This is a genomic window from Gaetbulibacter sp. PBL-D1 (assembly GCF_050509525.1).
Lineage (GTDB): Bacteria > Bacteroidota > Bacteroidia > Flavobacteriales > Flavobacteriaceae > Gaetbulibacter_B > Gaetbulibacter_B jejuensis.
This window is the reverse complement of sequence record NZ_JBNWKB010000021.1, coordinates 1-43,294: the sequence shown is the minus strand read 5'-3', so window position 1 is coordinate 43,294 and position 43,294 is coordinate 1. Positions and strand designations below refer to the sequence as shown.

At 34.4% G+C, this 43,294-nt stretch carries 26 protein-coding genes and 1 tRNA gene; 16 read left to right on the top strand and 11 right to left on the bottom strand.

Annotation, left to right across the window (positions count from 1 at the left end; translation table 11 throughout):
• Positions 1 to 180: transketolase C-terminal domain-containing protein (locus tag ACQ0RB_RS14615; protein WP_430499360.1), on the top strand; the 180-nt coding region annotated here is incomplete at its 5' end.
• A gap of 61 nt (positions 181 to 241) precedes the next feature.
• A complete protein-coding gene (locus ACQ0RB_RS14610; RefSeq protein WP_430499358.1) occupies positions 242 to 2,740 on the top strand; it encodes a DUF5686 family protein in 2,499 nt (832 codons plus the stop codon).
• Positions 2,741 to 2,858: 118 nt separating this feature from the next.
• Here ACQ0RB_RS14610 and ACQ0RB_RS14605 read toward each other — a convergent pair whose 3' ends face one another.
• Positions 2,859 to 4,628, bottom strand: coding sequence for a DUF4209 domain-containing protein (locus ACQ0RB_RS14605; RefSeq protein WP_129761133.1), 1,770 nt, complete (start codon positions 4,626 to 4,628; stop codon positions 2,859 to 2,861).
• A 163-nt stretch (positions 4,629 to 4,791) separates the two neighbouring features.
• Here ACQ0RB_RS14605 and ACQ0RB_RS14600 point away from each other — a divergent pair, with 163 nt between their 5' ends.
• A complete protein-coding gene (locus ACQ0RB_RS14600; RefSeq protein ID WP_430499356.1) occupies positions 4,792 to 5,319 on the top strand; it encodes an inorganic diphosphatase in 528 nt (175 codons plus the stop codon).
• Between the two features lie 115 nt (positions 5,320 to 5,434).
• Positions 5,435 to 7,852, top strand: a complete 2,418-nt coding sequence (locus ACQ0RB_RS14595) for a sodium-translocating pyrophosphatase (RefSeq protein ID WP_430499354.1) — start codon at positions 5,435 to 5,437, stop codon at positions 7,850 to 7,852.
• Between the two features lie 68 nt (positions 7,853 to 7,920).
• On the opposite strand, the gene ACQ0RB_RS14590 is transcribed toward ACQ0RB_RS14595, so the two are convergent.
• From ACQ0RB_RS14590 to ACQ0RB_RS14580, 3 genes are all read right to left on the bottom strand, one after another.
• Complete coding sequence (locus tag ACQ0RB_RS14590; RefSeq protein WP_129761130.1) at positions 7,921 to 8,535, bottom strand: deoxynucleoside kinase; 615 nt, start codon at positions 8,533 to 8,535, stop codon at positions 7,921 to 7,923.
• Between the two features lie 2 nt (positions 8,536 to 8,537).
• Positions 8,538 to 9,317 (bottom strand): hypothetical protein, encoded by a 780-nt coding sequence (locus ACQ0RB_RS14585; RefSeq protein ID WP_430499352.1) that lies wholly within the window; start codon positions 9,315 to 9,317, stop codon positions 8,538 to 8,540.
• 96 nt (positions 9,318 to 9,413) lie between these two features.
• Positions 9,414 to 11,003, bottom strand: coding sequence for a T9SS type A sorting domain-containing protein (locus ACQ0RB_RS14580; protein WP_430499350.1), 1,590 nt, complete (start codon positions 11,001 to 11,003; stop codon positions 9,414 to 9,416).
• 194 nt (positions 11,004 to 11,197) lie between these two features.
• Here ACQ0RB_RS14580 and ACQ0RB_RS14575 point away from each other — a divergent pair, with 194 nt between their 5' ends.
• Positions 11,198 to 14,413: a choice-of-anchor J domain-containing protein gene (locus ACQ0RB_RS14575; RefSeq protein ID WP_430499348.1), complete on the top strand. Its 3,216-nt coding sequence runs from the start codon at positions 11,198 to 11,200 to the stop codon at positions 14,411 to 14,413.
• Positions 14,414 to 14,489: 76 nt separating this feature from the next.
• Here ACQ0RB_RS14575 and ACQ0RB_RS14570 read toward each other — a convergent pair whose 3' ends face one another.
• From ACQ0RB_RS14570 to ACQ0RB_RS14555, 4 genes are all read right to left on the bottom strand, one after another.
• Positions 14,490 to 15,191, bottom strand: coding sequence for a response regulator transcription factor (locus ACQ0RB_RS14570; protein WP_131508887.1), 702 nt, complete (start codon positions 15,189 to 15,191; stop codon positions 14,490 to 14,492).
• Complete coding sequence (locus tag ACQ0RB_RS14565) at positions 15,166 to 16,569, bottom strand: sensor histidine kinase (protein ID WP_430499346.1); 1,404 nt, start codon at positions 16,567 to 16,569, stop codon at positions 15,166 to 15,168. Before ACQ0RB_RS14565 ends, ACQ0RB_RS14570 begins: the two co-directional genes overlap by 26 nt.
• Positions 16,570 to 16,667: 98 nt before the next feature.
• The gene (locus ACQ0RB_RS14560; RefSeq protein ID WP_430499344.1) at positions 16,668 to 17,348 is read right to left on the bottom strand and encodes a response regulator transcription factor; all 681 of its coding nucleotides are present in this window, start codon (positions 17,346 to 17,348) and stop codon (positions 16,668 to 16,670) included.
• Positions 17,341 to 18,813 carry a sensor histidine kinase gene (locus ACQ0RB_RS14555; RefSeq protein ID WP_430499342.1) on the bottom strand — a complete coding sequence of 491 codons (1,473 nt, stop codon included), beginning with the start codon at positions 18,811 to 18,813 and terminating at the stop codon, positions 17,341 to 17,343. The genes ACQ0RB_RS14560 and ACQ0RB_RS14555 overlap by 8 nt, the downstream gene beginning before the upstream one ends.
• A 124-nt stretch (positions 18,814 to 18,937) precedes the next feature.
• On the opposite strand from ACQ0RB_RS14555, the gene ACQ0RB_RS14550 reads away from it, so the two are divergent.
• The 6 genes from ACQ0RB_RS14550 (at position 18,938) to ACQ0RB_RS14525 (ending at position 26,716) form a co-directional block, all read left to right on the top strand.
• Positions 18,938 to 19,783 (top strand): GLPGLI family protein, encoded by an 846-nt coding sequence (locus ACQ0RB_RS14550; protein WP_430499340.1) that lies wholly within the window; start codon positions 18,938 to 18,940, stop codon positions 19,781 to 19,783.
• Positions 19,784 to 19,887: 104 nt separating this feature from the next.
• Positions 19,888 to 20,775, top strand: coding sequence for a GLPGLI family protein (locus tag ACQ0RB_RS14545; protein ID WP_430499338.1), 888 nt, complete (start codon positions 19,888 to 19,890; stop codon positions 20,773 to 20,775).
• A 37-nt stretch (positions 20,776 to 20,812) separates the two neighbouring features.
• Positions 20,813 to 23,602, top strand: coding sequence for a carboxypeptidase regulatory-like domain-containing protein (locus tag ACQ0RB_RS14540; RefSeq protein ID WP_430499336.1), 2,790 nt, complete (start codon positions 20,813 to 20,815; stop codon positions 23,600 to 23,602).
• Positions 23,603 to 23,678: 76 nt separating this feature from the next.
• Positions 23,679 to 23,761, top strand: a tRNA-Tyr gene (locus ACQ0RB_RS14535).
• 212 nt (positions 23,762 to 23,973) lie between these two features.
• Complete coding sequence (locus ACQ0RB_RS14530; protein ID WP_430499334.1) at positions 23,974 to 25,542, top strand: M20/M25/M40 family metallo-hydrolase; 1,569 nt, start codon at positions 23,974 to 23,976, stop codon at positions 25,540 to 25,542.
• Entirely contained in the window at positions 25,535 to 26,716 is a 1,182-nt protein-coding gene (locus ACQ0RB_RS14525) for an exo-alpha-sialidase (protein WP_430499332.1), read from the top strand. Before ACQ0RB_RS14530 ends, ACQ0RB_RS14525 begins: the two co-directional genes overlap by 8 nt.
• Positions 26,717 to 26,772: 56 nt before the next feature.
• Here the strand turns inward: ACQ0RB_RS14525 and metK are convergent, their stop codons facing one another.
• Positions 26,773 to 28,026, bottom strand: coding sequence for a methionine adenosyltransferase (gene metK / locus ACQ0RB_RS14520; RefSeq protein WP_430499330.1), 1,254 nt, complete (start codon positions 28,024 to 28,026; stop codon positions 26,773 to 26,775).
• 375 nt (positions 28,027 to 28,401) lie between these two features.
• Between metK and ACQ0RB_RS14515 the strand changes: the two genes are divergently transcribed.
• Positions 28,402 to 30,987 (top strand): phosphoenolpyruvate carboxylase, encoded by a 2,586-nt coding sequence (locus ACQ0RB_RS14515; RefSeq protein ID WP_430499328.1) that lies wholly within the window; start codon positions 28,402 to 28,404, stop codon positions 30,985 to 30,987.
• Between the two features lie 122 nt (positions 30,988 to 31,109).
• On the opposite strand, the gene ACQ0RB_RS14510 is transcribed toward ACQ0RB_RS14515, so the two are convergent.
• Positions 31,110 to 32,426, bottom strand: a complete 1,317-nt coding sequence (locus tag ACQ0RB_RS14510) for an ammonium transporter (protein ID WP_262733498.1) — start codon at positions 32,424 to 32,426, stop codon at positions 31,110 to 31,112.
• A 56-nt stretch (positions 32,427 to 32,482) separates the two neighbouring features.
• Complete coding sequence (locus tag ACQ0RB_RS14505; protein WP_131508899.1) at positions 32,483 to 33,517, bottom strand: porin; 1,035 nt, start codon at positions 33,515 to 33,517, stop codon at positions 32,483 to 32,485.
• 437 nt (positions 33,518 to 33,954) lie between these two features.
• On the opposite strand from ACQ0RB_RS14505, the gene gltB reads away from it, so the two are divergent.
• From gltB to ilvB, 4 genes are all read left to right on the top strand, one after another.
• On the top strand, positions 33,955 to 38,448 hold the full coding sequence (gene gltB / locus ACQ0RB_RS14500) for a glutamate synthase large subunit (RefSeq protein WP_430499325.1): 4,494 nt from the start codon (positions 33,955 to 33,957) through the stop codon (positions 38,446 to 38,448).
• Positions 38,449 to 38,451: 3 nt separating this feature from the next.
• A complete protein-coding gene (locus ACQ0RB_RS14495; protein ID WP_430499323.1) occupies positions 38,452 to 39,918 on the top strand; it encodes a glutamate synthase subunit beta in 1,467 nt (488 codons plus the stop codon).
• A 351-nt stretch (positions 39,919 to 40,269) separates the two neighbouring features.
• Positions 40,270 to 41,949, top strand: a complete 1,680-nt coding sequence (gene ilvD / locus ACQ0RB_RS14490) for a dihydroxy-acid dehydratase (protein ID WP_430499321.1) — start codon at positions 40,270 to 40,272, stop codon at positions 41,947 to 41,949.
• An 11-nt stretch (positions 41,950 to 41,960) separates the two neighbouring features.
• A partial coding sequence (gene ilvB, locus ACQ0RB_RS14485) for a biosynthetic-type acetolactate synthase large subunit (protein WP_430499319.1) occupies positions 41,961 to 43,294 on the top strand: 1,334 nt, incomplete at its 3' end.

The following is a 43,294-nucleotide window of genomic DNA, read 5'->3' as shown; positions in this document are numbered from 1 at the left end:
AATGTGTCTACTGAAATTACATATTTAGTACAGTCTGAAGCGTTTGATTATTTAGATGCTCCAATTGTAAAAATTAACACAGCCGATACACCTGCTCCTTACTCTCCAGTACTTCTGGAAGAATGGTTACCTAACAGTAACGATGTAATAAAAGCAGTAAAAAAGGTAATGTATAAATAAATCGCAATTTTTTGCGTTATATAAACTTCATTGGCAGTATTGTTGATGAAGTTTTTTGCTTATGAAGATAAAATTAATAGCCCTATTTTTTTGCTTAGGAATTGCTAACGTATTGGCACAGACCAAAGTTAGCGGTCATGTAGTAGACGAAAACAACGACCCTGTTGCTTTTGCTAATGTACTTTTTAAAGGATCTACCGAAGGTACAATCACTAACGAAAATGGTAAATTTTATCTTGAATCTGAAACTACTTGGGATGCTCTCATCGTTTCTTTTTTAGGTTACGAAACCTTAGAGTTACCACTTGCCAAAAGAGTAAACTACGAACTCAATTTGGTTTTAAAAGAAGAGGCTGATGCACTTGATGAGGTTGTAATTGTTACAGGAAAGCAATCTAAAAAAGCCGAAGAAAATCCAGCCATTGCCATTTTAAAGAAAATATGGGAACACAAACGTAAAAACGGACTCAATCAGTTTAAGCAATACGAGTACGATAAATACGAAAAGGTTGAGTTTGACTTAAACACTATTGATAGTGCACTTATAAAAAGTAAGCTATTTAGAGGTATGGAGTTTGTTTTTGAAGAAGTAGACACCTCTAGAGTAACAGGAAAAACCTACTTGCCAATATTTATTAATGAAGCCGTAAGTAGAGTATATGGCGATAATGTGCTAGACAAGGAGAAAGAAGACTTAAAAGGAAACAAAAACTCTGGTTTTAGCAACAATCAAGTGATTATCGATTTTGTAGACGACCTGTATTCCGATTATAACATTTACGACAACTACCTTAAATTTTTTGATAAAAGCTTTGTAAGCCCAATTTCTAAAACAGGAATTAACACTTACAACTACGTGCTTTCTGATAGTTCGTTTATTGATAACAAATGGTGCTACAACATTATTTACTATCCACGTAGAAAAAACGAACTTACTTTTAAAGGCGATTTTTGGGTTGCTGATACTACCTATGCTATCAAAGAAATTAATCTGCAAGCCTCTAAAAGTGCTAACATAAACTGGGTAAAAGAAATTTATATAGAGCAAGAGTTTGAAGTCCTTAACGACTCGTTGTTTTTGATAAAGCGCGATTATTTTATGTCAGATTTTGCGCTGAACAAAAAAGAAAAATCTCGTGGAATTTACGGTAAGCGTACCACCTTGTATGATAATTACGAGTTTGATAAACCAAAAAACGAAAAGTTCTATAGCGAAGAGGTTTACAACTACAATGAAGACGTTTACAATCGTGATGATTCCTTTTGGGAAGAGAACCGACTAGAGTCGCTCAACAAAGACGAAAAAGGGGTTTACAAAATGTTAGACACTTTAAAAACCGTAAAAAAGTTTAAACGACTTTACAATATTGGTAGCGTGTTAGCTTCAGGTTACATTGAGTTTCCGAGTATTAATTTTGATTATGGACCTATCTTTTCAACGTTTGGATATAATGAAGTAGAAGGTGTAAGGGTAAGAACAGGAGGTCGTACCTATTTTGGACCAAATGACCTTTGGAGGCTCGAAGGGTTTTTGGCTTACGGTTTTAGAGACGATAAGTTTAAATATGGTATCTCAGGAAAATGGTTGGTAGATAAAAAGAATCGTATTATTCTCTCTGGTGGAAACCGAAGAGATGTAGAGCAAATAGGAGCGAGTTTAACCAATTCAACCGATGTTTTAGGACGTAGTTTTGCCTCATCAGCTGTGGTTGGTACAAGTCCTAACGATAAGCTATCTAGTATTAATTTAACAACGCTTTCGCTGGAAATTGAGCCAGTAAAAAACCTTGTGTTTAGGCTAGGAGCTAACTATCGAACCTTAGAGTCGGCTTCAGAAACTTTTAGTCTCGATTATTTTGATGAAGAATCTCCTACAGGAATTTCATCTGAAATAAGACAATACGAAAGCACGCTTTCGGTATCGTATTTTCCAAAACGAAAAATGACAGGTTTTGGTGTAGAACGCAGAAATGCTAATGATAATTATGCAAGTTTATTTGCTCAATTAAGCAAAGGAGATCGTACTGTTTTTGGTAGCGATTTTGACTATACCAAATTGCAGTTTTCATACATACAACCATGGCAAGTTGGTGGTTTTGGTCGCTTAACCACAACTATCGAAGCAGGTAAAACCTTTGGCGAAGTTCCGCTTGGGTTGTTAAGTGTAGTTCCTGGTAACCAGTCCTATTTTTCTATTTACAATACCTTTTCGCAGTTAGATTTTTATGAGTTTGTAACTGATACCTATTCGTCATTGCATTTAGAGCATAATTTTAACGGTCGATTGTTTTCGCGTATACCATTTCTTAAAAAGTATAACCTAAGAGCTATTGTTGGCGTACGTGGTGTTTGGGGAGAAATTTCACAAGAAAACCGCAACCTTAATGCTTCAGGTTTAATCTACAACGCACCAAGTGATGAGGTGTATTACGAATACAGTGTTGGTGTAGGTAATATTTTTAAAATACTACGTATAGACTTCAATTTTAGAGGAAATTATCTCGATACACCTGACGCACGAAAGTTTGGTGTTACAGGAAGCTTTGGGTTTTATTTTTAGGAGGTTCGTGCGTGATTTTATTAAGCGTTTTAGCAAATACAACTGTTTGAAAATCCGCGATTCCCGACACTTCGGGATTCAGAAGTAGGTGAGAACTAATAATTACTTATAACCATTGTCAGCTGTTGTTTTTTTCGTTAAACGTATATTTTCCAAGTCTCAAAATACAGAAAAAAACTAAAGTCACAGCTTGTAAATTGTAATCAGAAAATTCTAAAAATGAGTGAGCAATATTGTTCCTCAAATTTTTTCCTTTTCTAGTAAATGCATATTTAAACAATTCAATGTCCTTTTCTGTAAAGTATTTTTTTGTTGTTTCGTTTTCTAATAATTCCTCAAGTAATTGTTCTTTTAATTCTCCATTTTTAGAGGTAGATGTATTACCTCCAGACAATCTGATAAAGTCTCTTAATGCACCTTCGAATTTTAAAGTCAAAGAATCCATTGCTAAAATGAAGTTGTTGATTTTATTAGTATTCATTAAAACCGAGAGTTCAAATTGAGCAAAAAGATTATGGATTCCTGGTGCGAGCATTGTTAACCAGTTCGAGTTTTGGTCAATTTCATTATCGGTCATTCCTCTTTTGAATTTAGTACCATACCAAGTTTGAGATTCAAAAAAATCATAGATTTTGTAATAATTGAGTTTACCTGTTAAAATTCCGTCTACAAACACTTTTAGGAAAAGACTGAAACATTTAACTCCGTGGGAAATCGTATAACTCTGAATGATTTCTTTATCAATTTTTTCTGAATCCTTTAAATTCTTGAAGTTGCTGTTTATGTCAAAAACACTTGTGCTAAATAAATTATGAATTGAGTTTTTAATACTTTTCTTGGCATTTTCTTGATTTTCAATTGGGTCAACTAGAATGTCTTCGTTAATTGAGAAGAAAGCAAGTATTCCCTCTGTTGGCATATCCAATATGACTTTTGATTTCATATTGAGATAACTATTAAACATTTCTGTTTCCTTTTCTCCAAGTTGCCAACTTACTTTTCCGAGTTTTACCGTTTGCTTAAGGCGATTATACTCTTTAAGATTTTCTTCTGCTTTTTCTAACTTACCAGCAAGTCTTAAATATTTTGCCTTTGTTCCAATTGTGGTATACTTGACAAAGTCTGTATCCTCTTGATGCTGTTCTAGAATCAAGTCTTCGTTTTTGGCTAATAACTCATACAGTTCATTTAACGGAAGTTCTAGTAAATTATAAAGTTGTATACCAGTTTCTAATTTTTGCTTATTTGAAAAATATGATACAGGATTTTTTTCTTCAATCCAACTTGGTAATTTTAAAGCAATATCATTTAGTTCCTTTTTATCAAGAATATTATTTTCTAGAATAGAATTTAAAATATTTGGTTTAAACCAATTTGGTAAGTCATTAACAAGTGTAATTGCGACTTCTTTGGCGACTTCTATTTTCTTCTTTGTTTTCTTTGATATATGTAAAATTGCAGAAAGAATTATGGGCAACTCGCGAGCTTCCTCCGATTTAATTCTATTGATTGTAGCAACATAATTATCAATAGCTATTTCAGCATATTTATGATGCTTAATTTCTTGCCAGAGTAAATGAGAATATCTTGATTTTAGCCAAGTATTTTGTGTAAATTCTAATCGCTGTTTAAGATATTCTATGTCCTCCTTTTCTAAACCAATTGTTGTTATTTGACCTTGTGAATCTGTGACTTGAACGTTTGTCACTAACTCGCCTTTATTTAGATTGTAATTGAGTGATTTTCTTTCTGTAATAATTTTCTTTTCCCACTCTCCTTTGATTTTAGCGGTTGCTTTCAGTTCTCGATGAATGTTCCATATACTTAATGAGTTCAAATTTTCAATTGAGGCGTAAAAGTCTTTTAATTCATTTGGAATTTCATTCATAGGTTTTGGTCAAACTAACAGCTAATAATAAAAATATGGATTGACCTAATAATTCATATCCACTGTTAAATTACGGTTATTTTTTTGATAAAGTCAAGGGTAATTAATTGCCATAACTCAAACATTACATTATATTTGCAGCCCGAAAAACAAATATAAAAATATGACAGCAGCAGGAAAATTGACCTTTGATGTACTAATAGAAATCCCTAAAGGAAGTAGAAATAAATACGAATACGATTTTGAACTAAAAAAAATTAGATTTGATCGTATGTTGTTTTCATCAATGATGTACCCTGGAGATTATGGGTTTATTCCTGAAACTTTAGCTTTAGATCAAGATCCTCTAGACGTTTTAGTATTAGGAACAGAGCCAACATTTCCAATGTGTGTTATGGAAGTAAAACCAATAGGTGTGTTTCACATGACAGATGAAAAAGGACCAGATGAAAAATTAATATGTGTGCCAATTTCTGACCCAATATGGAATAGATACAACGATATTGAAGATTTAAACCCACATAGAATTAAAGAAATTGAACACTTTTTTCAGGTTTACAAAGACTTAGAAGAAAAGAAAGTTGACGTTGGTGGTTGGGGAGATGCTAAAGAGGCATACGAAATCCTTAACAAATGTGTGGAGCGCTACGAAAGCAGTGAGCACAAAGCAAACGGTAACTTTACAATATAAAATAGCTTGTAACATAGCAATTTAGAGCCCTTACACTGCAGAAGTGTAAGGGCTTTTTAATATTAATCCATTTTGTTACATTTGTTAAGATACAAACTAATCAAATTAATAAAATATGGAATCAAATATGATTTTTGTGCCAATGATATTGGCAATTGTAGGATTACTGTTCATGTTCGTAAAGATGTCTTGGGTTAAAAAACAAGCACCTGGAAACGAAAGAATGCAAGGCATTTCAAAATCAATTAAAGAAGGTGCACTAGCCTTTTTAAATGCCGAATACAGATTGTTAGCAATATTTGTTGTTATTGCATCTGTAGCTCTTGGAGCAATATCTTACTTTGTTGATACTACACATTGGATTATAATAGTAGCTTTTATTATAGGAGCTATTTTTTCAGCTCTTGCAGGAAACATTGGTATGCGAGTTGCAACCGAAGCCAACGCACGTACTGCCGAAGCTGCAAAAACAAGCTTACCACAAGCGCTTAAAGTGTCGTTTGGTGGTGGAACAGTAATGGGACTAGGTGTTGCTGGTTTAGCAGTACTAGGACTTAGTTTACTGTTTTTTGTTTTTATGAAAATGTTTATTGTTGGCGAAGCTTCTTTTTATGATGAAATGACTATTGCTCTAGAGGCATTAGCAGGTTTTTCATTAGGTGCTGAATCTATTGCACTATTTGCACGTGTAGGTGGTGGAATTTACACTAAAGCTGCCGATGTTGGTGCAGATTTAGTTGGTAAAGTAGAAGCTGGTATTCCTGAAGATGATCCTCGTAATCCTGCAACTATTGCTGATAACGTAGGAGATAACGTTGGTGATGTAGCTGGTATGGGAGCCGATTTGTTTGGTAGTTATGTAGCAACAGTATTAGCTGCTATGGTATTGGGTAATTATTTAATTAAAGACATGTCAGTAAATACACCTTTTACTGATGACTTTAATAATATGGGACCAATCTTGTTGCCAATTGTTATTGCAGGTGTAGGTATTTTAGCTTCAATTATAGGAACGTTTTTAGTGAAAATTTCTGGTAATAACGCTAAAGAAGCTCAAGTTCAAAAAGCATTAGACACAGGAAACTGGGTAGCTATCATTATAACTTTAGCAGCTAGTTTTGGTTTAATTAAATATATGTTACCTGAAACTATGAGCATGAAGTTCTTTGGAGAAGGTTATGTAGACGTATCATCGATGAATGTGTTTTGGTCAGCATGTATAGGACTAGCTGTTGGAGCACTAATTTCGGTAGTTACAGCTTATTTTACGTCATTAGGTAAAAAGCCAGTTTTAGATATAGTACAAAACAGTTCAACAGGAGCAGCAACAAACATTATTGCTGGTTTAGCTGTAGGGATGAAATCTACATTTGCATCAGTAATTTTATTTGCAGCTGCAATTTATGGATCGTATGAATTAGCAGGATTTTATGGTGTTGCTTTAGCAGCATCTGCTATGATGGCTACTACAGCTATGCAGTTAGCTATTGATGCTTTTGGACCAATTGCAGATAACGCAGGTGGTGTTGCAGAAATGAGCGAATTAGATCCTGAAGTGCGTGAGCGTACAGATATTTTAGACTCAGTAGGAAACACAACTGCAGCTGTTGGTAAAGGATTTGCTATTGCTTCTGCTGCATTAACTGCATTAGCATTATTTGCTGCTTATGTAACGTTTACAGGAATTGATGGAATAAACATTTTTAAAGCTGATGTATTGGCAATGTTATTTGTTGGAGGAATGATTCCTGTAATCTTCTCAGCTTTAGCAATGCAATCAGTAGGAAAAGCTGCAATGGAAATGGTGCATGAAGTGCGTCGTCAGTTTAAAGAAATTCCAGGAATTATGGAAGGAACAGGAACTCCTGAGTATGCAAAGTGTGTTGATATTTCTACACAAGCAGCATTAAAAGAAATGATTTTACCAGGTTTAATTACCATTATTACTCCTATACTAATTGGTTTAATTTTTGGAGCTGAACCATTAGGAGGTTATATGGCAGGAGTATGTGTTAGTGGTGTAATGTGGGCAATTTTCCAAAACAATGCTGGAGGAGCTTGGGATAACGCTAAAAAATCGTTTGAAGCTGGAGTTGAAATTAATGGTGAAATGACTTATAAAGGAAGTGATGCGCATAAAGCTGCTGTAACAGGTGATACTGTTGGAGATCCTTTTAAAGATACATCAGGACCATCAATGAATATTTTAATTAAGCTAACATGTTTAGTAGGATTGGTTATAGCTCCAATTTTAGGTGGTCATACTACTGAAACTGGTTTAGCAGGTAACGATGATATTACTAAAGAAATTACTGTTGAAATTAATGATGATGGAACCACAGGGAATGCTGTAGCTGTTTTAACTAAAACAACAACTGTTAATGGAGAAACCACTACTGAAGAAAAAATTATTGAAGGTACTCTTGAAGAAGTTGAAGCTAAAGTAGAAGCAATGAACAATGATAAGACTGTTGATGATGTTGAGGTTAAAATTAAGAAAACAGTTACTGAAGAAATTGAAAAACAAAGCTAGTTTTCAAAAGTTATACTACAAAAAAGCCACATCAATTTGATGTGGCTTTTTTGTTTGTCTTTTATTGTTTAGAATAAACCGTTTATTTCGGCATCTATTTTATTAATGATAAAACCAAGGTCTTCAGGATTAGCAACAAAATCTAGGTTGTCTACATCAATGATAAGTAGTTTTCCTTTGTCGTAACCATGTATCCAAGCTTCGTAGCGCTCATTTAATCTACTTAAATAATCAATGCTAATTGAGTTTTCATAATCGCGTCCACGTTTATGAATTTGTGATACTAAGTTTGGGATAGTGCTTCTAAGGTAAATTAACAAATCAGGACCTTGAACAAGAGATTCCATCAAATCGAAAAGTGAACGATAGTTCTCAAAATCTCTATTGGTCATCAATCCCATAGCATGAAGGTTAGGTGCAAAAATATGAGCATCTTCATAAATGGTTCTGTCCTGTATAATGTCTTTTCCGCTTTGGCGAATTTGTAATACTTGTCTAAATCTGGAATTTAAAAAATAAACCTGCAGGTTAAAACTCCAACGTTCCATCTGGTTGTAAAAATCATCTAAATACGGATTGTCTACTACGTCTTCTAATTGTGGTTCCCAGTTAAAATGTTTGGCTAATAATTTGGTGAGAGTTGTTTTACCTGCACCAATGTTTCCTGCTACTGCAACATGCATGTTTATTTAATTTTTAGTTGGAATTTACTTAGGATTTTGTTGTCGTAAATATACAAGGTTTCATTGGCCAATAAAAACTGATTTATTAACAATTTTGATGTTTGAATTGGTACAACATCTTGACTATTACTTGCTAAAAAGTAGAGTTGATTATCAGTTTTTAAAACCACATTTTCATTATTTAAAGCCATTTCAGTGAAGCCTTTATTTTCCATTTTAGAAATAAGACTTCCTAAATAATTGTACTTGTACAAGTACTTTTCGGTAAGCATCCAGCAATAGTTGTAGTTGCTTTTTAGGTCGAGTACATTAGATTGTACAGGAAGCGATCTTACCTTAACCTTGTTCATTTTATAGTCATAAAGTTCAAGTTGTTGTAAATCTTGATTAAAAACCCAAAGCGAATTGTCAAAACCAGTAGTAATATGTGATACATTTTTATAAGGTTGCATCATATTAAAATCTATTTTGAAAATTTCGGCTAAACGATTATCAAGAATAACAACAGTATTAAAACTCTTGTAAAACAGATTAATTTTTAATGGATTAAAAGCATTAGCAGAAGTAATGTTTCCTAATTGAACATTGCTGTAGTTTATTGATTTATTATTTGAAGTTTTATAAAACGTATTGTTTTTAATATGGTAAAGCGTTTCAAAATCATCAATACTAATAATCGTTTCCTTTTCAAGTTTTAAGCTATTTATAAGCTTTATCTGTATACTATCTTGAGCATAACCAGAATATATAAGGAATAAAAAAATGTAGTTAATCCATTTCATTGCGAAATGAAAAGTACAAAAATCAAACCATATTGCATAAATAAAAAAACACCTTTGTAAACAAAGGTGTTTTTTAAAGTTGCTATTAATCTAATACTACTCTTTTAAAACTTTAAAATTAGTTGAAGTTTCTCCAGAGTTAATGGTTACAATGTAAATTCCAGTAGCAAGACTAGATAAATCTACACTTACATCTTGTGCATTGGTTTCTTTAGTTAAAACAGCTTTTCCAATAATACTGTTTACTGTTACTTTATTAATGTTTTGGTTGTATTTTATATTCAATACATTATTAGTTGGGTTTGGATAGTATTTAAAACTGTTTAAGTCAAACTCGTTAACACCTAAAGTAGCATCGTAGGCAGCAATTCTAAATTTACCAAATTGATAAGCCCAACCCCAAACTCTTACTATTACTGTTTCTCCTGGAGTTTTATTAGTAAATAACATACCAGCAAATTCGTTACCTCCAATTACAAATTGATTGCTGCAATAAGCAGTTCCTGTGTTTGGTGGAGGTAGGTTGTAATGAAATGGTTCTAAGGTTTCTGTTCCACAAGAACCAGTATAAGTTTCAATGGCAGTGTCACTCAAATTAGTTTCAGTTGGTTCTGCTCTAGTTTCAATAGTAAAGCTACCTGAAGCAGGAACCACTACCGAAAACCATACGTCTTTACCATAGATACCAAAATCTGGTAAGGTTCCGCAGTTAGGAAAATTAGAATTTCCCGAATTAACTGACGCAGATGTATTGGTAGCAACTATGTAACTGTCTTCAAAAGACTGACCAATTGTTAGTGCTATAGGGTTTGAACAATCATCGTTCGATGGCGCATCAGGTGACTTGTATGCACACAATTCAAAATAAATAGCTTGTGATGAATTTGATGATGTTACGCTTACATAATAAGTTTCTCCAGCAGTTAAATCGGCTAAAACAATATCTTGACACTGTAAGGTTGGAGATGTTGGTTCTTCAAGGAAAGGGTTTAAGAATCCAGGAGTTCCGCTATATACTCCTATGTATAAAGGAGTAGAACCATTTACAAGGTCTGCTCTAAAAGTATACTCTCCAGTTTCAGTTGGTGTAAAGCTGTACCAGACATCAGGATTTGAAGTGCTGCATTCAGCTTCACTAGTATAAGTTGCATTAGTTGTGTATCCAACAGATGCATTTTCGCAAACATCAAAAGTAGACTCTAACAACACATCAGCGTTTGCAGGTTCGTCGTTTGATGGCGCATCAGGAAAAGGATAAACGCATAATCTATATTGTGTAGATGCACTCGCTCCTCTGGTGTTAATATAATAAGTTTGACCCATAGTTAAAGTAGCGCTAAAATACCTTGTAGCACAACCAGTCATACTATTTAAGTTGCCTATAGTTCCAGAAAAAACACCTATTCTAACATCAAAAATGCTTCCTGTTAAAGCTTCAATCTCAATAGAATATTGACGCGTTTCAGTTGGTGTAAATGTATACCAAGAGTCAACCCAATTATCATAACCTGGACAAGTTGCAAATTCTGGAGATTTGGTAAACCCAACAAAATTGTCGGTTTCTTCATTTTCACAAACATAAGATGTTGAAGCAAGTATAGCAGGAGCTCCAATAGGCTCATCAGTTTGTCCGTTTACAATTTGGGAAAAAGCAATAACAAAGAGTAAAAGTAATTTTCTAGTCATGATTCATATTTGTTTTAGTCTTGTAACAAAAGTCAAAAAAAAAGACTTTTTTTCAATGTGTTTAGGTACCGTTAACTTATCGTTAACCTTAGTTTACTTTGTTAAATAAGTAATAGTGAATAAGTTTACACTCAACTTAGAGTTGTCTTAAGATAGCTAAGTTAATTCAGAATTAAAACTAAAAGACTAATACAATGAAAAAAAATTACTTATTTCTTGCCCTTATGTTCTTTAGCTTTTTTGCTAATGCACAAACGGTATCAATTAATGAAGTTACGCTTGGTGGTCTTACAACAAGTACATTTCAAGAATTGCCTATTGATCCTGACGATAATTATTCTTACTCACAGAGTATTTATTTGCAGTCAGAAATTAATCAAGCTGGTAGTATTTCAAAAATTACATATTATACTGATGGAGTTTTAGAAAATTCAAATGACATAGTTGTATATATGGCTGAAACTGCTAATGATACTTTTGCTTCTAATTCTGATTGGATTCCTTTAGCTAACTTAACACAAGTGTTTGCAGGCACATTTACAGTGTATAATAACGAGGTGTCTATAATTTTGGATACACCATTTAGTTACTCAAATACAGCAAACTTAGTTATAGTAGTTGACGAAAATCAAGATGATAATGACTCTAAAGATTTTATTGCACACAACTTAGGGTTTTCAGAAGCTAGTGGAAGAGTGTTGCATTATGGAAATAATTTTACTAATCCTGATCCTGCGTCACCACCTTCTGGAATTTTAGATTACTACAGAGCGAATATTGAATTAGATTTTAACGCAATTACATGTTATCCTCCAAGTGCTATTAGTGTGGATGATACTTATGAAACTTCAGTAAATGTTAGCTGGACCTCAAGTGCTTTAGAGTGGCAATATGTTGTGCAATCACCAGGAACTGGTAATCCTGACGCAGCTACACCTGTTAGTGTTTCGTCTAGTTCGGTTAACGTTCCAGGATTGACTAATAATACTGAATATGAGTTTTATGTGAGATCAGATTGTGATACTGATGGTGTGAGTGATTGGATTGGTCCAATATTTTTTAGAACTGCTTGTGGTATAGTAGATGATTTTTCTGAAAATTTTGAAAGCATGCCAGATGAACTTGTAACTCCTTATTGCTGGACAACAATTTCAAGTTCAACTGGAACAGAGCCTACATTTAAAGTAAATACTAGCTCTACACAATCATACTCTCCTGATAATTACTATGAAATTCAAATGAGTAATGATGATACTATGCTTTTAGTTTCTCCTGAGAGTACAACTATTGCCGATGGTATGCATAGAATAGAATTTGCAGCTAAAGTAAACTCAGTAGGTTCAGATGAAACTGTTATAAAAGTTGGTTTAATGTCTGACCCTAATGACGAAAATACATTTGTAGAACTTAACAGTTTTGCGTTAATTAACTCTTCTGAAAACACTAATAACTATTCAATTTACTATGTAAATGTGCCGTTAAATGCATCAGCAAGTCATTTAGCATTTAAACCAGAAACAACCGCTTCGTTTAATAAGATTGTTTATTTAGACAATATAGTTGTGACTACACAACCTTCTTGTTTTGAGGTGCTAGATGTAGAGGCAAGTAATATTACCGATGTTTCTTTTGACTTAGAAATTACTCCAGATATTCAAGTGCAAACGGAATGGGAAATGGTAATTGTTCAAACTAGTTTAAACTTTAATCCAGCATTAGAAACTCCAATAGTAACAAGTTCCCTTACAAATAATATTGCATTGGATTCTGATGGACAAGCAATTATACCAAATAGTCCTTATAGAATTTTTGTTAGAGCTAATTGTGATGCTGCAGGTAGTGATGGTTCTGGTTATAGCACTTGGTTTGGACCTTACGATATAAGAACCGCTTGCGCGCCATTTACAACTAATTTTACTGAAGACTTTGATTTATATTCAGATGCTGATTTTCCTTTTTGCTGGAACAAAAACGTTACATCTTCTGGGTCTCCTCTAGTTGAGGTAAATACTTCCACATCGTATGCTAACTCAGGAGCTAATGCAATTATAATGAATACAGGTAATGATGCTAGTGCAAATGTGTTACTTATTTTACCTCAACATACTACTGCTAATGATGGTATGCATAGACTAGAGTTTTATGCTAAAAAGAATAGCGAGAATACTGATGCTAATATAATAGTTGGTACTATGAGTGATCCTATGGATGCTAACACTTTTCAAGAAATAACTGAACTTTCAATAACAACTGGTGGTTTCTCAGGTAGCTTTCTTCAATATTTTGTGAATTTACCAGCAAGCACTGATGAGTACGTAGTGCTTAAGCATGGAGCAGGTACTGGAGCAAGCATTGCTTTTTATATTGATGATGTTACAATTACAGATCAACCTGCTTGTACTGAAGTGTATAATGTTGTAGCTGAAAATGTAACAGACGCTTCTGTTGAGGTTAGTTGGAATTTTCTTGGAGGACAAAACAGTTGGGAGTATGTTGTGCAACCTGCAGGAACAGGTGAGCCAGCATCAGGTGTTATAACTTTTTCTAGTACTTCAAATAGCGATTTTAATAGTCTTACAGATAATACTGCTTATGAAATTTATGTAAGAGCTGATTGTGATGCAAATGTTACAAGCCCATGGGTTGGACCAGTTTATTTTACGACATTATGTGTGCCAGAATCTGGGACTTTCACCAACGGCTTTGAGGGTAATGCTAACAATGCTGAAATAGAACCATGTTGGTCTAGTTTAATTAATCCTGCATCAACAAGCCCATACGTGAGATACAGTACTTTTCAAGCTCAAGAAGGTTCTATTAGTGTGAGAATGTATAGTGGTAATGATGAAACTTCAGATATCTTTTTAATTACTCCTATGTTGTCTGATTTTGATAGCACTAAACAAATTCGTTTCCATGTTTATGATGATCACAATGGAGGTTTAGAGGTTGGTACTATGACTGATCCTACTGATGCTTCAACATATACTACATATCAAACATTTGTAGATGCAGATATGACTGATGATACATGGGATGAGAAAACTGTGACCTTTGATAGTTATTCTGGATCTGACAACTATATTGTGTTTAAGTACAACCCTGCAACAACTTTTGATAATTTATACATAGATAATTTTACTTATGAGGATAATCCTTCTTTAAGTACTAACGATTATGATTTTAACAGCTCAGTTAAAATATATCCAAACCCAGTAAAAAACACATTACATGTAAGTGGTAGCTCTATTGAGACAGTTGATGTTTATAGCATTAACGGAAAACACATCTTGTCACAACAGTTAAGTGCACAAACTATTGATGTATCTAATTTTGCTAATGGAATGTATTTTGTAAATCTTAAAGATGCAAACGGAAATACAGCTATTAAAAAGTTTATAAAAAATTAAACGTAATACTTTTTACTAAAAAAGTAGTTTTTTTCATGGAAAAGGCCAGTAATTTAGTTTGCTGGCTTTTGTTTTTTTAATCTTTAATTACAAACTCTAGACCAACTCCTCTAACGCTATTAATGCTAATATTAGGGTCTTCTTTTAGGTGTTTTCTTACCCTTGTAATAAATACATCCATACTTCTCCCAGAAAAAAAATTGCTTTGTCCCCAAACCTTTGCGAGTATATCATCTCTAGGGATAAGTTTGTTTTTGTTAGTGAATAAAAAATAAATAAGCTGCGCTTCCTTTTCAGTAATCTTAGCGCTTTTACCATTTATACTTAATGTAAGATTTTTGCTGTCAAATAAATACTTGCCAATAGCAATTGGCTCTTCTTTATCAGTCTCTAAGCTAATGGTTTGTTGCTGGTTAGTTCTTTTAATGATGTTGTTTATTCTTAAAATGAGTTCTTCAACATCAAATGGTTTTGAAATATAATCATCAGCACCTAAGCTTAAACCTTTTATTCGGTCTTCTTTAGCTTTACGAGCAGTTAAAAATAAAAAAGGTGTTTCGGGGTTTTTCTTACTGAGTTTTTTTGAGAGTTTAAAGCCGTCTAGCTTAGGCATCATTACATCAATAATGCATATGTCAAAAGAGTGCATTTTAAATAAATCTAAAGCTTCAGAGCCATCTTTTGCCCAAACAACTTCAAACTTATTTAGCTCCAAATATTGTTTTAGGGTAGTGCCAAAATCAATATCATCATCAGCTAATAAAATTCTCTTTTCCATTTTCTACGGGAATTTTTATATAGAATGTTGAGCCTTCTTTTACTTTGCTTTCAACGTCTATTATTCCATGGTGAGCTTTAACAATTTGACTACAATAGTAAAGACCTAAGCCTAAGCCTTTGTAGGTGTGCATGTTTTTTTCGCTCACTCTATAGAATTTATCAAAGATAAGTTTTTTATTTTTTTTAGAGATGCCTATGCCATTATCAGAAATTGCAATAGTATGCATGTTGTTAGTGATGTTATACTTTATTTTAAGCACTGTGCCATCAAATTTTATGGCATTATTTAAAATATTAATTATGGCTGTGCCAAGGAAGAACTTGTCAATTTCAACTTCGATATCATTAACTTCAATATCTCTTAAAAATTGAATATTAGTAGGTAATGTTAATGCAAAGTCATCGCACACTTCATTAATAAAATCTGGCAGACTAACTTGTTCGAGATTTAAATTAATGTCGTTATACCCTAAACTGTTATCTACTACCTGATCAATTAAATTTTGAAGACGTTTATTTTGTCTGTTAATAGTGTCAATAGATTCTTTAGCAATATCTGTATTGTCTTTTGCAAACCTATTGGTTAAGGTTTTGGTGGCAATTGATAAAGTTGAAAGTGGTGTTTTTAATTCGTGAGTAATATTATTGATGAAGTCAGTTTTAATATCAGAAATGCGCTTATGTTTAAATAAGTTTCTAATAGAGTATGTTACTAGAGATATTACAAAAAGGAACAGTAAAAATGCAATTAAGAAAAGAAACAGGAGTTGTTTAAAAATGATTTTATCCCAATCTACAATTTTCATGTAAATACTAGCTCTATATTTAACTGTTACAGATTCTAGTTGATGATTGTCATTTATAAACCCTTTGTCAAACGTCCAGTTCCAAGCATTAATGAGTAATCCTTCTTCAAGTAGGAAATCAGTACCAATTAAAAATATTGGTGAATCTTTGTCTTCTATAAGAAGGTTTTCGACGTTTCCATTTTCATCAATAAGCTGAATTGAAGATGCTACTTTTTTAAATAATATATTTTCGTTTAAACCCAAGCGCTCAGCTTCTTTATTAAAGTATTCTGTAAATTCGTCGTTCCTGTCGTTGGCAAAAAACTTTAAATCTGCGAGGAGTTCTTCTTTACTAATTCGGTTTCGTTTATAGTCAGGGATTTTATCTACAAAATCCATACGATAATGCCACGATAATGAATCAACATATTTGGTTTTTACTATGTCGCCTATTTTGGTTCTAGAGTCAACTGCAAAGCTTTTTTTTCTTAGATCAAAGGTGTTGAACGTTAAATACCCTTGCATGCTTGTCAAGGCTATTAAGGCAATAATTGCTCCAGCAATAAGGAATTTCGATTTTATTTGCATAGAGTTAAATTACCATAAAAAGATGAAAACAGTTTAATACAATACTCTATTAACTTATTGTTAACCGAGAATATTTCTATAAAAATAGGAAAATGAAATTAACCAATGAGTTTATACCCAAAGCCTCTTACGTTTATGATTTGGATAGTGTCGTCTTTAGATAGTTTTTTTCGAAGTTTAGTGATAAAAACGTCCATGCTTCTTGCAGAGAAAAAATCGTCATTTCCCCATAGTTTATTCAAGATGATTGACCTATCTAAAACCTGGTTTTTGTTTTTAATTAAATGAAATAGTAAATGTGCTTCTCTATGTGTGAGTTGTAGTTTTTCTTCAGCGTTAAATTGAAGTGTTTGCTTTGGGAAATCAAACGTGTAATCTCCAATTTTTAATACTTCTGAAGTTTTTTGAACTTGTGTTCTGTTAAGCAAATTGTTAATTCTTACAATAAGCTCTTCAATGCTAAACGGTTTTTTTAGGTAATCATTTCCGCCTATGGTAAAACCCTCAACAACATCTTGCGTTTGCGATTTGGCAGTTAAAAAAATAATAGGAATTGTATCATCAATTGCTCTAATGTCTTTAGCTAATGTAAATCCGTCTTTTTTGGGCATCATAACGTCCAAGACTAAAATTTCGGGAGTTTCAGACTGGTATTTTTCAAATGCTTTTTCGCCATTATCACATAAAATAACATTAAAGTCTCTGGTTTCAAGACTTTCCTTAATAATTTGACCAAGTGCTGGCTCATCTTCGGCTAATAAAATGGTGGTTTTAGGCATTTGGTAATGTTATTTTAAATGAGGTGATGTTATTTTTTAAATCAACTGTAATAGTTCCGTTATGTTTTTCTGCAATTTTCTTGGTGTAATACAGTCCAATTCCAAAGCCTTTAACATCATGTGTGTTGCCTTTAGGAACTCGGTAAAATTTCTCAAAAATCTTGTCTTTATTAGCTTTGGTTAACGTGTTTCCATTGTCAGAAATAGTAATGGTAAACGCAAAATGATTTTGCTCAAGCGAAATTGAAATCGTATCTCCACCATATTTTATAGCATTGTCAATAATATTATTGATGGCATTTTCAAAATGGAACACATCTATTTTTGCCGAAATGTTTTCAGGTATATTGAAGGTTATGGTTTTGTCACTATTAAGTTGGTGTTTTTCAATACTCGTGGTCAAAATTTCCGAGATGTTATAAGTGTCTTTGTTGAGCTCAAGATTTTCACTATCAAGTGTAGCGGTTTCTAGTAACTTTTCAACCATAGTGTTCAATTTTGAAAGCTGCGTGTTTGATAAATCTAAATACGTTTTTGTTTTAGCTTTATCTTCAATAACATTAAAGTTTTGAATGCTTTCAAGTGCAACACCAATGGTTGCAATAGGTGTTTTGAATTCGTGTGTAATGTTGCTAATTAGGTCATTTTTTACTTCAGCTAATTGTTTTTGGTGCTTGATGATTTTAAGTAAATAAAACAAGCAGCTTATCACTGCTAGAATTAACAATGTGGAAATTAAAATACCACCAAAAATGCGTTTTAAAATAAGCTTTGTTTGGTTTTCAAAACTTAAATTTAAAGAGCTTCCTTTAGGTAATAATGTAGATTTTGAAGCAACGTTTAAAATGTTTTTTGAATCGGTTATTGTGTCTTTTGCCTTCTTTGTTTTGTCTCTATTAAAATCAAGTTTGTAATCAATAGCGATGTTTTTTTGAGATAAGTCAGTAGTTATTAAACTGTCAATTTTTTTAACATCAAGCGTGTCATTTGAAATTGAAATAACAACTTTAGATGTAAGCAATTCAAACCCTTTTACTTTTATAGAGTCTTTTTTTATGTCAATAGAATTCAGCTTTTTGTGATCCCATTTTGCATTTAAAATTGAATCTACATTAGCACCTCTGTAGATAGAAATACCATCAGTAGTTTCAAGATTAAGGCTATCAAGGTTTTTAAACTTTTTTTGGGTAATATCAATTTGCTTTAAAATGGAATCAAACTTATGGTCTTCGGCAAAAAAGTCCTCTTTATAATCGCTTTCAAAAGCAAATCCAATGGTGGTTTGTTCGGCAAGGTTAACATAGTAATCATCAACAGCTTTATCTAAACTTACCTGAACATCTTTAATAAGCTGCTGCTTGTTGGCTAAATAGTTTTTATAATTCCAATACACTTGTATCGCAATAGTACTGAGTATTACGGTAACTATGAAGTATAATATTATTCGGTATCTAGAATCATTCATAGGTCAAAAGTAAATGTTAAAGTAGATAAAAACTAATTGGTTAACACACGTTAACACTGGTTAACTTAATACTCATTTGGGTTGGCTTAAGTTTGTAAAGTATTAATCAAAAAACGAATATAGAATGAACACATTTATTAAGCTTACGGTTTGTGTTATGATGTTGGTTGTAACAAAAGTAAGTGCTCAAGAGTTTACAGGAGTTGCAACCTACAAGTCAAAACGAAAAGTAGATATTAAGCTAGACAGTACTCAGGTAAACTCTGAAATGCATCAAAAAATGATGGATATGCTTAAAAAGCAGTTTGAAAAAACGTACATACTTACGTTTAATAAAGAGGAATCGGTTTATAAAGAAGAAGAATCGCTTGGAGCTCCACAACCTGGTGGGATGGAAGTAGTAATGATAAACACAGGAGGAGCAGATGTGCTGTATAAAAACACAAAAGAAGAACGCTACACTAATCAAAATGATGTGTTTGGAAAAATCTTTTTGATAAAAGACGAGCTAAAAAAACTTGATTGGCAATTTGGCTCAGAGACTAAAAACATTGGCGAATACACTTGCTATAAAGCAACCATAACTCGCGAGCGACCAAAAATTGTTGGAGGTATTAGCGTTAATGGTGATAAAGATTTAGATGAAGAAAAAGAACCTGAAATGGAAACCATAACTATTACAGCATGGTATACGCCTCAAATTCCTATAAACAACGGTCCAGGTAACTATTATGGACTTCCAGGTTTAATTCTTGAGGTAAACGATGGATCAGAAACTGTCATTTGTAGTAAAATAGTGCTCAATCCAAAAAATGAAGTTGAAATCACTGAGCCTAAAAAAGGTAAAAAAGTGACTAAAGAAGAGTTTGATAAAATTATGGAAAAGAAAATGGAAGAGATGAAAGAACGTTATAGCCCAAGAAGAGGAAAAGGTGATGGACAAGAGATTGAGATAAGAATAGGAGGTTAGTTTTTATTGGATTTTAACATTTTACAATTAAACTTTCAATTGTTTTAGATGTCTAACAATAGTTAAAACTGTATTTTTAACACAGACTCTTTAGACTTAAAACAATGAAATCAATCTCAATTAAACTTTGTGTTGTATTAATTACACTATTCAGTAACACGCTTTTAGCTCAAGAATTTCAAGGTAAAGCAATCTATCAATCCAAGACTACAGTCGACATGGATAATTTTGGAGGTCGACAAATGAGCGAAGAACAAAAAAAGATGATTACTGAGCGTATGAGAAGCATGCTCGAAAAAACCTTTATACTAACCTTTAATAGAACAGAGTCTACATATAAAGAAGAAGAAAAGCTAGAAACACCAGGTTCAGGAGGAGGTCCATGGAGAGGAATGATGAGTAGTTTTACAGGTGGTCCGCAATACAAAAATGTGAAGGAATCTAAGCTTTTACAAGAACAGGAGTTTTTTGGAAAACAGTTTTTAGTTGTTGATGAGCTTGAAACTCTAGAGTGGAAAATGGAGGGAGAAACCAAGCAAATTGGTCAATACACTTGTTATAAAGCTACAGCTGTAAAAAAAGTAGATGAAATGGATTTTATGAATATGCGAAGACGAAGAGATAGAGACAATGACGAAAAGGAAAAAGCAGAAAAATCTAAAGATTCAGTAGATAGAGATGATCCAATGAGTGAGTTGGAAGTGCCAAAAGAAATAACCATTACAGCTTGGTATACACCACAAATCCCAGTAAACCAAGGTCCAGGAGAATATTGGGGATTACCAGGTTTAATTCTTGAAGTTAATGCAGGTAGAACAACAATATTGTGTTCTAAAATTGTAATGAATCCTGAAGAAAAAGAAGAGATTAAAATGCCTTCAAAAGGTAAAGAAGTAACAAGAGAAGAGTACAACCAAATCATGAAAGATAAAATTGAAGAAATGCGCGAAATGTATGGAGGCAGAGGAGGTCGTGGTAACAGACGTTTCTAATCAATTCACTTTTAAATAATCCCAACTAAAAAATCAAATGAAAAAAATCTTTATGTTCATGCTGCTCTTAGCAGCAAGCAATTCCTTTGCTCAAATAAAAGTAGAAGGTGTAGTAAAAGACAGTATAGGAACTCCGCTTGAACTTGCTAATGTTGTTGCAATTAATCAAGAAACAAAAATTTTGGAGTCTTATGCTGTAACTAATGATAAAGGACTTTTTAAACTTTCGTTAGATAAAAATTCGGCATACAAAATTCAGGTGAGTTACATTGGAATGAAAACTTACGAAGAGCTGTTGAACACTAAAGAAGCCGATTTAAAAAAAGACTTCACTTTAAAAGTTGATAATAGTTTAGATGCGGTTGAATTGGTTTACGAAATGCCAGTAACAGTCAAAGGAGATACACTAGTTTATAATGCTGATTCCTTTAAAAATGGAACCGAACGGAAGCTAGAAGATGTCCTTAAAAAGCTTCCTGGAGTTGAGGTTAATGACGACGGAACCATTGAGGTTGAAGGTAAAGAAGTAAGTAAATTAATGGTAAATGGAAAAGATTTTTTTGATGGCGACACAAAATTAGCGACCAAAAATATTCCTTCTAATGCAGTAGATAAAGTTCAAGTACTTCGTAACTACTCTGAAGTTGGTCAGCTTAGTGGTGTTCAAAACAATCAGGATAATGTTGCAATCAACATTAAGTTAAAAGAAGGAAAAGAGAATTTTTGGTTTGGTGATGTTACATTAGGAGCTGGTACTGCACCTTCACCTAATGATGAGTTGTATTTGGTGCAGCCAAAACTATTTTATTACAGTCCAAAATACAGTGTCAACATCATTGGAGATATGAATAATGTTGGTGAAGTTGCTTTAACTAATAGAGATTTAAGAAACTTTGGAGGTGGTTTTAGAATGCCAAGTAGAACTAGTGGAACGAGTATTAATTTAGGAGATAATGGATTAGGAGGATTAACAAATATCTCAAGAGCTCAAGAAGTTGTTACAAAACTTATTGCAACTAACTTTAGCTATTCGCCTAAAAAATCATTGGATTTTAGCGGTTTTCTTATTTACAATAGTTCTAGAATGCGAACTAGAGAAGAGAGTTTTATAGACTATATCGAGTTTCAAGACGATCCAAATACACCAATAGACGAGTCGGCAAATATTCCTCCAGATGAAGCTACTGTACAAACAGGAAGAGAGGCAACAAACCAGTTTTTGGCAAAGCTTAGCGCTAAATACCAACCAAACGTTAATAATCAATTAGATTATGACGTGTTGGCACGTTTTTCTGATGATGAAGAGCGCCAAAATTTATTTTCATCTGTAGTAGGTAATACTGATCAGGTTGATACAGCTTCACCATTTAGTATTAATCAGAATTTTAACTACTACTACACGTTAAACGAGAATAATATTTTTGCTCTAGAAGCGCAACATTTAATAAAGGACGAAGATCCGTTTTACAATGCGCTATTGGTTAACGATCCAACAAACAATGATGACGAAGAAAATCAAGATGCATTTGATACTACAGCATCAGGATTAGGGCTAGATTTAGACCAGTTTTCATATAATTTAAATCAAGACCGTCGTGTAAAATCCAACCAATTAGATGCTAAATTGGATTACTACAATATTTTAAATTCAAAAAGTAACATCAACTTTACCTTAGGAACGATTTTAAGTAATCAAAAGTTCAATTCTAATATCTTTCAGTTTTTAGATGACGGATCACAGTTAGACCCAACACCTCAGGTTACTGATGCAGAGGGTAATATGCTGACTGCAATAAATGATGTAGAGTATAATTTTTCTGATATTTATCTTGGAGTACATTATAGGTTAAAATCAGGGAAATTTACCTTTACTCCAGGACTGTCGTTACATGCATACAGTAATAAAAACACACAAGCTGGTGAAACCTTATTTGACGATAATTTCTTTATGGTTTTACCAGATTTTGAAACCAGAATTCAATTTAAAAAGAGTGAAAGCTTAACCTTTAATTACCGAATGAATACATCGTTTACTGATGTTACTAATATAGCAGAAGGATTAGTGCTTAACAATTACAATAGTATTAATTATGGTAATGCAGAATTGCAAAATGCCCTTTCGCACAATTTGAGTTTGTTTTATCATAGTTTCAATTTGTTTAATTATACCAATGTGTTTGCTGGAGCAAATTATAGTAAAAACATAGATCAAATACGTTCATTAACCAATTTTGAAAATGTAATTAGAACAAGTACTTATTTCAATTCTGGATTTGCTGACGAAAGCGCATCTCTTTTTGGTAGAGTGCAACGTACCTTTGGTAAAGTAAGAGCAAGTTTAAGAGCAAATTTTAATTACAGTAAAAACAACCAATTTGTTCAAGGAACTCAATCTGTAAATGAGAGTTTTTCACAAAGCTATACTCCAGAAATTAGAACAAACTTTAGAGAAGCGCCAAACGTATCGTTTAGGTATGCATATAGTGTGTCTAAAAATAACCAAGGAACAAATAGTGTAACTTACACCACAAATGCACCTTCTATCGAGTTTGATGCTTATATCTGGAATTCGGTATCGTTTTTATCAGACTTTACCTATAACGAACAAGATAATGGCGAAGGACAAAAAGATGTTTTTAGAACTTGGAATGCTTCATTACGCTATAGAAAAGACAGAGATGCTAAATGGGAATACTCACTAATAGCTTCAAACTTATTAGATATCGATTCTAATGTTAGCAATGGAGCAGGAAGTATTTCGGTATTCAGTTCTGAAACGTTTATTCAACCGCGTTTTATAACTTTTAGATTGCAATATGAGTTGTAAAAAGTAATATTTTTTACAAATTGATAAATTATTGTTTGTTCAGAACAAAAACAATAATATATTTGCCAACGGTTTTGGGGAGATACTCAAGCGGCCAACGAGGACAGACTGTAAATCTGTTGTTTTTTAACTTCGCAGGTTCGAATCCTGCTCTCCCCACGAATAAATACAAAGAGCAAGCAAAACATAAAGCTTGCTTTTTTGTTTTGTGGGTCTTTGTGTTTTCAAAGCGTAGCTTTGCAGTATCAACGCAGTTAATCTTCCATAAAAACTTACTAGTTTCTCTCCAGTCTTAACGTTTATTTAGAGGCTCAATTTTAAAAATAGTTTTAACTTACGTTTCTTAAAATTAATAGCAAATCCATAAATGTATGATTTCAAATAAAATAATTAGAAATACTTTTCTAGCCTTGTTTTTAATGACGTTTTCAGTGTATTCTCAAAATAAAGAGGAAAACAAAGTAGTTGAGGACATTATTAAAGAAGCAAATGAAAATTCACAATTAGAATCCTTAGCACACCATCTATTAGATGTAATTGGTCCAAGATTGGTTGGGACACCTCAAATGAAACAAGCCAATGATTGGGTGGTTGATACCTATGATGATTGGGGAATTTCTGCAGAAAACGAACAATGGGGAGAATGGAAAGCTTGGGAAAGAGGCATTACTCACGTAGATATGGTATCACCAAGAGTGCAGTCGTTAGAAGGAATGCAGTTAGCTTGGAGTCCAAGTACACCACAAGAAGGTATTACGGCTGAGGTAATTGCTATACCTAGAATTAAAGATTCTTTAGATTTTGTAAAATGGTTGCCAAATGTAAAAGGGAAGTTTGTACTAACTTCTATGAAACAAATTACAGGACGACCAGATGAAAATTGGGAAGAATTTGCAACCGAAACATCCTATGAACGCATGAAGCAGCAACGTGATTCATTGACTAAAGAATGGTTGCAAAATATAGCAAGAACAGGTTATGGTCGAAGAGGTATTATTAAAGCTTTTGAAGATGCAGGAGCAGCAGGAATATTGTCTTCATATTGGTCTAAAGGGTTTGGTGTGAATAGAATTTTTAGTTCGCGTACTGAGAATATCCCAACTTTAGATATTGAAATGGAAGATTACACAATGCTTTACAGACTTGCTGAGAGTGGTAATACGCCAACTTTAAAAGTTGTTGCACAATCCAAAGATTTAGGAGTAGTGCCAACTTTTAACACTATAGGTAAAATAGAAGGAAAAGAATTACCAAACGAATATGTTATTCTTTCAGCGCATTTAGATTCTTGGGATGGCGCAACAGGAGCAACCGATAATGGTACAGGTACTATTTTAATGATGGAAGTGATGCGAATCCTTAAAAAAGTATACCCTAATCCAAAACGCACTATTTTAGTTGGACATTGGGGAAGTGAAGAACAAGGTCTTAACGGATCAAGAGCGTTTGTTGAAGACCATCCTGAAATTGTAGAACATGTACAAGCTGTTTTTAATCAGGATAATGGTACAGGTCGCGTTATAGAAATTTCTGGTGCTGGATATTTAAATGCATACGACTATATTTCAAGATGGATGTATCCTGTTCCAAGGGAAATAAAAAACCAAATAAAAACCGATTTCCCTGGTTCGCCTAGTAGTGGAGGCTCAGATAATGCATCTTTTGTGGCGGCTGGTGTTCCTGCATTTTATTTGAGTGCTTTAGATTGGTCATACCGAAAATATACATGGCATACCAACAGAGATACTTATGATAAAATCGTTTTTGATGATGTTAGAAGTAATGTCATTCTAACTGCAATTATGGCTTATATGGCATCAGAAGATCCTAATCTAGCTTCTAGAGAAAAAATTGTATTGCCTATTGACCCAAGAACAGGAGAGCAAAAAATATGGCCTGAGCAACGTTCACCCAAACGAAGAGGAGGTTTAGATGATTAAATCTAAATTAAAAGTATATACGTTAGTTGTTGCTTCTTTGTTGGTTTTGACCTGTAAGGAAAAAGAAGTAGCAGCACCTTTTCATGTAGCAAATCTTTTTGATAGTAACCAACCCAATACACTTGGGCTTACTGAGGCTAAAAATAAAGAAACAGTTACTATTTTTTCACCTACAGAGAACGACAATAAATACAATCATGGAGTGGTATTATTTCCTTTTAAGCACATGTTCTATGCACAATGGCAGAGTTCTTCAGTAGATGAAGATGGAGAAGATACTCAAGTGTTTTATTCTAGAAGTTATGACGGAAAAATTTGGAGCAAGCCTATTGCATTAACATCAACATCTAACTCAAAAATCACTACAAGTGGAGGTTGGTGGAGTAATGGAGAAACTCTTGTGGCTTACATTTGTGTATGGCCAAAAGACGAAGCTAATCCTAAACAAGGTTATACAGAGTACATGACTTCAAGTAATGGAGTAGATTGGTCAACTTCTCAAAAAGTTACAGACAAATTAGGGAATCCTATTTTAGGAATCATTGAGCAAGATGTGCATGCAGTGCCTAATAGAAGAGTTGTAACTGCTTTTCATATGCAACCTGGTTTAAAAATCACACCTTTTTATACTGATGACCCTTTAGGAATATCTGGTTGGCAAGCAGGAAAGATGAAAAATTTGCCTTCTGATAAAAATATGAGTAGAGCAATTGAACCTAGTTGGTTTTACAGGAAAAAGGACAAAGCTATAGTTATGGTGTTTAGGGATCAAGAAAGTACGTTTAAAAAACTGGCATCAGTAAGTTATGATAATGGAGTAACATGGACGATGCCTCAATTGGTTGATACTCCTGACTCTAGAGCAAAACAGAGTGCAGGTAATTTACCAGATGGAACTGCGTTTATGGTGAATAATCCTTCAGGAAGCAAAACAAGAATTCCGTTGGTTGTAACACTTAGTGAAGACGGTTTTTTGTTTGATAAAGCCTTTTTGCTGCGTAGCGGAAACGAATCTGATTTACAACCTATGCGATTTGAAGGGAAATATAAACGAGTAGGTTATAGCTACCCTAAAAGCGTAATTTGGAATAATTACCTTTATGTGTCTTATGCTACAAATAAAGAAGATGTAGAATTAACGAGAGTTCCTATTGAGAGCTTGAAAATAGATTAATAAAACCTCATAATTTAATTATGAGGTTTTTTTTGAGCTTCAATATATGTTATAGTTTATAAGCCAAAAGCAGTTTTAACTTTGTCTACATAATCAAGTTTTTCCCAAGTAAACAATTCAACATCAACTGTAATTGGTTCACCATTTGGTTGTTCAAAGGTTTTGGAAACAGTTTCAGGAGTTCGTCCCATGTGTCCATAAGCAGCTGTTTCACTATACATTGGTTGTCTTAGTTTTAATCGAGATTCAATGGCAGCAGGACGCATATCAAAAATTTCAGAAACCTTATTGGCAATTTCTCCGTCAGTCATATTAAACGGACAAGTACCGTAAGTGTCAATGAAAATTCCCATAGGTTCAACCACTCCAATAGCATAACTTACTTGCACTAAAACTTCATCGCAAACACCAGCTGCAACTAGGTTTTTGGCAATGTGTCTGGTTGCATAAGCTGCACTTCTGTCTACTTTACTTGGGTCTTTTCCACTAAAAGCACCACCACCATGGGCACCTTTTCCACCATAAGTGTCAACAATAATTTTTCGTCCTGTTAAACCAGTGTCACCATGTGGTCCACCAATAACAAATTTACCAGTTGGGTTAATGTGGTAAGTAATGTCATCATTAAACAAGGCTTGAATGTTTTCTGGTAATTTTGAAATAACTCTAGGAATCAGGATATCGATAATATCTTTCCTTATTTTTGAAAGCATTGCTTCGTCATTATCAAAATCGTCATGCTGTGTAGATATCACTATAGAGTCTATACGTTGAGGTATATTGTCATCACTATATTCAATGGTAACCTGACTTTTAGAGTCTGGTCTTAAATAGGTGATGTCTTTTTGTTCTCTTCTTAAATCAGCAAGTTCTTTTAGTATTCGGTGAGATAAATCTAAAGCAAGAGGCATAAAGTTTTCAGTTTCTCTTGTTGCGTAACCAAACATCATTCCTTGGTCACCAGCACCTTGTTCTTCTTTAGAAGCTCTGTCAACACCTCTGTTGATGTCATCTGATTGCTCATGAATAGCAGATAAAACACCACAAGAATTTCCGTCAAACATGTATTCGCCTTTAGTGTAGCCAATAGCATTAATAGTATCTCTTGCTATTTTTTGAACATCTAAATAAATATTCGATTTTACTTCACCAGCAAGTACTACTTGTCCTGTGGTTACTAAGGTTTCGCAAGCTACTTTAGACTCAGGGTCAAAAGCTAAAAAGTTGTCTATTAGTGCGTCGCTAATTTGGTCTGCTACTTTATCTGGATGTCCTTCTGATACACTTTCAGATGTAAATAAATACGCCATAAATAATAAATGTAATATTACGAAGGGATTTGACGAAAGCGTCAAAGGAAGTTTACACTGTCCTTTAGCATTTTTTAATGAGGTTGCAATCAGTCAAATCTCTCCTCTAAATTTGGCTACAAATGTACAGATAAAATTATAATGGCAAAACGCTTTGTCTAAAAAAGAAACCTTTGGTTTTTATTCATTTAATTAAAAGGTGGTACATTATTGATGAATAATGGTTTTCAGAAAAATGGAATAGAATCTCGATTTTAAAAAATAATTTTCAGTTTAATAGCTTTTAATTCATAATTCTGCAAAATTCAGAAAAGGCTCTTGTCTTTTGCTCTAGCTTGAGTATTTTTATAGTTACCATTTATAAGATTTAAAATTATGTCTACACCACCTAAATTAACCCGATTTAAGCAAAATGTACTCTCTAAGTATCAGATATACAATAGTATATTTATGACTTTGCCGTTTGATGCTATTTCAAAAACAGGTGTTTTGTTACCTCTGTTTCATGAAACCTGTAAAAAGGGCTTTGAAAATGGAGATAACCCAACAACCATTGTAGATACTTTTTTTAAAAAATATCAAGCGAGACGCTCGCACGAAAGCCAAATAAACTTGCTTTTTAGGTTTATACAATACATTGAGAGGCAAGTGGTGCTTTTTGATGCTATTGAAGACGCAGCGTTTCCAATTGTGAATAATATGGATGGTATTGGTACGCTGAGAAGTTTGAAAGAATCGGTAGTGTCAGAGCATAATGCTGAGATGCTTCAAAAATACCTCGAAGAATTTAAAGTGAGAATAGTGCTAACTGCGCATCCTACGCAGTTTTATCCAGGTTCGGTTTTAGGGATTATTACCGATTTGTCTGCGGCTATTAAAAACAACGATTTGTTGTTGATTAATGATTTGTTGGCGCAACTAGGTAAAACACCTTTCTTTAAACATAAAAAACCAACACCTTATGATGAGGCTGTAAGTTTAATATGGTATTTAGAAAACGTGTTCTATCATTCCTTTGGAACAATTTTCGATTATATTCAACAGAATATTTTTGATGATAAACCTGTTAAAAACGATATTATAAATATTGGCTTTTGGCCTGGTGGTGATAGAGATGGTAACCCATTTGTGACTCCAGAAATTACGAAACAAGTTGCAAAACGTTTAAAGCAAACAGTGCTTAAAAACTATTACAGAGATGTAAGAAAGTTGAGAAGAAAACTAACATTTAAGGATGTTGAAGATAAAATCACAAGTTTAGAACATAGGTTATATAATGCGTTTGTTGATGCTGATTCAAAGTCTATCATTCAGTTAGATGAGTTTGTGTCTGAACTTAAAGACATCAAAAACATTTTAAATAAAGAGCACCAGTCTCTATATGAAAAAGATGTAATTAGTCTTATCAATAAAACGCATCTTTTCGGTTTTCACTTTGCTAACTTGGATATAAGACAGGATAGTAGAGCACATGATAAGGTGTTTACTGCAATGGTGGATAGGCTTATTGAAAGTGGTAGTGCTATTTTTCCACAAGATTATAATACGTTGTCTCCTGAAAAGCAAGTTGAAGTGCTTTCTAAAGTTGAAGGAAGTGTCGATTTAGGCTTGTTTGAAGATGAAGAAGTGCTAAAGACTTTAAATACCATTAAAGCAATAAAAGAAATTCAAGATAATAATGGCGAAAGTGCCGCAAACCGATACATTATCAGTAATAACCAAACTACTCTAAATGTGATGCAGCTATACGCCATGTTAAAGTTGGTGGCATTTCAAGATAAGCTTACTGTAGATATTGGTCCTCTATTTGAAACCATTACAGATTTAGAAAATGCGCATTTGGTAATGGAAGAATTGTATACTAACCCAGCTTACAAAGCACATTTAAAATCTAGAGGTAATAAACAAACGATTATGTTAGGGTTTTCTGATGGAACTAAAGATGGTGGTTATCTTATGGCAAATTGGGCAATCTTTAAGGCAAAAGAGCGATTAACTAAGGTCTCTAGAAAGTATGATGTTACGGTTATTTTCTTTGATGGTAGAGGAGGTCCACCTGCTAGAGGTGGTGGTAAAACACATCAGTTTTATGCATCTTTAGGTCCAACAATTGAAGATAAAGAAGTGCAGTTGACTATACAAGGGCAAACCATAAGTTCAAATTTTGGAACCTTAGATTCGTCACAATACAACTTAGAGCAATTGATAAGTTCTGGTATTTATAACAGAATGAACGAGAAGAACAATTTGTTATCTGAGGCGAATACAGCAGTAATGGATGATTTGGCAAAAATAAGCCTAAAAACTTATATGGATTTTAAAGGTCATCCAATGTTTATTCCTTATTTGGAGCGTATGAGTACTTTAAAATATTACGCCAAAACCAATATTGGAAGTAGACCTTCAAAAAGAGGAAAATCTGATGCTTTGGTGTTTTCAGACTTGAGAGCAATTCCGTTTGTAGGTTCTTGGAGTCAGTTAAAGCAAAATGTTCCTGGATTTTTTGGGGTTGGTACAGCTTTGAAGCACTATGAAGATAATGATGAGTTTGATAAAGTAAAGAAACTGTACAATGAGTCTAGCTTTTTCAAAACTCTTATCGAAAACAGTATGATGTCATTATCTAAATCGTTTTTTGATTTAACAAAATATATGGCAGAAGACGAGGAGTTTGGAGAGTTTTGGAAAATTATTTATCAAGAATATGAAACCACTAAGAGGCTGTTGTTAAAGCTTACAGGATATAAAACTTTAATGGAAAATGAACCGTCTGGTAAGGCTTCAATTGAAGTTAGAGAGTCTATTGTGTTGCCTCTGTTGACTATTCAGCAGTATGCACTTAAAAAGTTGCAAGAACTTCAAAAAGAAAAAGTAAAAGATGAGGCTCAAATTCAAATTTTTGAAAAGATTGTTACGAGATCCTTATTTGGTAATATAAACGCTAGTAGAAATTCAGCTTAGTCTTTCTTTCTTCTTAATATATGATAGTAAAAAACCTCGAAGATATTCTTCGAGGTTTTTTGAGCAATTAATAATTAATAGTAATCAATTGTTGTAGGAATTTCATGTAGATTTCGATGTGTCTATTCATCGTATTCTCTCTGTCTTTTTCCTGGATAGGCAATTGAACCATGTTCAGAAATATCTAAACCTTGTATTTCTTCTTCTTCTGTTACACGTAACCCAAAAGTGTATTTAAGAATACCAAATACAATTATAGATAAAACGATTGCCCAAACTGCGTAAGCTAATACTCCAATGGCTTGAGCGCCTAATTGCGCAAATCCACCTCCATTAAATAGTCCAATACCAGTATCACCATCAACACCCCAAAGACCAATAACTAAAGTTCCCCAAGCACCAGCTACACCATGCACTGATGCGGCTCCAATTGCATCATCAATTTTGAGTTTCTTTTCAATAAATTCAATAGAGAATACCACAATAACACCTCCAATTAAACCAGCTAAAAGAGCTCCGCCTGCTGTCATGTTTCCGCAACCAGCAGTAATGCTTACTAAACCAGCCAAAGCACCATTTAAGGTTTGAGCTAAGTTTGGTTTTCCGTACCAAATCCATGTAGTGATAAGTGCTCCAAGACCACCTGCTGCTGCAGCAAGATTGGTAATTAAAACAACGGTTGAGGCTGCTGAAGAGTCATCTCCTCCCCAAGCTAGTTGAGAACCTCCATTAAATCCAAACCATCCTAACCAAAGAATAAATACTCCTAAAGTAGCTAGTACTTGGTTGTGACCTGGAATAGGGATTACTTTTCCGTCTACAAATTTCCCGATTCTTGGACCTACCATAAAAGCAGCAACTAAAGCTGCCCATCCACCAACTGAATGTACTATGGAAGAACCTGCAAAGTCAATAAACTCAGCTGGCATAGATTCGCTGTTTAACCATCCTCCATTCCATTCCCAGCCACCTGCAATTGGGTATATAACAGCTGTCATAACTATTGAGAAGATAGCATAAGTTGTGTATTTTGTTCGTCCAGCAATAGCTCCAGATACTATTGTTGCTGCTGTGGCAGCAAACATGGTTTGGAAGAATAGGTCAGCACCTTCACCTTGCATTAATCCGCTCCAAAAAAACCATCCGTTTTCTGAATCTCCATACATTAATGAGTATCCAATAAACCAAAATGATATTGAACCTACACAGATGTCTAAGAGGTTTTTCATTGCTATGTTTACAGCGTTTTTAGATCTTGTCATTCCGGATTCTACAAGAGTGAATCCAGCTTGCATAAAGAATACTAAGATACCTGCAAGAAGCATCCATAGCATACTCATGTCTCCTTTTATTGCGCTTACAGCATCTTCCAGATTTTTTGTGGTAGCTGTAGCATCTTGCGCTAATAAAAAGTGTGTAATTGAAAATAAAGTTGTCATTATAAAAAAATTAAATATTATTTAGTTTAAGAGTAGTAGTTAAGTTCATGGTGGATTTAAAATGCGTAAATCGCAGCTAAAACAAATGAGCTAAGGCTTTTTGTTGGCATTAAATCGGTATCAACAAAAGCGTCATCAGAAGCACTGTCGAGTCTTAGCTCAGGTTTTATAGTTAGGTCTCCAACAACGTAGCTTCCTGTTAATGTAGCGGCAATTACGCTAGAGTCTTCAACACCTGTTCCAATAGCTCCAAAATCGCCACTTTCAACAAAATATTCGCCTCTTAGTCCAATTGTAAATTTGTCAGAAGTAGAGTATTGAGGGTAAATAGCTCCACCTGCAAAACCAACTCCGTCGTTGTCAAAGTAAGCACCATTGATTCCTAAGTAAAAATCATCAGACAGATCAAAACCACCTGTGAAGTCAATTTCAAATGCGCCATCGTCAGTAATGAAGTTTAAGTACTGTCCTTTGTATCCTACTTGAGCACCAAAAGCATATTTTCCATTTGGATTATATTCTGTGGCATCTGTTGGATTCATTACAGCTAGCATAAAGCTAAAGTCGTCTGAAATGGCAAAGTCGGCTTTAAGACCTGTATGGCTAAAAGGGCCATAAGAAAATAGGTAAGAAGTGCTATAGTTGAAATTTCCTGTTGGAGAAATAACTTCATAGCCTAAAAAAGTGTTGAAATTACCAAAAGTAAGAGTTACTGTTTCGCTTACATTCCAATAAGCATAGAGCTGATTTACAATATTGGAACTTCCTCCTGGTCTTAATAAAGGAGAGTTGAAAATAGCATCTTCACCTCTTGGTCCAAAGACTAAATCGGCAACAAAGCCTACCTTTGCGCCTTCGTATGAAGCTACAACATTAGCCATGCCTAAGGCAAAACCAGGTAAATTAGCAAAAGAGGAGCCTGGATAAATGGCGTTTTCGTCGTTGGGTGCTCCAAAATTAACTCGATAGTATGCATCGATACTACCATTAAATGAGAATTTTTTCTTGTCCTCAGTTTCTTCTTCTTGAGCTTTCAAGTTAAAATTCACTACAGTCATTAATAGCAAAACGAGAGTAATTCTTTTTTTCATAATAAGTTAGTTTTGTTTAGAGAGGTAAAACTATGTAAAAACATTATTTGCCCCTAAAAAAATAGGGTTATCAATTGTATTTTTATTATATAATTAAATTATACCCTAAAAAAATTAGGGTTAAATAATTTATATTGATTTTTTTAAGGATTTGAAAATGTATTTTTTGATAAAAATTTAATTTTATTCAAAAAAAGATGAAAATATCGCATGTAAAATTCATTTTGATTGATTGATATTTATTAAAATGAATTTTTTATTAAAAAATAACTATTGCGAATTTTGTATTTTAAGAGGTGGTTTTTTAAGAGATTCTAATTATAAAACCTTTAAAATAAGGATGTCGTAATAATAAAGAGAGCGTTATTATTTATGGTGAAATACCTTATATATTAGTAAGTCCTAAGTTTAAAATTAGCAAAAAGTAGTAGGTTATTATGGAAAAACAAGGACTATATTTACCAGAGTTTGAACACGATAATTGTGGAGCAGGATTTATTTGTAGTTTAACAGGTAATCGCTCTAACGGTATTATTCACAAAGCATTAGAAATTCTTGTTAAGCTGGAACATCGAGGAGCTGTAAATGCCGATGGTAAAACAGGAGATGGAGCAGGTATTTTAATTGATGTGCCTCATGTGTTTTTTAAGGAAAGCTGTGATTTTAATCTTCCAGAGTTAGGTAGTTATGCTGTTGGTAATATGTTTTTACCAAAAAAGGAAAACCAAATGCAATATTGTATTAATGTTTTCGAGGATGCTATAAATAATCAGGGACTTAAAATTTTGGGCTGGAGAAATGTGCCTGTAGATAGTTCGGTTTTAGGGCAAGTTGCTGCAACTGCAGAGCCTTCTATAAAACAAGTATTTGTTGGTAAGGCAAGCGAGGAACAAACCGAGTTTGAGTTCAACTTAAAACTTTTCGCTGCGCGTAAAATTGCAGAGCATGATATTTATGGGTCAAAACTATCACAAGCGTCATATTTCTACTTTCCAAGCTTATCTACAAAAACCATTATATATAAAGGACTTTTAAAGCCCGAAGACATCAGTTTATATTATAAGGATTTAATGAATCCGTTATTGGATGCTAAACTGGCTTTGGTGCATCAACGATTTTCAACCAATACATTTCCAACTTGGGATTTAGCACAACCGTTCCGTTATATGTGTCACAATGGTGAAATCAACACACGTCGTGGTAATGTGTCGCGTATGTTTTCTCGTGAAGAACTTATGCAAAGCGATTGGTTTGGACCAGATATAAAAAAGATTTTTCCAACGGTTTTAAATGGGAAGTCAGATTCTGCTCAAATGGATATGGTTGTAGAATTGTTATTAATGACTGGTCGTTCGCTTCCTGAAGTTATGATGATGTTGGTGCCAGAAGCTTGGGAAAAATACAAGGACATGTCTGATGAGAAAAAAGCCTTCTATGAATTCAACTCTTGTCTTATGGAGCCTTGGGATGGTCCTGCGTCTATTCCGTTTACGGATGGAAATTATATAGGAGCAGTTTTAGATAGAAACGGATTGCGACCATCAAGATATACGGTTACAAAATCAGGTTACGTGATTATGTCTTCTGAAACTGGAGTTATGGATATCAAGCCTGAAAATGTTGAATATCACGGACGTTTAGAACCAGGGAAGATGTTTTTGGTTGATATGAACGAAGGTCGTATTGTAAATGACGAAGAAATCAAAAATAAAATCGTTAGTAAGTACCCTTATCGTAAATGGTTGGATGAAAATTTAACCAGACTAAAAGATATAAAGTATAGTGATTACGAAATCACGCATAACGAAATTGAACTAAACACGCGCCAGCATATATTTGGATACACGCAAGAAGATGTAAATACCATTATTCTGCCAATGGCATCCAAAGCAAAAGAGCCAATTGGTTCAATGGGTTCTGATACGCCAGTTGCAGTGTTGTCAGAGCGTCCGCAGTTAATCTATAATTATTTTAAGCAGTTGTTCGCGCAGGTTACCAATCCGCCTTTAGATGGTATTCGAGAAGAAATGATTACAGATATCAGTTTAACACTGGGTAGTGATTACAATCTGTTTGATATTAACGAAAAGCACTGCCGAAAATTAAAAATTCAAAATCCTGTTATTTCAAAACAAGATTTAGATAAACTTATTAATTACAAAGACAAAGAAGATTATAGTGTTGAGGTTATTTCAATGCTTTATGATGTGAATGAACGAGCAAATGGTCTAGAAAAAGCACTTGAAAGGTTGGTGCAACAAGCATCAAAAGCTATAGATAATGGTGTGAGTATTATTGTGCTTTCTGATAGAAATGTCACTCAAGGAAAAGCGCCAATTCCAGCTTTATTGGCTTGTTCTTATGTAAACCATGGTTTGTATGGTTTAGGTAAACGTTCTAAAGTAAGTTTGATAATTGAGTCTGCCGAACCTCGCGAAGTGCATCATTTTGCACTATTGTTTGGGTTTGGAGCTAGCGCAATCAATCCGTATATGGTAAATGAAATTATCGAAAGTCATTTACCAGATTTAAATTTAGAGTTTGAAGAAGCAATTCAAAATTACAACAAAGCCGTTGGTCAAGGTATTTTAAAGGTGATGAACAAAATAGGGATTTCAACATTAAATTCTTATCGAGGTGCGCAACTGTTTGAATGTATCGGAATCAACTCAAATGTCGTAAATAAATATTTCCCTAATACACCAACACGAATTGAAGGCGTTGGACTTATGGAGCTTGAAAAGGAAATCTACAAACGCTATCAAGTAGCTTTTGAAACACAGGATATAGCTGGTGATTTAGACTTGCAAATTGGAGGCGAATATCGTTGGAGACGTAATGGCGAAAAGCACATGTTTAACCCATTATCGGTTGCAAAATTGCAGCAAGCAGTTAGAGAGAATAATCCAACAACCTATAAAGAATATTCAGAGTTGGTAAACAATCAATCTAAAGCATTAATGACTATTCGTGGGTTGTTTGAATTTACAAATTACGATCCAATTCCTATTGAAGAAGTTGAGCCTTGGACAGAAATCGTGAAGCGTTTTAAAACAGGAGCAATGTCTTATGGTTCTATAAGTAAAGAAGCTCATGAAAATTTAGCCATTGCAATGAATCGTATTGGTGGTAAAAGTAACTCTGGAGAAGGTGGTGAAGATGAAACACGTTTTTATAAAGATGCTGCTGGCGACTGGAAAAACAGTGCAATAAAGCAGGTGGCTTCAGGTCGTTTTGGCGTGACTTCTAACTATCTAACCAATGCTAACGAAATACAAATTAAAATAGCGCAAGGTGCAAAACCAGGTGAAGGCGGACAATTGCCAGGACCAAAAGTAAATCCGGCAATTGCTAAAACAAGAAACTCCACACCTTATGTGGGATTGATTTCGCCACCACCACATCACGATATTTATTCTATTGAAGATTTATCGCAACTTATTTACGATTTGAAATCTGCTAATAGAGAAGCGCGTGTTAATGTGAAATTGGTGTCAGAAGTTGGAGTAGGAACAGTTGCTGCTGGTGTTGTAAAGGCTAAAGCAGATGTTGTTTTAATTTCTGGTTTTGATGGAGGAACAGGAGCATCACCATTAACATCTTTAAAACATGCAGGTTTACCTTGGGAATTAGGAATTGCTGAAGCGCAACAAACATTGGTGATGAACGATTTGAGAAATCGTGTGGTTTTAGAATGTGACGGACAATTAAAAACAGGGCGAGATGTAGCGATAGCGTGTTTGTTAGGAGCTGAAGAATTCGGTTTTGCAACAGCACCTTTGGTAGCTTCGGGTTGCATCATGATGCGCGTGTGTCATCTTAATACGTGTCCTGTCGGCATTGCAACGCAAAATCCAGAGCTTCGTAAAAAGTTCAAAGGAAAACCAGAACACGTTGTGAATTACATGTATTTCATTGCAGAAGAATTACGTCAAATCATGGCAAAACTTGGTTTTAGAACCGTTGATGAAATGGTTGGTCAAGTGCAAAAATTAAGTCGAACAAAAGCTATAGAGCATTACAAAGCCAAAGGTTTAGATTTAACACCAATTCTTCATCAAGTACCTGCAAAACCAGGAACAAAACTATATAATATAACAACGCAAGATCACGATTTAGAAAAGCATTTAGATTTTAAAATTATTGAAAAATCGCATCCAGCGTTATTCCGTAAGGAGAAAACATATTTAGATTTTAATATCCGAAATGTAAATCGTGCTGTTGGAGCGATAATAAGTAACGAAGTATCCAAAATTTATGGTGCTCAAGGCTTACCTGAAAACACGTTGAACCTAAATTTTACAGGTTCAGCAGGACAAAGTTTTGGGGCTTTTGCAACCAAAGGATTGACCATGATTGTCAATGGGAATACCAATGATTATATGGGGAAAGGATTGTCAGGGGCTAAATTGGTTGTTCGTGTTCCTGAAGACTCAACCATTGTTCCAGAGGATAACATTATTACAGGAAACGTAACCTTGTATGGTGCAACTTCTGGTGAGGTTTATATCAACGGAAAAGCAGGAGAGCGTTTCTGTGTTAGAAATTCAGGAGCGCAAGCGGTTGTTGAAGGTATTGGCGACCATGGTTGTGAGTATATGACAGGTGGAGTTGCTGTGATTTTAGGGGAAGTAGGAAGGAACTTTGGGGCTGGAATGAGTGGTGGAATCGCTTATATTTTAGACGAAAATAAAACTTTTGAAAGTAGATGTAATGGCGAAGGATTAAATATCGATCCAGTTACAAATGCAGAAGACATCAAGCTGTTAAAAGAATTGATAGAAAACCACTACAATGCATCGTTAAGTCCGTTAGCGCAACGCATTTTAGAACAATGGGAAAACTATTTGCCTAAATTCTTAAAAGTACTTCCAGAGGAATATCGTCAGGCATTAATCAAATTAGAACAAGAAAAATTAGTAACGCAATAAATCATGGGAAAAGTAACAGGATTTTTAGAATATAAAAGAGAGGTTGAAGATTACAAACCTGTAGAAGAGCGTTTAAAAAATTATGAGGAGTTTGCTGTTAAAATGGCAAAAAGTCGAGTGGAAAATCAAGGCGCTCGCTGTATGGATTGTGGTATCCCTTTCTGTCATAGTGGTTGTCCTTTAGGAAATTTAATACCAGATTTTAACGATAAGGTTTATAACGGAAAATGGAAAGAAGCAGCCGAAATTTTACATGCAACCAATAACTTTCCGGAGTTTACAGGGCGTTTGTGTCCAGCGCCTTGTGAAGAAGCTTGTGTACTTGGAATTAACGAAGATCCAGTAACTATTGAAAATATTGAAAAAAACATTGTTGAAGAAGCCTTTAAAAATGGATGGATTACAGCAAAACCACCAAAATCTAGAACAGGAAAAAAAGTTGCGGTTATAGGTTCAGGACCTGCAGGTTTAGCAGCTGCGCAGCAGCTTAATCGTGCTGGTCATTCAGTGACGGTTTATGAGCGCGATGCAAAAGTAGGAGGCTTACTTCGTTATGGAATTCCAGATTTTAAAATGGAAAAGAACATCATTGATCGTCGTGTTGAGGTTATGAAAGAAGAAGGTATTCTTTTTGAAACCAATGCGCATGTTGGTGTTAATGTAGATGCAAGTGCGTTAAAAAAAGAACATGATGCTGTCGTGCTTTGTGGTGGTGCAACGGTTCGTCGTGGTTTGCCAATTCAAGGAGCTGATGCAAAAGGCGTTTATCAAGCTATGGATTTTTTAAAGCAAAATAACAAACGTGTTAGTGGTGAAAATTTTGAAGAAGCTGAAATTTCTGCAAAAGGAAAGCGTGTTATTGTTATTGGTGGTGGCGACACAGGAAGTGACTGCATAGGAACAAGTAATCGTCATGGCGCAGTTAGTGTAACTAATTTTGAAATATTAAGTAAGCCAACTATCGAGCGTCCAGAAGCTCAACCTTGGCCTTTTTGGCCTATGCGTTTACGAACAAGTACCTCACATAAAGAAGGTGTTGAGCGCGTGTTTAGTATTTCAACAAAAGCATTTAAAAAAGATATCGATGGAAACTTAACAGGTTTGGTGACTTGTGAGGTAGAATGGGTGAAAACTCCAGGGCAAAGACCTCAATTGCGAGAGGTTCCTAATAGTGAAAAACATTGGGATTGCGATATGGTACTTTTAGCGTTAGGTTTTACAGGTTCCGAAACAACTTTGGTAGAACAGTTTGGGCTAGAAACCGATATGCGAACTAATATAAAAGCACCAGAAACCAGCTATCAAACTAATGTGAATAATGTGTTTGTAGCTGGTGATATGCGTCGTGGTCAGTCGTTAATAGTTTGGGCGATTTCCGAAGGAAGACAAGCAGCGCATCATGTAGATAAATATCTTATGGGAAAATCAGATTTACCACTTAAAGGCGATGGTGATTTACCTAGAATTTAAGACATAATTTGCTTTTTTAAAATAAACGTGTCATATTTGATAAGACAAAATGAACAGACAAATTATTAATATCATTTCTATTATTATCGTTGTGATTATTTCACATCGATGAGGAATGGTATTGTTGTAATATTTTATAAAAAATGCCTTCCTCTTTTCGGAAGGCATTTTTTTATGCATCAAATTCAAATTTTGAACATCATAATCACATTAAATTAAAGCATTGATTTTCAGTTATTTAAATACTTGTTAAAAGTGTTGAGTTTAGATGAAAATATTACAATGAAAAAGAAAGAACATTGCAAAAAATTACTTTAGAACAACCAAAAGGTTAGAAGATTAATAAACATAATGAGTAAATTAAACAAATACAGTAAAACCGTAACACAAGATCCAACTCAACCTGCAGCACAAGCCATGTTGCATGCCATAGGATTGACAGATGCTGATTTTGAAAAACCAATAGTAGGTATAGCAAGTACAGGTTATGAAGGTAACCCATGCAATATGCATTTGAATGATTTGGCGAAATTGGTAAAACAAGGCACGCAAAATGAAGATGTTGTTGGATTGATTTTTAACACCATTGGTGTTAGTGATGGTATTTCAATGGGAACACCTGGAATGCGTTATTCATTACCTTCTCGTGATATTATTGCCGATTCTATGGAAACAGTGGTACAAGCCATGAGTTATGATGGTTTGGTAACTGTCGTAGGCTGTGATAAAAATATGCCTGGGGCTTTAATGGCAATGATTCGTTTAAACAGACCTAGCGTTTTGGTGTATGGTGGAACAATTGATTCGGGTTGTCACAACGGACAAAAATTAGATGTCGTTTCTGCTTTTGAAGCTTGGGGAGGAAAAGTAGCAGGAACATTACCAGAAACCGAGTACAAAAGCATTATTCAAAAAGCGTGTCCAGGAGCTGGTGCTTGTGGTGGTATGTATACCGCAAACACAATGGCTTCGGCTATTGAAGCATTAGGTATGGCGTTGCCGTTTAACTCATCCAACCCTGCAACTGGGAATGAGAAAAAAGAAGAGGCTGTAAAAGCTGGAGAAGCCGTTAGGTTATTGTTGGAAAAAGATATAAAACCATCAGATATTATCTCTAAAAAATCTTTAGAAAATGCGGTGCGTTTGGTAACGATTCTTGGCGGATCTACCAATGCCGTTTTACACTTTTTAGCAATTGCAAGAGCAGCAAAAATAGAATTCACACTCGAAGACTTTCAGCGTATAAGTGATACCACACCGTTTTTAGCCGATTTAAAACCTAGCGGAAAATATCTTATGGAAGATGTTCATGCTGTTGGAGGTATTCCTGCGGTTATGAAATATTTACTAAAAAAAGGACTGCTTCATGGTGATTGCTTAACGGTTACTGGAAAAACTGTGGCTGAAAATTTATTGGATGTTGATGATTTAACCGAAGGGCAAGATGTTATTAAGCCACTAGAAGAACCTATAAAACCTACAGGGCATTTACGTATGCTTTATGGAAATTTAGCCACTGAAGGAAGTGTGGCTAAAATCACAGGAAAAGAAGGTTTAAAATTTATCGGAAAAGCAAAAGTGTTTGAAGGCGAATATGCAGCAAATGATGGTATTCGCGATGGAAAAGTAGAAAAAGGCGATGTGGTTGTTATTCGATATGAAGGTCCTAAAGGTGGTCCAGGAATGCCTGAAATGCTAAAACCTACAGCTGCTATTATGGGAGCTGGTTTAGGAAAAGATGTCGCATTAATAACTGATGGTCGTTTTTCTGGTGGAACTCACGGTTTTGTTGTGGGACATATTGCACCAGAAGCTCAAGAAGGAGGTGCAATAGCTTTGGTTAAAGATGGTGATATGATAATCATCGATGCCGAAACCAATTCCATTTCATTAGAAGTTTCTGAAGAAGAATTAGCAAAACGAAGAGAAAAATGGGTCGCACCAAAATTAAAGTTTGATAGAGGTGTACTTTACAAATATGCAAGAACTGTATCATCTGCTGCACAAGGTTGCGTAACAGATGAGTTTTAAATACGTAGACTATGGAGAATACTCAAACAATCACAAAAGACGAAAAACAAGTGGTAACATCAACGCGCATTTCTGGAAGTGAAGCTGTGGTGCGTTGTTTATTAGCAGAAGGCGTCGAAACGGTCTACGGTTATCCAGGTGGCGCAATTATGCCAATTTATGACGAATTATATAAGTATCAAGGTAAACTACATCATGTATTAACACGTCATGAGCAAGGAGCAACACATGCGGCTCAAGGTTTTGCGCGCATTTCGGGAAAAGTTGGTGTAGCAATGGCTACGTCTGGTCCTGGTGCTACCAATTTAATTACTGGTATTGCCGATGCGCAAATAGATTCAACACCTATGGTTTGTATTACAGGTCAAGTCGCATCGCATTTATTAGGTAGTGATGCGTTTCAGGAAACCGATATTATTGGTATTTCTACACCTGTAACCAAGTGGAATCATCAAATCACAAAAGCATCTGAAATTCCAGAAGTATTAGCAAAAGCATTTTATATTGCTAAAAGCGGAAGACCTGGACCTGTGTTAATCGATATTACTAAAGATGCTCAATTTGAAGAATTCGATTTTGAATATAAAACTTGCGAAGCAATTCGTAGTTATAAACCTGTTCCAGAAACGCAACCAGAGCAAGTAAAAGCTGCTGCGGACTTAATCAATAGTGCGAAAAAACCAATGATCGTTTGGGGACAAGGCGTTATTTTAGGTGAAGCTGAAGAAGAATTAAAAGCTGTCATTGAAAAAGCAGGAATCCCTTCGGCTTGGACTATTTTAGGTGCTTCCGCAATTGCAACATCACATCCTTTAAACATTGGCATGGTTGGTATGCATGGTAATTATGCGCCAAATAAATTAACCAACGAGTGCGATGTGCTTATCGCAATTGGCATGCGTTTCGATGATCGAGTTACAGGAAATTTAGCAACTTATGCAAAACAAGCTAAAGTCATTCATTTTGAAATTGATCCTGCTGAAGTTGACAAAAACGTAAAGACAGACATTGCTGTTTTAGGTGATGCCAAAACAAGTTTAGCGGCTTTGTTGCCACTTTTAGAAGCAAAATCACATGATAATTGGCACAATGAGTTCAAAAAGCTATATGATGTAGAATTTGAAAAAGTCATAAAAAACGATTTGCATCCAACCAAAGAAGGCTTAACAATGGGTGAAGTTTTAAAGCAAATCAATACCGAAACCAAAGGAGAAGCAGCTATTGTTAGTGACGTTGGGCAGCACCAAATGATTGCTTGTCGTTATGCTGATTTTAAAGTTTCTAAAAGCAACATTACATCTGGTGGTTTGGGCACAATGGGATTTGCGTTACCAGCTGCAATTGG

Excerpts from the sequence above, each read along its gene's own strand:
- ACQ0RB_RS14610 (WP_430499358.1), top strand. The coding sequence starts at position 242 with ATGAAGATAAAATTAATAGCCCTATTTTTTTGCTTAGGAATTGCTAAC.
- ACQ0RB_RS14605 (WP_129761133.1), bottom strand. The coding sequence starts at position 4,628 with ATGAATGAAATTCCAAATGAATTAAAAGACTTTTACGCCTCAATTGAA.
- ACQ0RB_RS14600 (WP_430499356.1), top strand. The coding sequence starts at position 4,792 with ATGACAGCAGCAGGAAAATTGACCTTTGATGTACTAATAGAAATCCCT.
- ACQ0RB_RS14595 (WP_430499354.1), top strand. The coding sequence starts at position 5,435 with ATGGAATCAAATATGATTTTTGTGCCAATGATATTGGCAATTGTAGGA.
- ACQ0RB_RS14590 (WP_129761130.1), bottom strand. The coding sequence starts at position 8,535 with ATGCATGTTGCAGTAGCAGGAAACATTGGTGCAGGTAAAACAACTCTC.
- ACQ0RB_RS14585 (WP_430499352.1), bottom strand. The coding sequence starts at position 9,317 with ATGAAATGGATTAACTACATTTTTTTATTCCTTATATATTCTGGTTAT.
- ACQ0RB_RS14580 (WP_430499350.1), bottom strand. The coding sequence starts at position 11,003 with ATGACTAGAAAATTACTTTTACTCTTTGTTATTGCTTTTTCCCAAATT.
- ACQ0RB_RS14575 (WP_430499348.1), top strand. The coding sequence starts at position 11,198 with ATGAAAAAAAATTACTTATTTCTTGCCCTTATGTTCTTTAGCTTTTTT.
- ACQ0RB_RS14570 (WP_131508887.1), bottom strand. The coding sequence starts at position 15,191 with ATGGAAAAGAGAATTTTATTAGCTGATGATGATATTGATTTTGGCACT.
- ACQ0RB_RS14565 (WP_430499346.1), bottom strand. The coding sequence starts at position 16,569 with ATGCAAATAAAATCGAAATTCCTTATTGCTGGAGCAATTATTGCCTTA.
- ACQ0RB_RS14560 (WP_430499344.1), bottom strand. The coding sequence starts at position 17,348 with ATGCCTAAAACCACCATTTTATTAGCCGAAGATGAGCCAGCACTTGGT.
- ACQ0RB_RS14555 (WP_430499342.1), bottom strand. The coding sequence starts at position 18,813 with ATGAATGATTCTAGATACCGAATAATATTATACTTCATAGTTACCGTA.
- ACQ0RB_RS14550 (WP_430499340.1), top strand. The coding sequence starts at position 18,938 with ATGAACACATTTATTAAGCTTACGGTTTGTGTTATGATGTTGGTTGTA.
- ACQ0RB_RS14545 (WP_430499338.1), top strand. The coding sequence starts at position 19,888 with ATGAAATCAATCTCAATTAAACTTTGTGTTGTATTAATTACACTATTC.
- ACQ0RB_RS14540 (WP_430499336.1), top strand. The coding sequence starts at position 20,813 with ATGAAAAAAATCTTTATGTTCATGCTGCTCTTAGCAGCAAGCAATTCC.
- ACQ0RB_RS14530 (WP_430499334.1), top strand. The coding sequence starts at position 23,974 with ATGATTTCAAATAAAATAATTAGAAATACTTTTCTAGCCTTGTTTTTA.
- ACQ0RB_RS14525 (WP_430499332.1), top strand. The coding sequence starts at position 25,535 with ATGATTAAATCTAAATTAAAAGTATATACGTTAGTTGTTGCTTCTTTG.
- metK (WP_430499330.1), bottom strand. The coding sequence starts at position 28,026 with ATGGCGTATTTATTTACATCTGAAAGTGTATCAGAAGGACATCCAGAT.
- ACQ0RB_RS14515 (WP_430499328.1), top strand. The coding sequence starts at position 28,402 with ATGTCTACACCACCTAAATTAACCCGATTTAAGCAAAATGTACTCTCT.
- ACQ0RB_RS14510 (WP_262733498.1), bottom strand. The coding sequence starts at position 32,426 with ATGACAACTTTATTTTCAATTACACACTTTTTATTAGCGCAAGATGCT.
- ACQ0RB_RS14505 (WP_131508899.1), bottom strand. The coding sequence starts at position 33,517 with ATGAAAAAAAGAATTACTCTCGTTTTGCTATTAATGACTGTAGTGAAT.
- gltB (WP_430499325.1), top strand. The coding sequence starts at position 33,955 with ATGGAAAAACAAGGACTATATTTACCAGAGTTTGAACACGATAATTGT.
- ACQ0RB_RS14495 (WP_430499323.1), top strand. The coding sequence starts at position 38,452 with ATGGGAAAAGTAACAGGATTTTTAGAATATAAAAGAGAGGTTGAAGAT.
- ilvD (WP_430499321.1), top strand. The coding sequence starts at position 40,270 with ATGAGTAAATTAAACAAATACAGTAAAACCGTAACACAAGATCCAACT.